The following is a 57,671-nucleotide window of genomic DNA, read 5'->3' as shown; positions in this document are numbered from 1 at the left end:
GTCCGACGGCATGCAGGGTGGCGGGGTCGATGATATCGATCGAATCGCGGTGGGTGTGCCAGTGTTTGCCGAATCCCGAGACAGCCGTGGGATCGGAGCCGATGATGTCGATCGACGGGATGCCCATGCGGTTGACGTAGACGTGATCGTCGGTGACCCATCCGCCGGGTTGATACGGGAAGTAGTCGCTGAAACCGTTCGCGTTGGCGGTGCTCCAGACCTTGTCGACGATGTAACCGGCCGCTTCGCGTGAATATCCTTCCTGCCGGAACTTCGCGCCGCGCGCGCCGACCATGTCGAGTAGGATGCCGTACGAAGCCGTATAGCCGGGCACATGCGGTTGCCGTGTCCAGTACTGCGTGCCGAGCGCATAGGAATCTTCCGCTTCCCGTCCGCCGCCGGCTTTTCCCCAGTCCTCCGCGTCGAAGAAAATGATGTCGACGCCGACCGATGGCGGATGCATCGATAACTGGCGCGCGATCTCGAGCAATACGCCGACGCCGCTGCCGCCATCATCGGCACCGTCGATGGGTTCGTCCGTGCGTTCGGAATCCTCATCGGCCCAGGGTCGCGTGTCCCAATGGGCGAAGAGCAAAACGCGATTGCTTTTCTCCGGCGCGAAGCTGGCGATGATGTTCTTCATGCGGAGCGTGACGCCGTCCCAGGTGGTGGCGGTGCCTTCCTGTACCTGAACGTTCGGCGTGAAGCGACGCAACTGTCGTTCGAGATAAGCCGCGCAGGCCGCATGGGCTTTGGTGTTGGGAACCCGCGGACCGAAGTCGACCTGGTCCTTCACGTAGCTGAAGGCGGAGTCCCTGTTGAACGCCGGGATCTCCACAGCCGGTTGCGGCGATGGTGCGGGTTGTTGCGCGGGCTGTTGTTTATCCGGTGATCCGCAAGCGTAGATCAGGAACAGCGGGAGGATGATTTTCCGTAAGCGCATCTCAGTCTTTGAGCCAGGAAGTGGTGCCGTCTTTCTCGTCCTTGATGCGAATTCCCAGCGCGCCCAGTTCGTCGCGGATCCGGTCGGAGGTCGCGAAGTCCTTTTTCGCCTTGGCGTCGGCGCGCATGCGCAACAGCATCTGCATGAGTCCGTCGAGCGCGCCGTTGTCGGCCGCCTGCTCTTCGCGCATACCGAGCAGGTTGAAGAGGAAGAGCGGGAAGAATCGGCGCAGGTTGTCGAGGTCGGCGGCGCTGATGGTCTCGGTGCCGGCGTGAACCGAATTGATGATCCGCGCAGCTTCGAAGAGGTGCGAGAGCGCGATGGCGGTGTTGAGGTCGTCGCTCATCGCAGCATAGAAGCCCTGTTCCACGCCGGCGATGTCGGAGGTGGAAGAAGGGCCGGCCTTCAACTGCGCGAGCGTCTTGTTCGCGTTGAGCAGGCGCGCGAAGCCCTTCTCCGCCGCCTGCAGTCCTTCGTTGCTGAAGTCGAGCGGACTGCGGTAGTGCGCCTGAAGCATGAAGAAGCGGATCGTCATGGGCGAGTACGCCTGGCTGAGCAGCGGGTGTGAGCCGTTGAAGAACTGCTCGAGGTTGATGAAGTTACCCAACGACTTGCCCATCTTCTGTCCGTTGATGGTGATCATGTTGTTGTGCATCCAGTAGCGTACGGGCGCTTTGCCGCAGGCGCCTTTGGACTGGGCGATCTCGCTTTCGTGGTGCGGGAAGAGCAGGTCCATGCCGCCGCCGTGGATGTCGAAGGTCTCGCCGAGGTACTTCGTGCTCATGGCGGAGCACTCGATGTGCCAGCCCGGAAAGCCGTTGCTCCAGGGAGAAGGCCAGCGCATGATGTGTTCGGGCGATGCTTTCTTCCAGAGCGCGAAATCGGCGGGGTTGCGTTTCTCGTCTTGTCCTTCGAGTTCGCGGCGCTCGTTGCCGGCGCCGGCGATCAGGTCTTCGACGATGCGGCCGCTGAGTTTTCCGTAGTCGTGTTTCTTGCTGTAGCCGGGTACGTCGAAGTAAACGGAGCCGTTGGATTCGTAGGCCCAGCCGTTGGCCATGATCGCGCGGATCATTTCGATCTGTTCGATGATGTGACCGGAGGCGCGGGGCTCGATGCCGGGCGGCTGGTTGTTGAGCGCGCGCATGGCCTCGTGGAACTGTTGGGTATAGAGTTCCACCACCTCCATCGGTTCGAGTTGTTCGAGGCGCGCCTTCTTGGCGATCTTGTCTTCGCCTTCGTCGGCGTCGTTTTCCAGATGACCGACATCCGTGATGTTACGCACGTAGCGCACCTTGTAACCCAGGTGGTGGAGGTAACGCTGGAGGATGTCGAAGGTGATATAAGGGCGGGCGTGTCCGAGGTGGGGCGCGCCATAGACGGTCGGTCCGCAGACGTAAAGTCCTACGAAACCGGGAACGAGGGGTTCAAAGAGGTCTTTGCTTCGCGTGAGCGAATTATAGATGAACAGTTGATGTGGGAGCATGGAAACGGGAGCGGAAAGGTGTTGTTAACGGAATCGGACAAAAGACGTTACACGGCTGCGAGAGCCGGCGGTTCAGATTCCGTTCAACACGGCGGGTGGCTGCTGCGGAGGCTCACTGGTGTACGGCGGGTTGGATGTGCGCGAGCATGTCTTCCGTCATACGCGCCAGGTCGTATTGATGTTGCCAGCCCCAGTCGGCGCGTGCGACGGAATCGTCGATGCTTCTGGGCCAGGAATCGGCGTATTGTTGGCGCACATCCGGGGCGTAGTCGATGACGAAGTCGGGCAGGTGGCGGCGGATCTCGGCGGCGAGTTCACGCGGGGTGAAGCTCATGGCGGCTACGTTATAGCTGGAGCGGACCTTCACGCGGGCGGAGGGGGCGTCCATCAGGCCGATGGTGGCGCGGAGAGCGTCGGGCATGTACATCATCGGCAGGCGCGTTTCCTCCGAGAGGAACGAGGTGTAGCGATGGTGTTTGAGCGCTTCGTGGAAGATGTGCACGGCGTAGTCGGTGGTACCGCCGCCGGGTTCGGTCTTATACCCGATGAGGCCGGGGTAGCGGATGCTGCGTACGTCGACGCCGAACTTTTGATGGTAGTATTCGCACCAGCGTTCGCCGGCTTGTTTGCTGATGCCATAGACCGTAGTCGGTTCCATGACGGTGATCTGCGGGGTATTGTCGCGGGGCGTTGTGGGGCCGAAGACCGCGATGGAGCTTGGCCAGAAGAGCTTGAATTTCTCTTCGCGGGCGAGGTCGAGTACGCCGAGCAGGCCTTCCATGTTCAGGCGCCAGGCCGACTTCACCTTTTGCTCGGCGGTTGCTGAAAGCAAGGCAGCGAGGAGGTACACCTGGGTGACGCGTTCCTTGCGGATGATCTCGGCGAGGCGGGGGAAGTCGAGTACGTCGAGTTGTACGAACGGACCGCTTTCCATGAATTCGCGGGAAGGTTCCTTGATATCGGTAGCGATGACGCGGGAAGCGCCGTGGATACGGCGGAGTTCTTCCACCAGTTCCGAACCGATCTGGCCTTTCGCGCCGATGACAAGGATTGTGTCAGCCATGGGAATGCTTGTTGGTTCAAAAATACAGCTTTCAACGAAGAAAAACAGGCGGAAAGTGTGGGGGAATTGAGAAAAGCGGTTGGCAGTAGGCGGTGGACGGTGGGCGGTGGGCGGTGGGACGAAGGACGCTCATTGCATACTGCCTACTGAAAACTGGCGGTTGGCAGTAGGCGGTGTGCGGTTGGCAGTGGGAAGTGGGAAGTAGGACGTGCATACTGCCTACTGCCTACCGCTGACTGCTGACTGAAAAACCGGTGTTGGGCGTAGTTTGAAGGGGAGGATTGCTGGGAGGAACTACGCCTTCATTTCGACGATGTTGCATTAATAACGGCGAGCAGGTCGTAGTTCCGGCCGCACAGTGCCCTCGCGCCAAACTACGACCATCAACGGCAGTGGGCAGTTGGCGGTTGGCAGTAGGCGGTTGGCAGTGGGACAAGGACGTACATTCTGCCTACTGCCTACTGAAAACTGAAAACTGGCTGTTGGCAGTGGGACGAAGGACGTGCCTACTGCCTACTGCCTACCGCTGACTGCTGACTGAAAACCGGTGTTGGGCGTAGTTTGAAGGGGAGGATTGCGGGCAGGAACTACGCCTTTGTTTCGACGAAGTTGCTTTCATAACGGCGAGCAGGTCGTAGTTCCGGCCGCACAGTGCCCTCGCGCCAAACTACGACCATCAACGGCAGTGGGCAGTTGGCGGTTGGCAGTAGGCGGTTGGCAGTGGGACAAGGACGTACATTCTGCCTACTGCCTACTGAAAACTGAAAACTGGCTGTTGGCAGTGGGACGAAGGACGTGCCTACTGCCTACTGCCTACCGCTGACTGCTGACTGAAAAACCGGTGTTGGGCGTAGTTTGAAGGGGAGGATTGCGGGCAGGAACTACGCCTTTGTTTCGACGAAGTTGCTTTCATAACGGCGAGCAGGTCGTAGTTCCGGCCGCACAGTGCCCTCGCGCCAAACTACGACCATCAACGGCAGTGGGCAGTTGGCGGTTGGCAGTAGGCGGTTGGCAGTGGGACAAGGACGTACATTCTGCCTACTGCCTACTGAAAACTGAAAACTGGCTGTTGGCAGTGGGACGAAGGACGTGCCTACTGCCTACTGCCTACCGCTGACTGCTGACTGAAAAACCGGTGTTGGGCGTAGTTTGAAGGGGAGGATTGCGGGCAGGAACTACGCCTTCATTTCGACGATCAATTTGCGATTTCATTATTATATCCTTTGATCATTGAAATATCCAGCATCTATTAATCATAAAACAAATTCAGGTCGTCGAGCTTTGCAAAAAAGCCAGATGGGACACGCATATAAAATTCATAAACAAGACGGCGTTTACTTTCTCACCTTGACGATCGTCGATTGGGTGGATCTATTTACCAGATCCAGCTACAAGGAAATTATAACGAATAGCTTGAACTATTGCGTGGAAGAAAAAGGTATGGAAATTTATGCCTATGTGTTAATGACCAATCACCTTCACATAATTGCGGCAGCAAAAAACAATAATCTTAGCGATATAATCCGTGATTTTAAGCGCTATACCAGTCAAAAAATCATCGAGCAGATAAGCTCAAACCGGGAAAGCAGACGAAACTGGTTGCTTCCAATTTTCCGAAGTGCCGCATCAAAGCATAAGCGAAATACCTGCTATCAGATTTGGACGCATGACAATCATGCGGAAGAGGTCTATTCTCCAGCATTCACGAAAAGCAAAATAAACTATATTCATAAAAATCCCGTCAAAGCCGGCATGGTTGGCAGACCTGAGGAATATCTATTCAGCAGCGCCAGAGACTATGCCGGAGATCAAGGACCGGTGAAGGTTTTGAAGATTGAACTGCAATTGCTTTAATCCGGCGAGCAGGTCGTAGTTCCGGCCGCACAGTGCCTTCGCGCCAAACTACGACCATCAACGGCAGTGGGCAGTTGGCGGTTGGCAGTGGGCGGTTGGCAGTGGGACGAAGGACGAGCATTGCATACTGCATACCGCATATTGCCTACTGAAAACTGGCAGTTCGTAGTTCCGGCCGCACAGTGCCTTCGCGCCAAACTACGACCAACAACTAAGAATGCGGGTTGGAACTACACCCCCGCCCTTAGTACATTCGCTTCGCTCACAGGTATCCATTTTGAAGGTCCGGCTTCTTTTGTTGTTGCTCTTAGCGCCACTGCTGTACTCCAGTGTGCGGCAGCCGGACTGGGGTGATGATTTCGCGCAGTACCTGTTACAGACGCGGAACATCGTGGAAGGACGGTCGATGCAGGACAATGGCATTGTCGCCGACCCCGCTTTGCCGGCCTTTGCCATACCGGCTTATCCGGTGGGTTTCCCGTTGTTGTTGCTTCCCTTCTACTCTTCCGATCCATTCCGTACAGCGCCTTATTTCATTGTGCCGGCTTTGTCGTTGCTGTTAGCCGCCTTCGCCTGCTTCCTGTTGTTACGCAAGCGATTCGGTGTCACCACCTCTTTGCTGAGCGCATTACTCATCGCGTATCATCCGGTATTCCTGCAGGCGAAAACGGAGTTGTTGTCGGACCTGCCCTTTATCGCCTTCCTGCTGTTGGGCCTGCAAGCGATGGCGACCGAAAAAGAAGAACCGATTTCCCGGCGAAACATCGTATTCGCCGGCTTGTCGTTTGGCCTTGCCATGAGCATGCGACTGACGGGATTTCTGTTGCTGCCGACCTTGTTGGCCTGGTCGGTCTTTGACCGTTCGAAGCGGTCGGCAGCCGGCAAGATCGCAGGCATTGCGTTGCTGTTGTTTGCGATCCTAAACGTAGTGTTGTTTCCGATCGACCTTCCGGGAATCTGGCAGTTCTATCGCGGCGCCATTGCCGCGCAACCGTTGTTGCTGACGGATCAGTTCATTTTCTATCTGCATCAGCTCAATGCCTTGTTCTGGATCAGTCCGTTCTCCTGGACCGGCGGGCTGATCGTTCCGGGCATGTTGGTGTACTACTGGCGCAAACGAGATTCGCTTGATGCGGCCGACTGGTTTCTACTGGCGTATGCCGGCTTGCTGATGACCATACCTTATCAGGGTGGCGGTTTGCGCTTCCTCTTGCCTGCCATACCATTGTTGTTGCGCAATCTGCTCAGTCTTGTGCGACCGTTCGTACTCCCGGTGCTGCAATTCCGGCGTTACCTGCACGTAGCGTATGCCGGCATCGTGTTGATCCTGATCCTGCCGGGCATCGTGGATTGGTTGACAACCCTTGAACGAAATGACGGTCCTGAGTCACCCGAGGGAAAACGTATCCTGTCGATCGTGGAACAAAAAACACCGAAAGACGCGGTGATCATTTGCGCCAAGCCGCGGGCGATCCAATGGTACACCGGACGCCGGGCCACGTACCTCATCGACGGCGTACTGCCAGCTCGGATCGACAGCGCTTTTGCTCAATTGAATGCCCGTTATCTGATCTGTGAACGTACCGGCAGGCCCGGCGCATTCGCAGACGATAAAATGAATGCCTACCTCCTTTCGTTCGGGGACCGCTATGTGCCGGTCGACAGCACGAAACAGTTGACACTCTGGTTGCGTAAGTGAGGCTCCGGACGTGGATTCGGCTTCCGGCTTTTCGCTACATTTACCCGTAACGCGCGCCCAGACAATTGATTCCTAAGATCTTACGCATTCTTCGCAATCGTCCGCAGCTTGCCGAAACGGTTTTCATTCCGCTTTTCTGGGCATTGTATTTCGTTTACCTGCTCTTTCGCGGGAAGCAATTCATACTGGCCGGATTTCCGGACCGACCCATTTCCATTGCGAGCTTCGACGGGGTTGATGTGACGGAGCGCGTGCGTACGTTCTATTACGCGATCGGCTTATCGCTGTTGCTGTTCGTTGGCCTGCTGTTCGCCATACAAAAGCTGCTACACCGCTTACGAAACGGGGAGTTGCGGGTCTTGCAGGCGAGTGCCGTAGCGGGTCTGGTCTTTCTCTTCTTCTCGGTGATTGGAGCCGATATGCGCGCGTGCCTGCATCTGCTTGCTGCATTTCAAGGAGCGGTCGTTGTCTCCGTCATCAGCCGTCACCTGATGAAGGCACAGGTGAACGATGAGATCAATCTCCTGGTCATCGGCTGGCTGGGAGCCCTGGGAATCAGCCTCGGCATCCTGATCCGCACCTTCTTTTCGGGAAGCCTGCCACTCCCCTCCCTGCCGGAGTCGGTCTTTGTGACGGTTTGCGTGGGCTGGGTATTTCTGTTCTATCAGTTAAAGCGACCGCAACACCCGACGAATCACGCGCTGGGTCTGATCCGACGCAGCAGCGGTCTCGTCGTCGCCCCGCTGTTGATCGTGGTGGCTGCTGAGCTGCGCATGATCTTCGGAATGGAATCGCAACTGCCTGGCTGGATCGCGCTGGCGATGGTTGCAGCATCCGTTTTTCGGCCGCATCGACATCCTGCCGAATTGCATTTGGTTCAGGAACGCTTTTTCAGCCGTACGCTCCCGATGTTCATCGCCGGCGTACTTGCCTATGCCTACTATCAACCGATCCTTGCCGCGCAGGTGGATGTATTCGAGGACGCAAACCGCATACTGCCCTTGCTGCAATGGCATCAGTTCGGAAAGATTCCGTTCCTGGATTCCTTCAGCTCGCACGCGCTCTCGGACTGGTGCTGGGGCGGCCTGTACAATCTGTTGAACGGATTCGACGCTTACGGAACCTACCTCTATGGCTTCCTGCTGCACGTCCTGATCGCGGCGACCACCTATTGGTTTGTCTGGAAGATCTGGAACAACGGCTGGCTGGCACTGTTCCTCGCCCTGTTTTATCCATACACGCACTTGCTGATCCCGGCGTATTATCATTTCGTGCCGTTGACGGTGGTGCTCTTGTTACCAATCGCGAATCAACCTGCGCGAAAGCACTTTTTCCTGCTCTTCAGTTGGGTGTTTTTCCTGATGCTCTGGCGACTGGACGTCGGATTATCGAATACCCTGGCGACTATCGCGCTGGTGCTAATTCTCGGATTTTCCGGGGAGCCGAAGCCCTTCTTCCGTACCGCGCTACGCGGGTTGCTGCCAGCGGCATTGCCCTGTTTGTTACTCGGGCTAACAGCGCTGGCGCTGCGCGGTGGAGCGATCTTCTCAAGGCTGAAAGAGATCCTGGCTTATACCAATTCCTATCAATCGTTTGGACTGCGAACGCTCGGCACCGAGAACGGATTGATCGCGCAGTTGCTGTATTACATACTTCCCGCCGCCGTGCTCATCGTCCTCGGTGTTGCGGTATTACGCCCGCGCCGGCATCGTCCGACCGTGCTGGCGATGGCGTTCTTCACGGCCTTCTTCCTCGTCAACCTGCAACGCGGACTGATCCGCCACAGCCTGGCGGAAGGTTGGGATGCCGCCTGGACCTCTTACGGGTTCTTCGTGCTGGCGGCGAGCGTCTATGTAAGCGGCAAAACCCGCAGCATCACGCGCTTCTTTTCCTTCAGCATTGCAGCAACCCTGATCGTCCTGTTGTTGAAATACGATCGTCCGGCAGCGGATACGAATAACCGGTACGCTCAGGTGTCGGCTCGCAGTTTCCAGGCGATCAATTTGTTTCCGCAACCCGGCACACGCGTACAGTTGTCGGCCGACCAAACCGCGTTCGCGAACGAGCTGAAACATGTACTTGAACATGACTTCAGCGACAGCGCCACCTTCCTCGATTTTTCGAATACCCCGATGCTGTATGCGTTCACGGGCCGGGCGGTGCCGAATTATTTCTGCCAGATCCCGCATACCGCGCACAACAGCTTTTTACAGGAGCGGTTCCTGGATGAGTTGAAGAACTATGACATTCCGCTGGTCGTGTTCGCGCATCAGCCGGAAAACTTCTGGGACGCGCTCGACGGCATTCCGAACGCGGCGCGTCACTATCGGATCGCGGAGTACATCTATGCCCATTATCGTCCGGCCTGGCTGCTCGGACCACACACCGTTTGGTTGCGTAACGACTTGACCATACCGGCGACAAAAGAAGTTACCCGACTCTGGCGGCAAGACTGGACGCACTGCCGGGTCACGCAGGGCTATCTGGCCGACTCGGTCACGGTTCGCAGCCATGGCGATGGTCTCCGCATCGTGGACATACTGCCGGCGGACGGTATCGCACTCACATCGGGGAAGCGGTACTATTTACGAGTCGAAGGACATGCAGAAGGCGGCGGAAACGCCGAGTTATTCATAAAAGCAACGGGGCTTGAAAATCCTCCACCGGTCAGGTGGAATCTTCAGTGGGGTGCAACGACTGCTTACTTCCCGATCACATTACCCGACAGTTGTACCCGGTTGGAACAACTCGAACTTCAGTTACCGGTTCAGGTCTTTCGATTGCAATCGCTGGCGCTGGTGGAAGCGGATCATGTGCCGGATCAATTCTCCGGAGCCTTTCGTGTTTGGGACCTGGGATCCATCCCTTATTACTGGGGAACCTACGACCAGGGTGTGATCACACAAAGTCTTGAACTGCTGAACAACCGAAGCCTGATTGCGGACGCGGAAGTCCGCTTCTCGTTGCCGAAGCCAGGGGTAAAAGCTACGTACCTCGATCTTGATGCACAGATCGCGGGTGATCAGCCGGTGAACATGATCGTCAGTTATGGCAAAGGGGAAACGAAATTAGGCGCCTTCACACTCCGAATCTCTCCCGGCGCGGAAGCCCGGTATCGAATCAGAGCCCTGAGCCAGTATAACTGGTTTGCCGCTCAGCCGGATTGGGTAGCTTTGTACCCGGCCGGCAAGGACGTTCAACTGCGACGTTTTTCGCTCGCCAACGGCGAATAAACCCATGATCCGTACCCGTACCAAAGTCGTGCTTGATGCGGTGGCGGGAAGAACGCTGGTGTTCTTCCTGAACCTCGCCGCGCGCGTACTCGGGCGGATCCTCTCCATCGATCACGCACTCACCCGACCGCCCAAAACGATCGTGGTCTGCAAATACCTCGGCATGGGCAGCATCATCCAGGCCACACCGCTCTTGCAGACCCTGCGGAAGAACTTTCCCGATGCCAGGTTGGTCTTCGTCACTTCACAGGCTAATCGCGGGCTCATGAAGCAGGTTGCCGCGGTACACGAAGTACTGACGGTGAATGACTCCGGTTTGCTGCCGTTGGCCAGTTCGAGTTGGAAACTGTTGCGGCGGCTCTGGAAACTTCGACCGGACCTGTACATCGATCTCGAAACCTACTCGTATTACAGCACCGCCATCGCGACCATGAGCTGCGCGCGTAATCGTATCGGCTTCTATCGTGTGGAGCGGAACATCCGCATGGGGGTTTATACCCACATGATGTTTTTCAATGCCCGGGCACCGATCGCGCAGTCGTATTTGCAGATGGCACGTCTGGTCGGCTGCCGGGAAATCGTCGCACAGTTGTATCCGTTCCGCGTGGATGAGGCCGATCTTGCCTCGATGCGTCGGAAGCTGGAGCGGCAAGTCGGTGAATCATTCGAGCCGTTCGTGGTGATCAATCCGAACGCGTCCGACCTCCGCATCGAACGGCGCTGGCCCTCGGAGCGGTTTATCGCCCTGATCCGTTCGCTGAGTCAGCGGTTCCCTTCCCATCGCTTCTTTCTGATCGGTTCCGTGAGTGAGGCCGCGTATGTCGGAGAGATCTACCGTCGGCTGGAACTGCCGAACGAGGACCAGGTGATCAATACGGCAGGGCGACTGAGCCTCGGAGAGCTGTTCGCGCTCATCAGCAGAAGCGAATTGGTCGTCACGAACGACACCGGACCGATGCACATCGCGTTTTCGCTCGGCCGCCCGACTGTTTCGCTGTTCGGGCCGGCTTCTCCTTCACAATACGGCGACAACCCACACGCCTTCGGTATCTATAAGAACCTGTATTGCAGTCCGTGCGTGCACGACTTCCTCGTCCCGCCCTGCGGCGGCGATAACCAGTGCATGAAACAGATCACGCTCGAAGAAGTGGAGGGTCTCTGCACGCGTTTGCTGCGTGGCGACCGCAGCACTGTTCCGGCTGAAAACTTACGCTTTAACCGCGCCGGGGCCGACGGCGCCTTGGGTGTCGTGAACCGTCTATGAGCCAGGCTCCCGTCACGTGTCGCTGTTGCGGCAGTCAGCAACAACATTTCCTGGTCGGCGGGCTCGACTCGATTTATGCGCGTCGCACGTATGATGTCGTGGTGTGCGAAGAGTGCGGTAACGGGATCACGGTGCCGGTAGAGACACAGGCATCGCTGGATCGCTTGTATGCGGAGACCTACCTGTATCCCGTTCACGAATGTGTGATCGGAGAAAAACGTTATCGGGCCGAAGGCCTCGCACGCTTCCTGCGCCAGCACTATCCTGCGGCGCAGTATTCCAACGTACTGGAGATCGGTTGCATGTTCGGTTACCTGATGGAAGCGCTTCGTCGTGATTATCGCGTCAAGGGGATCGACCTGGGAACGGAAGCGATTCGTTTTTGCCGGGAGCGCGGACTGGATGCGGAAGAAATCTCGGTGGAGGATTATTTGAAAAAACCCGCCGAGCGTTTCGACCTGATCATTCTTTCCCATGTCTTCGAACACCTGGTGGAACCCGAAGTGGTCTTGCGACAACTGAAGAACCGTTTGACTCCGAACGGCCGGATCGTGCTGTTAGTGCCGAACCGGAATTCGATCGCACGAAAGGTCGGCGGACGTAACTGGGGCTGGTGGCAGGTGCCGGTACACATCCATCACTTTACGGAAAACGCGTTGCATGCGCTGGCTACACGGGAAGGGCTGGATACCGAACGCGTCCGTTACCGCGGCGGAGATTCCCTGATGTGGGTGTTGACGTTCATGAAACTCTTCGGTGTTTCGGGGAAAGGACAGTCGTCGCTGAGTGCCACGCAACGTTGGTTCCTGCGTAGCTGGTCGGCGGTAGCCCGTTATTGGTACGCTCTCGGCAACGAAGAAATCGCGGTGGTGCTGACAAACCGTACATCCCGCTAGCGAGATCCGACCGACCGGACTCGGTTATTTCCCATACAGGTTTTCCCATTCGAAATAATAGGGGCGCAGGTTTTCCAGTGGAGCCGGATTCAGTTTCAGTCGGCCACTACGCGCGTCGTCTTCATGAAAGAAAAAACCATCGGCAAGGTTAGGGTCAATGTTTCTCGATCGTTTATCCGCCACCCATTCCTGAGAATCGACGATCGTATGGGCAAGTTCGTGGGTCATGACGTGATAGAAACTGTTCGCATACCGGTAGGCCAGACGAGCGGTATAGCATAGCGAATCCTGCCAGGCGTATTCCGCAAAAAAGATCGCCCCATCAAATTCCTGCGTGAACTTCCTTTGCGGAAGGACGAAATTATTGTTCCCGGGAAACTGATAAGCGGCCCGACGAAAAGCCTCGCGTTTAACGGAGAGCACCGCAAAGCTTGATTGAAGCAGCGTGATCTCGCCGAGCTCCCAACCTTCCTCCCGCAGCTCCACTTCGTGATAGTTCTCGATGCCGTGGCTTTCGTTCTCGAGCGACTCGCATACATAGCGAATACGCACCGTATCGCCGGTTCCGCTATCCAAAAAATCGAACCGATACTCCGGAAAGGCCGCGGGGTTGAGCAGGTTCTCCTTCAGGCGAAGGACCGGATCGGCAGCGAACAGCAATTCGTAGCGATCACGTGTACGATGATCTTCCCCTTCCGGCACGGGTTGCCGGTCATCCAACATGGCCATGGCAACCGCTTCGCTCACCTTACCGCTGTCATCCCGGGCGTTATACAGGACCATCAACTCCGATTCGGTCAGGGCGGTGATCTTTCCGTTCACGGTCCGACAACGCCTCGCCCGGCCCGGCGTTACATACGTGAAGGCCGCGGTATTGCCCGGAATCCGACTGACGGCTTCCCGAACCATTTGCTCGGCTGTATATCCCCGGATGCCGACTTCCCGGATGTTCAAGGCCGGACAATCGATGTAGAGTACGATGGGTGTTGTGTTCCGCATCGACACCCAGTGCTTCGTCCGGCATCCCACCCGCGTCACCTCCAGCAAGACGGAGCCCGTCTCCACTTCCAGCCGTATATCGAAGCGACCGTCGATGTCTGCGGTGGTTCCGATGCCGCTGGTCGGTTCCCGAACAACGGCAAAAGCCAGGGGCAAGGAATCGGCGCGGTTAAGCAACCGTCCTTGCAAATCCACTACAGCTGATGCAGCAGCCAGCCCGGAGAGTCCGATCAGCAGGAATAGCACACCCAACGTCCGCATTCCCGAATATACTGAATCGACGACGGATGGGGCTACGCCCGGTAGTCACCGATAAAAAGCAAACGGCCTGAAGCAAGACTTCAGGCCGTTTGATCTGGTATCCGGCTCGATTAAACCCTCATGAGCCGAATCAAATGAACGATCCTTATTGTACGATGATCCGCTCGGCACGAACGCCACGGGCATCCGTCTCGCGCAGGAAGTAAATGCCTTTACCAAGCGAGGACACGTCGAGCACACTGTCGGATTTACCACGAAGGTCGAATGCACGGACGAGTTTCCCCGACACGTCGAACAACTGGTAAACCGCGTCCGCATGACCCTGGATCCGGAAGTAGCCGTTGTTCGGGTTCGGGAATACGAATTGACCTTTATCGGATACGTCGGGGCCCAGTGCGGTAGTGGTGCCGACCGAGAAGAGTTGCGTAGCGGTACAGCCGTTCGCGTCGGTGACGGTCACAGTGTAGTCGTACGGCAGGAGGTTGTTCAGGTCTTCGGTTGTAGCGCCGTTGCTCCAGAGATACGAATAAGACGGGGTTCCGCCGTCGACGGTGAGGTCGATCGAGCCGTTGCCGGTTCCCGTTGCATCATTGACCGTAGCGGAAACCGAAACCGCTTGCGGCTCATTCACCGATACGGAACCGATAGTGGTACAACCGTTCGCGTCGATCACTTTGTAACCGTACACTCCGGCGGAAAGTCCGGTCAGGGATGTGCCGGTAAAGCCATCATCCCACAGCAGCGTATAGCCACCGGCGCTGGTCCAGATCTGCATATCGATGGTGCCGTTGCTGCCACCGTGGCAGCTAGGGCCTTGCGTCGTAGCGGCGACCATCGGAGCATCTTCATTGTTGATCACAAACGACTGGTACGTCTGGCAACCGTGCGCATCGGTGATTTCGATCGCGTAATTGCCGGCGCTAAAACCGGTTGCATATTGTCCCATGGTACCGGTTGACCATTCGTACTGGTACGGGCCGGTTCCACCCGCTACCGAAGCCGAGGCGGAGCCGTTGGCCTGGCCGCAAGCAGCGTCGGTTGTTTGAATGCCCGCATTCAGGGCAGCAGGTTCGGAGACATTGACCGAGAAGGAGCGTGTGCAGTTGTTCGCGTCGGTTACGATAACGGTATAGTTACCGGCATCGAGGCCGTTCATGGTCGTGGTGGTAGCACCGTTCGACCAGAGGTACGTCAGCGCTCCGGTTCCGCCGCTGGCTGCAATCGCAGCTTCACCGCTGGCATCGCCTGCGCAGCTCAGCGCGACAGCGCTCGTAGTGGCCTGGATCTCATCCGGGGCGTTGACATCCACTTGCGCGGTTGTCGTGCAGCCGTTTGCGTCCGTGACGGTAACCGAATACGTTCCAGCCGGGATGTTGGCAAGGGCCGAGGCGCTGGCACCATTCGACCAATCATACGAATACGGAGCGATACCGCCAGATGTCATGGCATGCGCTTCTCCGTTGGAGGCACCGTAGCACGAGGTAGCCGTAGCGCTCAGTGCTGTTTGTACCGCGGTCGGTTGTGCGATCGTCGCTTGTTGAGTCGTCGTACAACCGTTGTCGTCGGTGATGGTCACGGTATAGTTACCGGCAGCAAGGCCGGCAGCCGTTTGACTGGAAGCGCCACTGCTCCAGGAGTAGGTGTATGGAGCAGTACCACCGGTGGCGGTCACGGTCGCTTCACCGTCGCTGGCGCCGTTACAAGTAGCATCAGTCGTTGCAGCGGAAGCGTTCATCGCGGCCGGCTGGGTAATGGTGTAGCTGAATTGCGCGGTGCAGTTGTTGGCATCCTGGACCGTGCAGGTGTAGCTGCCGGCGGAAAGTCCGGTCGGGTTGTTACCACTCGCGCCGGACGACCATGCATACGACAAGCTGCCGGTCCCGCCGGTTGCGGACAGGAGGATCGAACCATCGTTCGCGCCATTGCAACTCAGGTGTTGGAGCGTAGCGCTTGCGGCGGATATGGCCGTCGGCTGTGTGATCGTAAAGGTGCGGGTCAGGGTACACGCGTTCGCGTCGGTGATCGTGCAGGTGTAAGATCCTGCCGGCAGGCTGGAAACGGATGAAGCGGTCGAAGCATTCGACGACCATTGATAGCTATAGGGCGTCGTACCTCCGGTTGCACTCACCGCGGCAACGCCAGTGGCCGCGCCATTACAAGCAACGTTGGTCTGCGAGGTCGTAGCGCTTACCGCCGTGGGTTGCGTGACGGTGAAATGAGCTGCCGTCGTACAGTTGGCCGCATCGGTGATCGTGCAGACATAGTTGCCGGCAGCCAGTCCGGTACGGGTGGCGGAAGAGCCGCCGCCGGTCCAGGAGTAAGTATAGGGTGATGTGCCACCGACCACCGTTACAGCCGCAACACCGTTGCTGCCGCCATTACAGGAAACGGCAGTGGTGCTCGACGAGAAGCTGATCGATGGATTAACGGTTACCAGGATAGCCGAAGAGGAATCCACCGCCGAGCCGGAAGTCACCACACGACGGTACCACGAAGATTGCGTGAGCGTACCCGGGCTGTAGTCGATGTTGTTGTTGGTGCCGGGCGCGGCCGTATAGGTGCCGGAAGCGCCGGAAGTAGAACGGACCCATTGATAAGTATATGATCCCGTTCCGCCGCCGGGATTCGATCCGGTCAGCGCAGCAGCGGAAGCATTGTAGCAAATGGTCTGCGCATTGGCGACCGTATTGCCCGTTACATTGATATAAATGCGCGTGGTTGCGGAAATGCTGGTGGCAGGATCGCCCGGCATATCGCCGTACTCAACGACGAAAGCCAGCCCTACCCAATCCGGGAGGTCGTTCCAACGGCCGTAGGCTCCGCTTGAATAGATCTGTCCGAAGTGTTCGCCACCCGAATCGTTGGGTTCCCAATCGTTCCAGTTGGCGTATTCTCCCGGTACGGTGGCCGGGAACTCGTTTCCTACGGAAAACAAGGTGCCGGCTTCCGGACCCGTTACCCAATACCAGTTACCTTCGGCGGACCACTGATCCGGGTAGGTGGTCGTTCCGGTCGCGTCGTTGATCAGGGTGTATTCATCCGCCGCACCGATCCAGGCGTCGGCAGCGAGTACCTGCGCGATGAAATCATTCTCCGCTTGTGAGGTGATGGTCGCGAGGTAGCCGGTCTTTCCAAGGTAGGTGCGTGCTTCCGCGTTCGCCCTGGCCATATTCCAGTCATCACCGCCGTTATCGACCAGCTCGTAAAAGTGGCCGTTACTGAAAGCTGACAAGCTGCCTGCACTGAAAGTGATCGTACGATCGCCTACTTCCCAGTCGTTGGCATTTTCGAAGGTGACCGAACGCAGCAGTGTTTGCCAGTCTTCGGCTGTGGCGGAACCGGTGAAGGTGAGCACACCGGTGTTGCCGTCCCAGGAGTCGTTCACCCCCAGTGGAAGTGGTTCCGTGAAGGAAAGGACATCGCCGGACTGAAAGCCGGAGGAGATCGTCACCTTGAAGCCGCTGATCGGTGTCAGCGAGGTGATCTGCAGGTTCGGGTCGACGTACACGGCGCCGGTGTTCAGGGAATAACCCTGATCCGTGGTGCCGGAACCAACCGTGACCTGTGCGCCGGCACTCAGCCATCCAAGATAGAGGAAGCCGGCGAGCAGGCATTTCATGATTTTCGTTTGAAATTTGTTCATGGGCGTAGAACAGTTAGTCAAGGATGTGTTTAGATTTTGACTCTGATACGCTCACTGGTGCCGCTACCGATACTCGTCATTCACGCGCCGTCTTTCAATGTGATGATGTGTAAGAATTAACGTGAATAAACGCATGGTTTTTTCCCAATGCGGGACGGACCTTCCTTGATTTAATCAGAATCCGCCCTTGCACGATGCTTGTTTCGGCCTAAGGAAGTTTTAAAAGTGAATGGAATTGGTGAAATCGTTCACGCAATTCCGCTCATGCGCGAGGATTCGAACATTCATTACAGTTTAATCAAGACATTTCCTGCCTTTACCAGGATGCTGAAAGCAGGCAGCCGGCTGTGCAATTGCACAGGTACTATTCCGTTAACGACTCCACGTTTAAGGAAAGGACAATTACTTCATCCAAAACGGCCCGTACCACAAAGGGTCCAGGGCACCGACGCAGTAAGCCGGGACGAAAAAGTTGGCCAGGACTAAAGCAATTGCCAAGGGTGCAAACCAGGTCGGTTGCGCTTTGCGCAGTTGATCAATAGCCACGAAAAAAGCCGGGTATGCCAGGCCGCCCAGGCGGGAAAGATCATAGGCGAAATAATACTGCGAAGCGGCGAGGGCGACGGGAAGAAAAATAAACAGGACGGCATTCCAGTTTTTCCGCTGCAGGGCGAAGAACAATCCGATGATCACCACGAGCCAGGACAGGCGGAACGACTGGAACAAGCCGTACACCCATTTATCCTTTACGTGCTCGTGCGTCCAGGCCAGGTTGGCCGGATCGAGGTAATAACCCACCGTATACTCGACCGGCGAAATACGGTGCACGATCTCGCGATAAACAAAGTACGGGACCAGGGCGAGCACGAACCAGCCCACGTGCTTCAGCCAGTCGTTTGCCTGCCAGCTTTCCGGTCGCCAGCGAAGGAACAGGAGCGGGAAAAGGAAGATCGTCTGCTCGTGGTTGAAGATCAGCAACGCAAGCAGCAGTACCCGCAACCCGTGTTTCTTCGGAGCGAACCAGGCGAGGGTCAGCAGCACATAGGTGAAGCTGTCCGTGTATCCCGGAAAACTGTAGGTGTAAAACGTGAGCGTCGAGAAGCCGAACAAGAGCAGCAGGCTCAGGGCATCGACCGGTCGCCAGTCTTCCCGTCGTAGGTAGCGATAAACCATACCCAGGAACACCGCCAGCAACGACAGCATGAACCAGGGGAACAAGGGTCCGCGCAGGAACAGGATATAGCCCAGGAACGGCGCCAGGATCCGGAAGCGCAGGTTGTAGTTGTCGGACCAGTCGAAGGGGTTGTTGGACAATACCGTGTACCATTTACCATGGTGGACCGGTACGAATTGCGGACTGGTGCCCAGCGCAGACAGGGCCAGCACGGCGGCGCCCAGGATCAACGCCAGAACAGGAAGGGACCAGCGCTGCTCCAACGAAAGCAAGCGACGGTCGAGGGCGGAGAAAGGCAGCTTGTCCACGGAAGCGGGCGGGAAGATTCGTAACTTTCGGTCCGGCCCGCCCGGGTAAAATAAGCGGTGCCTGCGGACCGTTTTGCTACGATCGCCTGCAAAGATGAACAAATTCTTCCTCCTCGCCTTTTCCCTCCTTGCTTCCCTGCTACTGCGTGCCGACAACCCGCCGATCGGGCTCGGTAGCTGGCGGGAACATATTCCCTACAACAAGGCCGTTGCCGTCGCCGACGCGGGCGACCGGGTGTATTGCGCCAGCCAGTTCGGACTGTTCAGTTACAAGAAAGACGACGGAGAGATCAGCTATTTCACGCGCCTGGGCGGACTTTCCGACTACGAGATCAAAACGATCCGGTACGAAACCCAGCGCGGCATCCTGGTGATCGCCTACGAGAATTCGAACATCGACCTGCTGTTTGCCGACAAGACGATCGTCAACCTGAGCGACATCAAGCGCAAGAACATCGTCGGCGGAAAGGCGATCAACCACATCCTGTTCATCAACGGCAAAGCCTACCTGAGCTGTCAGTTCGGGATCGTGGTGATCAACCTCGACCGTCGCGAAGTGGAAGATACCTACTTCATCGGACCGAACGGCGGCAACCTGAACGTGCAGGGACTCGCGTACGACGGTACCCAACTGCTCGCGGTCAGCGACAGCGGGGTGTTCCTGGCCAACTTCAACGATCCGAACCTGTTCAATTACACCGCCTGGAACCGTGAGAGTTCACTGGCCGAGCCGCTGGGCAACTACACCTCGACCTGCTGTTTTCGCGGGAAGTTCTATGTCGTGAAAACGAACGAAGACCGCGACAAAGACAGTGTCCTTGTACGCGACAGCGGACAATGGCGGCCGTTCTTTTCCGAAGCCTCGGAAGGCGCGGCGATCGACGAATACAACGACCTGTTCATGTACCGGAACTATTACAAGCTGGTCGCGCTCGACGAACAGACCAACCAGGTACGCGGCATGGATGTGAACGCCGTCGGGAACAGTGAGTTCCGGGGCGGACAGGTGGACGCGGCCGGAAATTTCTGGCTGGCCGATTATACGAACGGTCTTATCCGGGAACGACCGGGCCCGCAGATCAGCGTCATCACCCCGAACGGTCCGCGCTCCTCGGCCGTCTGGGACATGGACAGTAAAGGCGGTGCCCTTTGGGTGGCCTCGGGTTCACTCAACGGCGACGCGCCGAACTACAACCAGGTGAACGGCGTGTACCTCTTCGATAAGAACGAATGGAAGACGTTTGACAAACGGAACGACCCAATCTACAATACGATCAATTCTCCCGCGGTCATCACCGTCTCCGTTGATCCGAGCAACCGGGAACACGCCTACTGCGGTGTCTGGGGCGGTGGGTTGCTGGAGTACGGTCCGAACGGCGCGGTGACACGCTACACCGAGAGCAACTCTTCCCTCCTCTCGATCGCCGGACTCAACAATTACATCATCACCGGCGGAACGGCTTTCGATGAAGACGGACAACTGTGGGTGGTCGCAGGCGGCAACACGACTCCCCTGAGCGTGCGCAAGACGGACGGGAGCTGGCAGAATTTCCGCATTCCGGACGCCGACGTAGCAGGATACGGTTTGTACGACCTGTGCGTCGACGACTTCGGGCAGAAGTGGTTCATCGCCCGCGAAGGCGCATCGGCCGGTCGCGGCCTTTGTGTGTATGCCGAGAACGACATGGCCAATCCGAACGACAACCAATTCCGGCGACTGACGGACGCGAGCGGAAACGGCTCCCTGCCCGACGTATTCGTGCGCTGCATCGCCAACGACCAGGACGGCGCGTTGTGGATCGGCACCAACAAGGGCGTGGCGGTGATCTACAACCCGGGCAGCGTGTTCAGCTCGACGAGCTTCGACGCGCAGAAGGTGATCATCCAGCAGGACGGCTACAACCAGTACCTGCTCGAATCGGAGTACGTGACCGCAATCGCGATCGACGGCGCCAACCGCAAGTGGTTCGGCACTTACAGCGGCGGCGCGTTCCTGATGTCGGCCGACGGCACCAAGCAACTGCTCAACTTCAACACGGGTAACTCCCCGCTTGGCCTCGAACACCATCCTGTCGATCGCGGTGGACGGCGTGACAGGCGAAGTCTTCTTCGGGACCGACAAGGGTATCGTGAGTTACCGCGGCGACGCGACGGAAGGCGGTGAAGCCTGCAGTGACTACAACGTATTCCCGAATCCCGTGCGGCACGACTACAACGGACCCATCGCGGTCTCCGGCCTGGTGGCCGATGCCGACGTCCGCATCACCGATGTGGCCGGCAACGTGGTATTTCATACCAAGGCCCTGGGCGGACAGGCCGTCTGGAACGGCAACGATTTCTCCGGACGCCGCGCGCAGACGGGCGTTTACCTGGTGTACGTGACGAACGAAGACGGATCCGCGACCTGCGTGACGCGTCTGTTGCTGGCGAACTGATGCTGCAAAAGACCCGGGGCATCGTGCTGCGCACCACCGAGTACGGGGAAACGAGCCTCGTGGTGAAGGTGTTTACCGAAGCGTACGGGCTGCAATCCTACATCGTCAACAGCGTACGCAAGCCGGGCGCGAAGACGCGCGCTTCGGTATTCCAGCCGTTGTCGCTGCTCGAGCTGGTGGTGTACCACAAAGACCGAGGAGGTTTGCAGCGGGCTTCCGAGATCCGGAACTTTCCGCCTTACCGTCATCTGCCGTTCGACATGCAGAAGAGTTCCATCGTGCTCTTCCTCGACGAAGTCCTGAACAAAGTGTTGCAGGAAGGCGGCGAACAGCAGGAAGTTTTCGAGTTCCTGGTGAGTTCGCTGCAGTTGCTCGACCTGCAGCAGCCGGCCAATCCCGATTTTCATCTCGCGTTCCTGTTGCGCCTGACGCGCCTGTTGGGTTTCTTCCCCGCGGGCGCGCCTTCGGAGGCGACTCCGGTGTTCGATCTGCAGGAAGGCGTATTCTGTTCGCAGGTTCCGCCGCATCCGCATTACCTGACGGGAGAGGAATGCGCGGCCTTCGGATCCCTGATCGAAGCGACGAACGATTTTTCGAAACACCTCCAATGGCCCTTGCCGCTGAAGCGGGTGATGACCGAACGCCTGCTCGATTACTACCGCCTGCACGTGCCGGGGTTTGGTGAGGTGCGGGGGCATAAGGTGTTGGAGGCGGTTTGGAGTTAAGGTGCGAGGTGCGAGGTGCGAGGTGCGAGGTGCGAGGGAATTTTGTTTGTTTTTGGATTATAAATTCATTTTGTAAAGTTATTTGTTTACTTTATTTTGATTTTTGTAATGTTATTGCTTTACTTTTATGATTGTTTTGTAAAACTTTAACTTTACTTTTATAGTATTGAACGATTCCAGACCTGACATCATGGCCAGACGATCTTTATTGTTGCAGCAGTTAGACCGGAAGATGGAAGCGTATGCACCGCTGAAACAGTCGGCGATTTTGCCGGGTGGATGGGTGCGTTCGATCCGCACGGCTGTGGGAATGTCTTTAGCGCAATTGGGAAGAAAACTTACCATGACGAAACAGGGCGCTTTGGATATTGAGCGTCGGGAGCAGGACGGGACGATCACGTTGAAGTCGCTGCAGGAAGCGGCCCGCGCAATGGATATGCAACTGGTGTATGGTTTCGTGCCGCAGGATGGGTCGCTGGATGCACTCATCGAACGCAAAGCGATTGAGCTGGCTACGAAGATTGTCCTGCGCACGTCGGCGACCATGCAGTTGGAAGACCAGGGTAATTCGGCGGCGCGGCTCGAAGCGGCAATCCGTGAACGGGCGGAGGAGATAAAACAAGAAATGCCCCGGTATCTATGGGATTGACGGGACCGGTTCCGGACGGACAGACGCTGCTCGGCGAGGACGAGAAAGACGGTTTACGTATCCCCACGATCACGACGCGGGCTGAACTGGACGAGTACGAACAACAGAACATCGAAGCGGCGATGTTATGGATCATGGGGCGTTCGTTCCGGCCGGAGGTGATCTTTTCGGAGGATCACATCCGCAACTTGCACCGCAGGATGTTCGGCAAGGTGTGGTCGTGGGCGGGAACGTTCCGGCAGACCGACAAAAACATCGGCGCCGACAAATGGCGAATTTCCATCGAGCTTAAGCTGTTGCTGGATGACGCCAGGTATTGGCATGAACAAGGAATATATGATCCGGATGAACTTGCCATTCGATTCAAACACCGGATCGTCTCCATCCATTGCTTTCCAAATGGCAACGGCCGGCATAGCCGGTTGATGGCCGATATCATCGTGGAGAAGCTCTACCGGCGGCCGGCATTCCGTTGGGGCGGAGATGCTCCGGACCCTGCTGCGACGAGATCGGCTTACCTCGCTGCAGTCCGGAAGGCGGATCAGGGCGATTACGGACCCTTACTGGTGTTTGCAAGATCTTAGCGGATCAGGTGTTCAAGCGTCGCCGATTGAAGTTCCCGGATTGATGGAGATTTCGTACTTCGAAAATAGTAACGCGGAGTACCGCAGAGGGCACACAGAGTAACACAGAACGGGATGTTGCATCGACCGTTCAACGGCTCAGGGTTTCAGGAACCGTTCGCTGAGGCGTTCGGTGGCGGTTTGGAGCACTAGGATGTAAACGCCCTGGGCCAGCTTACTCAGGTCGAGCTGGCGGGTGTAGTAGGGCGGCTGGATGGTGATCGCTTCGGTGAGCAGCAAGGCCCCGGTGGTGCTGTAGAGTTGCAGTTGGCCCTGGCCTCCTTTAAGACCGGAGGCGTTGACGAATAACTGCTGCCAGTCGGGGTGGTAGAACAAATGCAGCGCAGCCTCCTGAAGCGGAAGCGCCGTTACGTTCGTGGTAAGGCTATCGCAGATCGAACCAGTAACCGGCCCCAGGCTGTAATCAGGGTTGTTGGGAAGGCCCCAGTAAGTACGCTTTCCGCCGAGGTAGTGCCCGAAGCGAACATAGTTACAGGCAGTACCCAAAGCATCCGGATCGTTGATCACACTCAGGTGCGTATTCACCGGATGGTACATCGTATCCTGGTAGGGATAAGGAAACTGATGCCCGTTATACCAGCCCGATGACCAGTACACCTTACCATCCGGCGCTAATCGCAATTGCCCGCCCGAATACAGGCATTCCCGATTCGTATCCAACGGTAACTGGGTGTACCGGATGACTGGAGCTGTGAGATCATATTGATAAAGTACGCTTTCCTCATTATTCGTGGAAACGTAGATCCGTTGCCCGTTTGGAGAAAAACACGCTCCCATATAACCGATATCCGTATTCTGCTGGTCAATGATGACCTGATTGCTCAGTATTCCTGTGCATCGATCGAAGTCGAAAAGCGCGATAATGCCATTATAAGAAGTAAATAATAAGCGGTCACCCTGGGGTGAAATGGTGAGGTTACCCAAATCGCTATATCTGGATAGCCCTATAGACTGAATATCTTCTGTGATTCCGGAAGGTGAAATATGGAATACATGAAAATTATTGCCCCCTGACACGATCGTATCGACCAGCTCCCGTGTGACCAACCACCAATCACGGCCATTGGCGTGGCGGACGGCTGTCATTGCATCCCAAGTGCGAAAGGAGGAAATTAGAACATTCTTTTGCGTTATGTCTCCAAGTCCCGAATTCAACCGGGTATCTACCAGGGAATAATAGACACCACTAAAGCTAGAACTTCCACCTAAAGAGAATAAGTAAAAGGAATTAATATCGTCTGGTACAGACAAGATTAGCATCTCATTATACCAACCCTCTCCGATAATCGAATCTCCATTTGCCATTAGCAGATTATTCCGGGAATATACCCTTCCAGTTCTTCTGCCGAATCCTGTACCAGTTCCACAATAAAATAATAAATCACCCTGACTATCGGAAATCGAGGCACATGATCCTCTCGAGTCAACTACGGAAGCAAAATTTTGTACTCCTCCATTACCAAAATCAATGCCGCTGCTATCGCCAAAACACCAGACAGCATTCTGATTTTGGCCAAAACAGGCTCCAACAATGCTAATGAGTAAAACAAAGACAGCTTGAAGTACCCGGAGAAACATCTTGAAAATTACAAAAACTACTCCAATTTAACAAATCGAGCAATGCCCAGGAGTTCACTATCAAGACCAGCGCCTAGGTAATACATGCCAGGCTGCAATAACTTTAAACTCAATTCACACTGGCTGACCTGCTGCTCAAAAGAAATCCTGTCGACTAAAACACCTACCTGGTTATAGATGTTGATCCTGTCGAATTTCTTTTGAGCCAACTGTACGTGCAAGACGCCATTGGTCGGATTTGGAGATAGCAGTATAACGCCCGAATAACCTGGCATGAACCTCCTTTGTTCAAATAAATAAAAATCGCGCGGTCGGCTCCTGAAGGTAGTTGCCTCTTCATTGAAAAACTCCCGGAGTATGGCACGCGCCATGTAGGTAGCTTCTCCGCCATAAATACCCTCATCCATGGCAATACCCTCAAGAATTGTTGTCTGTTGCATACTAAGCGAGTCTCCGTGCCATCTTAAAGCAAGATTTATGTTGATTACTTCCCGAAGATAGGCTTCCGGCAGGCAACTGTCGACAATCAACCCTAAGGCCAGTTCAGCCTGCAGGTATTCTCCGCTGCGCATCAACTTCATGACATGATAGTAGGCTCCAATGTTTCCAGTAGCCAATTGATTGAATGTTTGTTGATACAATGAGTCATCGCCTGTCCCCAAGCTTAATAGGCCACTGTCCTTCTTCATTTCTCCAAAAAATTGCTTTAGGGCATAATAATGGGCAAATAACGAGTCAATTATAAAAACAGCACTTCCCCGAACCAAGTCGCCATACTTTTTATCCCTTAGTGCAATGAGTGTGTTGGGTGCCGGCACATTGCACGATCCGTAATTAAGCACAGGAATTGGCCATGCAACAATTACATTAGAATTAGTCATATCATCCTGCATTCCTGGTACATAATACCAATCTATCCTAGGCCCACTCACAGAGCCATCAATTTTAAAAGCGCCACTTTGAACTCCATTCCACTGATTATTATAACTCAAGTCAGGGTTTCCAAGAATGTCATCATCTCCCTGCGTAGGCAAACTCAGTTTATATGCGTTGACTCCGTTCGAATATCCGTCAAAGTTGTTACAATGAAGCCTGGTTTCCTGACAAAGGTGAGACCCTTTTATTGAGAAGCCCATATTGCCAATGTAATTCTCATCAATGCGGGTGCTGGTCGTGAAATCAAACTGAATACCGGTCAACCGAAAAGCATCATCCGGATTGGGGACGTTGTCGCGCAGCGCGATATGGTTGTTTCGCACATCGACTTGCTCATCGTGCTCCAGCCAGATGCCCCGCTCAATGCCGTAAGAGATGTACGACGGATGCGTATAAAACACCTGATTGTGCTCCACCAGCACGTTGGGCTGGCTCAGCCCGTCAATGTTTCGCAAATGAATTCCCGCCCTTGAATTCGCCATGCGGTTATTGAAACAATGGATGGTGACCGGGGTTTGTTCAAGGTTCTGGAAACTCAGGGCCACCGTTCCATACCGGGATACCAGCCCATAGGGCTGCGGAACAGAAAGGGTTGGATCCGGGTCCCAGGAAACCATGTTGAACTGGTTCTCGCTGACGGTAAAGTTTGAACTCTCGATTTCAACGGCCAACAAGCCCAATCCGAACGAAAAGAACTTGTTATCGTAGATCGTGACATTCGAATTCCTCACGCCGGTCATGTCCATGCACCGGAACACCTTATCGAACTCATTGCCGCGAATGTGTAACTGATCCAAATCCGACTCTACGTAAATCCCCACACATTCAATCAGGTGAAAATAGTTGTGGTCGTCCGGTGCCGAACTGTTGCCAATGACTACCTGATTCGAGGGTGAATTGATCGCCCGTACCGCATTGCCGATGTTGACGTACTGCCCGGCATCGTCCTTGACCTCATAACCCAGGTCGTGGAAATTATTGTTTATCAGCGTGAAGTCGGAGCTGTTAGCGGAAACGCAGTACCGGGCATGCGAGAAATCATTCGCCAATCCGGGGCCAGGGATACCAATCTGAACGCCGTTAACATTCTCGAGACCAATGTGGAAGAAAGCCGTCGGGTCTTTAAAGCTGATGTTCCCGTAATCGAACGTGCTTCGTTGACAACTGAAGGCGGGGAACGGTACAGTTTTAAGGAAAATCGATCGCTCATTGTGGAGGAAATTCGCCTGGTCAATTGCTATCGCAGAACCCGTAGAGGACAATACGCCCACAACGGCATCGCGCAAAGTGGAGCCCGTCAGTATCTCCAGCGATGAAGTTCCATCTTTCAATTCTATTCCCTGCCAGCTTACGGAACATGCATGAAGAACCGTACCATTGATGACCTGAAGTCTGGCGTTGGGATCGACAAGAATTCTCACTCCGGTAGCAATAGCGACATCAGAATTATCAAAGGTAAAATCGACATCAACTGTAAAATCGGATTCAATGGAAACAGGTGTTCCCGGAGCATAGATGCCCGCCGCCAACACTTGCGAAGCTGTTGCGCCGGTGCAAAACTGTACCTGAGAACCGTTGCAACTGGCAGTAGTGGATCCAAGCACGGTACTTGCCGAAGCAGTACAACCATTCGCGTCCGTGACAACACAAGTGTATGGGCCGGGGCAGAGGTTGTTTAGCGAGGCATTTGTACCGACGCCGTTGTTCCACGAATAACTATATCCACCAACACCACCCCCAACCGTTGCAGTGATTGAACCATCGCATCCTATAGAACAATTGACTGACGTAGGCGACAGAGAAACCGTCAGACTGCCCGGGTCTTGTAAAACGACTGTCACCGAAGCGGTACATCCAGTGGTATTACTTGTAACAGTACAAGTATATGTGCCCGCAGAAAGATTGCTTATATTTTGAGTTGTGAATCCGCCGGGAGACCATGCATAAGATCTAATATCCGTGATATTAATAAAACTCAAGTCAATCGAGCCATTTGATGCTCCATTACAAGATGGATCGATCTTGCTTACAGCGTCAATTATTGGCTCTAAACGGATGGTATTGTTCCTACAGGTTGAATAATATCCAGGAACCGTATTCATTTCCACTCTGCAACTATACAAACCACCGCTTATTGCGCTTAGTAAGTACTCAGGAGATTGCACAGGTAAGGCAACATTCTGCTGTGTGACTGGGTCTTTCCTGTACCAAAACCAATCAGTATTTGTCGGACTCGAAACGCCTCCATAGGCTGTTTCCTGCAAAGTACAATTACCGATGCTTGCGATAGTTGGTTTACTTTGGATTATCGTGGTAAGCTCTCGCGTGCAGCCACCTTCATTCGTAATCTTAACATAGTACTTCCCACTTCCATAGGCAATCATTGTATTCGAGGTTGTCAGGTCCGACCACAAATAGGTGGCTCCAGCATAAGGGCTACTTACACGCAACTCTACATTCGTGGAGAACGGATCATCATCACAAACCTGATCGATGGGCTCCAATTTAGGATTCTGCAAAATATTTATTCTGACATGATTGCTTTCAAGATGAGTGCCGCAGCCAGCACTCACAGTATAGTAGTAGTCCCAATCTCCAGTGTTCCAATCTGTAAGAGCACTACTACCCGAAATAAGAACTGACCTGCCAGTCTGAATCGACAGTATTTGGGCCGCACCTCCGCCAAAAGGCTCTCGATACCAGGTAATTGAACCGACAGCACCAGGATTGACGGATGCTTCAAGAATCAAATGATCTTCCTGGCATACCTGATAGGAATTCCTAAGGTTTCCAATTACATTTAAGTGCGGAGCTTCTGCAATCCACAAGTCTTCACCGTATGTATATTGACCACAATCTGAATAGGTTGCCGGCAATGAAGTCAGTTTCTTGTAATAGACCGTCAGCTCAGCGCGATACGGATGGAGATTATCCAACACGATTCCATTCGAGCCGAGGGGAACAATGATCGGAGCTATTGTACTTACCGGTATAGATGTTCCTTGCGGTACTTCTAATGTCCCATTTGCCTGTCTTGTGGTCGTAAACAGTACTGTTCCTAAATGATCTTTGATAACGAACTCATACTCAAGAGTACTTTCAACTGGACCACAGTAGGTGAATTGCAGGTTGTCGGTAGCTTGAGGACTACAGCCTAAAGCATCTGATCGATAAAATATTTTAGGGTTGCGAAGATATTTCTCCATCATACTGGCTGCAAACCAATGTGTTGCGCCTGGATGGATGTCGTTCTCCGAATTACTTGAGATATCGGTATTCACCAAAGTATTACTTCTCCAATCTCTGTAATAATACTTCTCCGCCAAGAAGATGTTCCTTGCATGCGGTGGGTCGAGGGTCCCCAAGCCAATGGGAGAGATGGTAGTAGATATCCAGTAACCCTGATACCTAGTGTAATTATTATGAATATCACCTGACCATGCATCCGATTCACCACTGAACAGAGGACGAATCAAACTTTTTCTTGTCGTGGAGGCTGACTTAAGCAGGCTGTTTTTAGTACGGGTTGATGAGAAATCAAAAGGTTTCTCGATGTTGGATGAATAGGCATTGTAATGTGTCGCAAGCACACGGTCAATATTCGGGTAACCGGAATTCCAGGTAGAATTAGCATCGAACCAATCTGCCATATCCTGTGGGCTTGCTGCTCCTCCTGCCGCGTCCGAAAAGGCGAATAAGTATGCTTCCACAGTCAGTCCCATTGGACGTATTGCGTTGACTAATGACTGAAAACCCGCATATGATAAACCTGACTGCGTATTCCAAAACTCAAATTCAGTAGTCAAGACACTAAAATCTATACATGTCCCCATGCTATTGAAGCGAGCTAATGAAAATACTTCCCGAAGATTTTGAGCCAAATTCCACAGGGTGTCGCCAAAGGCCAGGGTGGAGTCCTCAATTGCTGAAATAAGCAAAGAGTCATTCAGCAGCAATCTTTCTGCTGAAGTCAATTGAAAGGCTGCGATAGGGTTCGAATTATTATAATTCACGGCACCTTGCCCCTCGCTGCCACTTCCAACTGCCACGCCCCAAGATTGAATACAATAATCTGATTCTGCGATATTCATAAAGCGGCAAAGATGATCTTGCACCGTGCTTCCATTGATGATACGAGCAAGATTCGCTGGATTGAACAAGATTCTTCCATCGTAAAGTATTAAATAGTTTATATGGTTCTCCTTACAATATGTCAAAAGCGCCTCCTCCTTGGGGTAGAGATTTGTAATCGGATTAAGTGTGCCGCAGCCTAACATTGAATATGCTTCATCCACATATGATGTAGAACTCCCCGGATAAACATTAAAAAATCTATCTACATAAATTCCCCGATGCGCATAGTCGAGTGGCCCTAATTGTGCTAGTACATCTGTAATAATCGCGTGTCCAAGAATAAAAAACAGCAACACGCTCCGAAGAATATACTTTGGTTTCATGTAAAGTTAGATTTAGGACAATATTGAAGAGTCAATCAAAAAAAATCAATCACCCGGCGGGGTGATGTTTATAACAAAAAATGAATAGACGGATAATTTGAATGGAAACGAAATTCAACCTTCCCTTGTGTTGATAACATATTTCTGAATCCAAAGCAATAGCTCTGCTTTTGAATTAAGATTCAACTTTCTATAAATGCTTTTTAAATGACACTTATACGTATTCCTATTCAGGTGTACACTTTCGTTAATTTTATCGAATTGTTCGTGCTTCTTCAACAGGGATAAGATTTCCATTTCGCGTTTAGACAGCAGACGTAATTTCTGCACAGCTGTTTCTTTATCCTGCTCAAGCTCCCGATTCAATTCCATAGATGCCCGGTCATCTACGGATTGTACGGGTGGTTCAATCACTAACCAGTGTTTACCGTCCCAAAGACGAACCTGAAAATCTTTGAAAAGGGAATTTGAAATGACGGATTTTCCCCACTCCACAACCTGCATTAAAATTCCGAATTCACTTCCAATTTTATCAAAAAGCGCTTTTATCCCGGCCTCTTCCAGCCATATGATCGTGTAATAGTCCGTACCATTATTCGTTACGGCAATGTTCAGTTTCAATAATTTCATGTTATGAGGATAAAAAACCTGAAACAACTTTCGGCGGAATAAAAATATTAAATCATACCGAAATAATCGGAATGCAGGCAATATCTCAATTCCTCACTCCACCACCTTACTCCCCGCCCACCACAGCAGGGCGAGCCAGGCGAGGCCTTTGAGGAGGAAGAACAGGAAAGCCAGCAGGCCGAATTTCTTCAACCGTTCGCGGAAGACGGGGCTGTTGATCGGGTTCTTCATGGGCCGATGCGAAATTACGGAACCTGCGGGAAGCGCTCAATCCACTTCGCCTTTCACCACGGCCTCCGCGACCCGGGCTTCTTCGCGCGAGAAGCGCTTGCGGATCCAGCGGGGCAGGATGATGGCGCCGATGAAGAGGTAGGGATAGTACGAGATGAGGCGCCACAACAAGCCCAGCGTGGCCGACAAGCCGCGCGGAATGAACTCGCCGAGGAAGTCGGTGAACATGAACTCCGCCAGTCCGCTGCCGCCCGGCGTGGGACTGAACAGGATGATGATGCCCATGATCACCTGCCGCGCGAAGACGACGAAGTTGTCGATCGGGGCCGAATGAAAGGCGAGGATCAGGCAGTTCACGATCGAGTAGCGCGCCGTCCAGGAGGCGAAGGTGCCGGCAAAGGAGTTGAACCAGAACTTCCGGTTCTTGTTGCGCAGTCCGTTGGAAGCGATGACGAGCTGACTGCCCGTTTCGAGCGCCGAATGCTTCCAGCGGCGCAGCAGCGGCAGCGAGAAGGTTTTCACGAGCAACCACTTCACGAAGCGCGGGTTCACGAAGAGGGCGTACGCGACAAAGAGTTTGTAGGCGAGGATGATGAAATAGACGGCCCAGAACGTATAGAAGAATCCTTCGCCGAACTTGACGGGATTCATGTTGTTCAGGTCCATGGTCGAGAAGAGCCGTTCTTTCCCGATGGTGAAATAGACCAACGGCGCCATCAGCGCCAGGAAGATGCCGTCCTGGAACGAGCTGAGCATGATGGCCGTGATGCTCTTGCCCATGTTGATCTTCTCGCGGTTGAGGATGAAGATGGCGAAGAAGAATCCTCCGCCGATCATGCCCGGCGCCAGGGCCGAGGAGAATTCCCACAGCATGATCACGTAAAAGGAACTCTTCCAGTCGAGTTCGTAATCGGTGAGCGCCCGGATCCGGACCATGTAGGCCCAGTCGCGGATCACCATCATGACCAGGGCCATGAAGATCCAGAACGAACTGTTCCAACTCCAGGTGATGTGGGAAAAGGCTTCGGCGTCGAAGCTGCGCACCAGCAAATAGGTGGCGGCGCCGAGGCCGAGGATGACCGGCAGCAGAATGCGCGACGGGCGGAACGTGCGGAGGAGCTGCCGGCTGTCGGGTTGCATGGAGGGGTTGAGGCCTTACACCGTCGGCTCCGCTTCGGGTTCGCTCAGCCAGAAGTTGTTGAAGCCGATACCGAGCGTGATGCGGATGACCTGCTCCTGCAGCAACTCGAGTACCGCCAGAAAGGTGAAGATGGCATGCACCCGGTTCTCGCAGGACAGGATGAGGTCGGTGAACGGAACGTTCTTCTTGCCCAGGATCCGGTCGCGCAGCGATTGTTTCTCGGTCGAGATGGTATACGGATACTGCACCACCTTGTGTTGCGGTTTCGCCTTCTCTTCGGAAAAACGTTTCATCACCTTGTTGAAGGTGTTGAGCAACTGGTACAGGGTGAGGTTCATGAGTTCCTCGGCATGCGCGTTCTGCATCGCCACTTCGGCGAGCTCGCGCTGGATGTTGCCGCGGGCAGCCTTCATCGAACGGTCGTCTTCGAGCACGCGCAGGTCCTCGCAGGATTCCTTGAACTGCTTGTACTGCAAGAGGCGCTCGACCAGGTCCTTGCGCGGATCGATCTCGTTGCCCTGCTCGTCGAGCTCCGGACGCGGCAGCAGCATCTTGGCCTTGATCCGCATCAGCGTGGCCGCGACCAGGATGAACTCACTCGCCAACTCGATGTTGAGCTCGTTCATCTGGCGGATGTATTCCAAAAAGTCGTTGGTGATCTTGGAAATCGGGATGTTATGGATGTCCACCTCGTCGCGTTCGATGAAGAACAACAAGAGGTCGAACGGCCCGTCGAATTGGGGCAGGTGTACTTCGAAGACTTTTTCCACGGGAAGGGGGTGGGGGTTGGACAAATATAGTAAATCGGTTTGGGGTTTGGGGTTCCGGGTTCCGAGTTCCGAGTTCCGGGTTGAGTTCAGGGTTCCGAGTTCCGTGTTTCGGGTTCCGAGTTGAGTTATTGGTTATTGGTTATCAGTTTTTATTGTACACACTGGTTTTGAACGAAATACCAAATTCCACTTTCAACCTTCAACTTTCAACAAAAAACAACCCGGAACCCGAAACCCGGAACCCGGAACAATAAACCTAATTTCGCCACCCATGAACAAGCACCCCAGAGTCCTCCACCTCTCCACCTGCTCGACTTGTCAGCGGATCCTGAAAGAATGGAAGCCTGGAAGCGGGGTGGTTTTGCAAGATATTAAAAACGAGCCGCTTACAGCTAAGCAGGTGGATGAACTGAAGGAACTGGCGGGGAGTTACGAGGCTTTGTTCAGCCGGGTGGCGCGGAAGTACCGGGAGCTGGGTCTGCACGAGTTGGAACTAAAGGAGGCGGATTACCGGAAGTACCTGTTGCAGGACTACACCTTTCTCAAGCGGCCGGTGCTGGTGATCGGGCGACAGATTTTCATCGGCAACCAGGCCAAGACGGTGGCCGCGGCCAAGGCAGCTTTGAAGGCAGGATGAGCACACGATTCCGCTCGCACGCGGCGATCTTCGCGGCGAACCTGATCTACGGCGCCAATTTTTCCATTGCCAAGATCGCCATGCCGCACTACATCCGTCCGGCCGGTTTCATCCTGCTGCGCGTCGGTTTCGCCTTACTGCTGTTCCGCATCGTCGAATGGGCGACGCGTACGGGCAGTCCGGTCGAGCGCAAGGACCACTGGCGGTTCTTCCTGCTCGGCTTGTTCGGCGTAGCCATCAACCAATCCCTCTTCTTCGAAGGCTTGTCGCGCACCTCGAACATCAACGCGGCGCTGATCATGACCACCACGCCCATCCTCGTGATGATCGCCGCAGCGGTGCTCATCGGCGACCGCATCACACCGCGGCGCGTACTGGGAGTGGCCAGCGGAATCACCGGCGCGGCCGGTCTGATACTGCTCGGTGTGAAAGCGAGCGGAAATGCTTCCTGGCTGGGCGACACGATGGTGTTCACGAACGCGGTCTCGTACGCGATCTACATGGTGATGGCCAAACCGATGATGCGCAAGTACCATCCCTGGGCGGTGATCCGCTGGACGTTCTTTTACGGGTTCCTGCTGGTGATCCCGCTCGGACTGAAGGACGTCGCGTCGATCGAATGGTCCACCTTCAGCACGCCGGTCTGGTTGTCGACCGTGTATGTGATCCTCTTCACGACCTTCTTCGCTTATCTGCTGAACACCTACGGCCTGCAACATTTGAGTCCGTCGGTGGTGAGCTTCTATATTTACTTCCAGCCGCTCTTCGCCACGGGTATTTCGTTGCTCATCGCGCAGGAAACGGTGAGTTGGATCCAGGCGGGGGCCTGCGTGCTCATCTTCCTCGGCGTTTACCTCGTTGCCGGTCCGGTCCGCAGAAAGCCCGAAGTGGCTTGATATTCACGGGCATCGGCGTACTTTTGCAGCCTCACACCCCACCCATGATCCGTTCCATGACCGGCTTCGGCACCGCCGCGGTCAACCTGCCCTCCAAGACCATCACGGTGGAGATCAAGTCGGTGAACAGCAAGTTCTTCGACCTGACCCTCCGCCTGCCCGCGCAATACCGGGAAAAGGAACTCGAGCTGCGCGCCGAGCTGAACCGTTTTATCGAACGCGGCAAGGTGGAATGCACGATCGGGATCGAGTCGCAGGAAGCGGGTAAGCGTACTTCCGTGAACCTGCCGTTGCTCAAGGCGTATGACGCGGAGTTGCAGTCGGCCCAGAAGGCCCTCGGCCTGAAGCAGCCGGATAATTATTTCCAGATCCTGCTCGGCCTGCCCGAGGTGCTGGTGAATGAACGAAACAGTCTGGCGGAAGAAGAATGGAACGCGCTCTTGGGTTGTTTGCAGGAAGCGATGCATCGTTTCGACGAATTCCGGAAGAACGAAGGGAAGGCTTTGGGCAAGGACCTGAGTGAACGCATCGCCGGTATCGGAAAAGGATTGGCGGCCTTGGAGCCTTACGAAGCAGGCCGCATCGAACAGGTGCGCAAACGGCTGCAAGGCTCGCTCGACGAGTTCATCGAGCAGAACAACCTCGACCGCAACCGCTTCGAGCAGGAACTCATCTTCTACATCGAGAAGTTCGACATCTCCGAGGAGAAAGTCCGCCTCCGCTCCCACCTCGACTATTTTATCAAGGTGCTGAAAGGCGAACAATCCTCGGGCAAGAAGCTGGGCTTCATCGGTCAGGAGATCGGTCGGGAGATCAACACGATCGGTTCCAAGGCGAACGACGCGGCGATGCAACAGGTGGTGGTGGGAATGAAAGACGAACTGGAAAAGATCAAAGAACAGGTACTCAACGTACTCTGATCCCATGCAAGGAAAACTCCTGCTCTTCTGCGGACCCTCGGGCAGCGGCAAGACGACCATCGTCCGCCACCTGCTCGATACCGATCCGCGCCTGGCCTTCTCCATCTCGGCCACGACGCGACCCAAGCGGGAGACCGAGACCGATGGCGTGGACTACCACTTCATCAGCGTAAACGAATTCAAACGCCGCATCGACGCGGGCGAGTTCGTCGAATGGGAGGAAGTTTACAAGGACCGCTTCTACGGCACGCTGCGTTCGGAGGTGGACCGACTGTGGCGGGAGAATAAAGTAGTGGTGTTCGACGTGGACGTCGAAGGCGGGTTGCAACTCAAGAAGACCTTCGGGGAATTGCTCCTCGCGGTTTTCGTGATGCCGCCCTCCGTGGAAGCCTTGCACCAGCGCCTCACCGCGCGTCAGTCGGAGACCCCCGAATCGCTCAAAGCCCGTGTCGCCAAAGCCGAGCACGAACTCACCTACGCCTTCCGCTTCGACCGTGTGATCGTGAACGACACCCTGGAGCATGCGCTGGAGGAAGCGAAGCAGGTGGTGGCGGGGTTTGTTCAGTGAAGGGGCGAGGGACGAGGGACGAGGGACGAGGGAGGAAAAATAAGGCATAGCGATCTAGCCGCGAGATAATAACCCCAATCACAAATCACCAATTACTAGTTACTAATTACTAATTACTAATTACTAGTTACCAATTACCAGTTACCAGTTACCAGTTTCCCCCCCCCTCCATGAAAATCGGCCTCTACTTCGGCTCCTTTAACCCGGTCCATAACGGGCACATGATCATTGCGGGGTATGTGTCGGAGTTTACGGACCTGGACCAGGTGTGGCTGGTGGTGTCGCCGCACAATCCGTTGAAGCCGAAGCAGACCCTGTTGAACGACTACCAACGTTTGGCGATGGTGAAGCTGGCCATCGGGAACAACCGGAAGATCAAAGCCACCGACATCGAGTTCAAGCTGCCGAAGCCGAACTATACGATCGACACCATCACCTACCTGCACGAGCAGTTTCCTTCCCATACGTTCGTACTGATCATGGGCGCGGACAACCTGGAAAGTTTTAAGAAGTGGAAGAACTGGGAAATGTTGCTGGAACAATGTGAGTTGTACGTTTACCCGCGCAAAGAGAGCGACGGTGGCGAGCTGTTGCATCATCCCCGCGTGAAGGTGATCAACGCCCCATTGGTCGAGCTTTCCGCCAGTTTCATCCGGGAGTCCATCCGGAACAAGAAAGACGTTCGCTACATGCTTCCCGAGTCCGTCTGGGACTACGTGGAAGAGATGCACTTTTACGAAAAGGGGCCGTCGAACGACTGACAGCAGCCCGTACAGCCCGGTTCTGCCGCAGGAATCTTCCGTTTCCCCGAAGAATTCCCCCTGCTAACGCGGGAAATCGTAGGTTTGAGTATCCTGTATGAAGCGTCCGTTTCCGCTCTTTCCGGTACACATCCTGGGCAGCCTGCTGTTTCTCTCGCTGCCGATCCTGTACATGCGGACGCCGCTGAGCGAGCTGACCTGGGACGAGTTCCTTCGGTCGGAGATGACCTTGCGGGACCTGGTCGCGCACATCCTGATGCTCGGGTTCTTTTACCTGAGCTACTACCTCCTGATCCCGCGCCTGTTCACCACCCGCCGGTACGGGATTTTCATCACGGTGGTCGTTGCCTCGCTGGTTGCGGTTTATGTGGTGCCCAACCTCTTTTACCCTTATCGTCCCCACTTCCATCCGGAGCCCGGCAAGACGATCTTCATGAGTCAGGAAGCGGCGGACTCGCTCAAGGTCAAACTGGATCCGCCGGAGCGGCATCGCGGGAAGAGTTTGCTGATGTTCAGTCACAATTTCTTCGTATTTCTCGCCGTACTGTTCATCGCGCTCAGCCTGCGGCTGATCCAGCAGTGGCGACGCTCGGAACGCGAACGCCTGCATGCTGAACTGAGTTTCCTGAAAGCGCAGGTCCATCCGCATTTTCTCTTCAACACCTTGAACAGCATCTATTCTCTGGCGCTTTCGCGCTCTGACGAGACCGCTCCGGCGATCGTGAAATTGTCGGAGATGATGCGCTATGTGATCACCGAAGCTTCGGAAGAGTTCGTCCCGCTCGAGAAGGAACTGCATTACATCCGCGACTACATCGACCTGCAAAGCCTTCGCCTCGACAAGAACGCGAAGGTTCATTCGTCGATCGAAGGCGATCCCGACAATCTCCTGATCGCTCCGCTCCTGCTCATCCCGCTGATCGAGAACGCGTACAAGTACGGGGTCAATCCCGAAGACGATTCGGTGATCGACATCCGCATTCGCGTTTCAGGAACACGCGTCACGCTCGACATCGCAAACACCAAGGTCGACGCCAACCACAACAAGAACATCGCGCTGGGCATCGGCTTGCACAACACGCGCCAACGACTGGAACTTTTTTATCCGGGCCGGCATACGCTCACGATCGACGAAACGGAAACCGAATATCGTTTACACTTATCCGTTCAACTGGCATGATCCGCTGCATCGCACTTGATGATGAACCGCCCGCACTGACCGTCCTGCAGCGCTATGCGGAGCGTGTGGATATCCTACAGCTCGATGGTACCTTCACGCGTCCGTCGGAAGCGCAGCAGTACCTGAAAGACCAAGCGGTCGACTTGTTGTTTCTCGACATTCAGATGCCGTCCATTTCAGGTATCGACTTTTACACTTCCCTCAACAAACCGATTCCGGTGATCTTCACGACCGCTTTTGCGGATTACGCGGTACAGGGATTCAATCTGAATGCGGTCGACTACCTGCTAAAGCCGTATTCCTTCGAGCGCTTCCAGCAGGCCGTCCGGAAATTTTCCGAACGCCAGCAACGGGGAAGCACACCGGCGGCGGCTGAGGAACCTTTTCTGCTCATCAAGGCCGATTACCGCCTGGTGAAAGTCAAATTGAAGGACATCGAATTCATCGAAGGCCTCGACGATTACCTGAAGATCCATTTGCTGGAGCAGAAGACGATCGTCACCCGGATGACCATGAAGTCGATGATCGAAAAGCTCCCGGCCGACCAGTTCATCCGGGTGCACCGTTCGTTCATCGTCCCCTTGTCGCGCATCGAAAGCGTTCGCAGCAAGATGATCCGGATCGGCAAAGAGGACATCCCGATCGGGAACAGCTATGAGGAGGGGTTTTTTCGGGTCTTCAAGGGTTAGGGTTTCGAGTTTCCGGTCTTTAAAAGGCAGGGACGAGGAACGTGACCGAGACCGAGGGAGGAGGGTTTCGGGTTCCGGGTTCCGGGTCTCGAGTTTCGAGTTTCGAGTTTCGAGTTTCCGGTCTTTAAAAGGCAGGGACGAGGAGCGTGACCGAGACCGAGGGAGAAGCTCTACGGACAACTAACTAATTACTAATTACTAATTACTAATTACCAATAACCAACAACAACCCGAAACTCGAAACCGGAAACTCGAAACCCGAAACGCTCCTCGCTCCTCACTCCCGATTTCCTACCTTTGCCCCATGTCAACCTCCAACGATCACGGTTTCGGGACGCGGGCGATCCATGCCGGGCAGTCGCCGGACCCGAGTACCGGGGCGATCATGACGCCCATTTACCAAACCTCCACGTACGTACAGGAATTACCGGGAAAGCATAAAGGCTATGCCTATGCCCGCGGAAAGAATCCGACGCGTGTGGCGCTGGAGCAGTGCATCGCTTCCCTGGAGAACGCGAAGCACGGATTATGCTTCTCGAGCGGACAGGGCGCGGAAGATGCCATCATCAAGTTGCTGCGACCCGGCGATGAAGTGATCGCCACGGACGATCTGTACGGCGGTTCGTACCGCATGTTCACCAAGGTTTTCGCGCACTACGGCATCGTGTTCCATTTCGTGAACATGCACGATGTGAACGAGATCAACAAGCACATCAACGACAAGACGCGGATGCTGTGGGTCGAGACCCCGACCAATCCGCTGATGAAGATCATCGACATCCGCGGGGTGGCAGCCATCGCGCAGGCGAAGAAGCTGATGCTGGTGGTCGACAACACCTTCGCGTCTCCTTATCTACAGAATCCGCTGGACCTGGGTGCTACCATCGTCGTGCATTCTGCAACCAAATACCTCGGTGGCCATTCCGACGTCGTGATGGGCGCCACCTGTACGAACGACGACAAGATCCAGGAAGAACTCGCCTTCATCGCCAACTCCTGCGGCGCGGTGCCGGGGCCGATGGACAGCTTCCTTGTGCTGCGCGGACTGAAGACGCTGCACGTACGGGTGCAACGCCATTGCGAAAACGGCAAGGCGGTTGCGGAGTTCCTGAAGTCGCATCCGAAGATCGACAAACTGCACTGGCCGGGCTTTCCCGACCATCCGAACCACGCCATCGCGAAGTCGCAGATGCGTGGTTTCGGCGGCATGATCTCGTTCACCCTCAAAGGCGACTCCCTCGAAGAAGCGTTCCGGATGGCATCGAGTACCAAGGTTTTCTCGCTGGCCGAATCCCTCGGCGGCGTTGAATCCCTGATCGGTCATCCGGCCACGATGACCCACGCTTCCATTCCAAAGGAGATGCGGGAAAAGTCGGGCGTACTCGACTCACTGCTGCGACTGAGCGTCGGCATTGAAGACGCGAACGACCTGATCGCCGACCTTCGTCAGGCATTGGGCTGAGCACTGACACGAACTGACAGTCCGTTAAACGGGCCGATTTCTTCATGAATTCGGCCCGTTTTTCATCATTTCAGGAGGGTTTTTCGTCAAGGACCTGCGTCCTGTCGTCCTGTCAGCGCTTTGTCAAGAGTGTGTTGGTATTCAGGAAAATACTGCCAATTGGTTATCTTTGAACGGTTTTAGCTGTTATCCCTAAACAACAGAAACAGCAGTTCCATCACCATGAAAAAACTACTACTTGCCGTCGCGCTGCTGACAGCAGCGTTCAGTACCGCGATTGCCCAGTCGGAAGAGCACAAGCACTGCTACACGACCGAAAAACTACAGGATGCGATTCGAAGAGATCCAACCGTCGCTCAACGCATGGCGCAGTTGGAAGATTTCACCCGGACTTGGATCGCCGACAAGGCGCAACAGCGCAGCCAGGGTGGTATCTACATCATTCCGGTGGTCTTTCACGTCCTGCACAACTACGGGCAGGAGAACATCAGCGACGCGCAGATCATCGACGCCGTGCGTGTGATGAACGAAGATTTCCGATTGCTGAATGCCGATACGAACCTGATCATCCCGCAGTTCAAGCAGATCGCTGCCGACTGTGAAATCGAGTTCCGTCTGGCCACCATCGACCCGAACGGCAACTGCACGAACGGTATCGATCGCATCGTGACTCCACTCACAGAAAACGCCGACGACAACTCGAAGCTCAATCCCTGGCCGAACGACATGTACCTGAACATCTGGACAGCCAAGTCGCTCGCCAATGCAGGCGCTGCCGCTTATGCTTACTACCCCGGCGTTTCAAACCCGGATGTTGATGGCATCATCTCCCTTTCGCATTACGTCGGAAGTATTGGCACGAGCAACTACAACAATAGCCGCACCCTGACCCACGAAGCCGGCCACTGTTTGAATCTGGCCCATACATGGGGAAGCACCAACCAGCCGGGCGTCGCTTGTGGTGATGACAACGTTTCCGACACCCCGGAGACTCAGGGTTGGACGACCTGCAACATCAACGGTTCAGTCTGTAATCCTCCGATCATCGAGAACGTGCAGAACCACATGGACTATTCGTACTGCACACAGATGTTCACTGCCGGACAGGCTGCACGCATGCAGGCCGCGCTGAACAGCGCCATCGGCGGACGCAACAACCTCTGGAGTCCTTCCAACCTCGCCGCCACCGGAGCGCTTGCCTCTCCGGCGCCGACCTGTACGCCGAATGCCGATTTCTATTCGAGCGACCAGACCGCCTGCGAAGGCATCGCCCTCACCTTTTACGATCTCTCCTGGAACAGTCCGGTGAGCTCCCGTGTATGGGACTTCCCGGGTGGTTCTCCCAGTACCTCGACCGATTCTTCGGTGGTGGTCACGTACCCCGCTGCCGGCGTTTATAGCGTTACCCTGACAGTTACCAACAGTGCGGGATCGGCCTCGGTCACCAAGACCAACTTCGTTCGCATCAGCGGCAAACCGTAGCTCCTGTGACGGAAGACTTCAGCCTCGCTCCGAGTTTCCCCGGCGTTGACGGATATGTGGTCAACCAGGACAACGGCCAGACCTGGAATCGGGTCACGACGGTTGGTGCGAGCGGGTCGGAGAGCGTACGTATCATCAACTACACCAACATCTCCGGCCAGATCGACGACTGGATCACACCCTCCTACGACCTCTCGAACATGACCGGCATCTCGTTGCTCTTCAAAGTAGCCAATGCCCGTCGTAACAGCTCTTCCACCGATCAGCTCAAAGTCGATTACAGTCTGAACTGTGGCGAAACCTGGCAGCCGCGTTATAACAAGTCGGGTGCAGCCCTCGCTACCGCTGGCGTCGTGAGTGTGAGCTTCGTGCCGAACGCCACCCAATGGCGTCAGGAAACCGTTTCGCTGCCGACTTCTGTCAACCTGAAACCGAATGTCCGCTTCCGCTTCCGCAACGTTAGCGACCGCGGCAACAACACCTACATCGACGATCTCCAGATCACCGGCACACTGGTGAATGTGGATGAAGTGGACGAGACCACTTTGGGTTATGCACTCTATCCGAACCCTACCTCCGCTGCCAGCCATGTTCAGTTCAAGTTGAACAAGAACAGCTCTGTCAGCCTGCAGGTGAAAGACCTCACCGGCCGACTGGTACGCGAAGTACTGAACTCCGACCTTGGAGCCGGTGTACATGAGTTCGATATTCCTACCGACGGATCGGGCATTTACCTGATCGATCTTTCGGTGAATGGCAAACATCATATCCGCCGCCTGGTGGTTACGCAGGATTGATCTGCCTTCTAACGTGATGAAAGCGGCTGCCCTTACCGGCAGCCGCTTTTTTGTTTAAAACGAAGTTCGGATATCGCATCAGGGCCTTTAAAAACCGATCCTTTTTCCGATTTTTGCCGTAGAACAACCTATGCGCATCCAGCGGCTCGCCCTTTTCCTCCTGCTACTACTTTCGGCCGGCAACCCTACCTCCGCGCAGGAGGTTCCGGAATATAAAAAGAACGCGTTCCAGTTCAACCTCGGCAACTACGGGGTGAACGAGATCAACTTCGGCTTCGAGCACTTTTTCTCCGCACGGCGTAGTCTTGAGATCAACGGCGGACTGGTCTATCGGAACGACTTCCTGGTCGACATGGCGAAAGACTGGACCAACTCACTTTACTTCTACGAACGCGGTTTCACGGTCCGGGCACAATACAAACTCTTCAAGAAGAAACCCGAAGATTCCAAATGGCGCGACTACATCTCGCCCATGATCTATTTCAAGTATCTGTATTACGGGAAAACCTGGTTCGCGAACGAATTGAAAAACGAAAAGACCGGCGATCCCTATGACGAGTACATCTACCAGACCCGTTTCCGCGACCGCTTCGGATTCCAGTTTCACTTCGGCAAGATCTACGAGATGAACCAGACGTTCGCGCTGGAGTTCTACTACGGCGTCGGCCTGCGCGGCACGCTTGTCAACCGGATCGACGTCGCCAAACAAGACTCCGCGAACGCCCCGGTGTACCAGGTCAACTGGCAGGACGACCGCTTTTATGTGCGGCCGTCGATTCACGGCGGTGTAAAGCTGCGCGTTTCCTTCTAACCCGTTACCGAGAAGACTTGAGAAGGCATTGTGTTTGTCAATGCGCTTCCAGCCAGTTCTTACCCGAACCGATTCCCACTTCAATCGGAACTTTCAGTTTGAGGGCGTGCTTCATGCGGTCCTCCACGAGTTCCCTGACGGTGTCGAGTTCTTCCCGGTGGCAATCGAACACGAGTTCGTCGTGCACCTGGAGTACCATCCGGGTTTTGAACTTGCTTTTGTCCAGGTCCCGGTGAATGTTGATCATGGCCACTTTGATCATGTCGGCCGCCGAACCCTGGATCGGCGCATTGATGGCGTTACGCTCCGCGAATCCGCGCACGGTAGCATTCGCTGAATTGATGTCGCGCAGATAACGTCGACGGCCGAGGATCGTTTCCACGTATCCTTTCTTTCTCGCCTGTTCGATGCTGGCGTCCATGTAATCCTTGATCGCGGAATACTGCTTGAAATAATTCTCGATGATCGATTTGGCTTCCGTGCGCGAGATGTTCAGCCGGTCGGCAAGACCGAAAGCCGATATCCCGTAAATGATACCGAAGTTGACCATCTTGGCGTTGCGGCGCATGTCGGAGGTCACCTCGTTCAGGGGAACACCGTACACCTTCGCGGCCGTCGCCGCATGGATGTCTTCTCCGGAGCCAAAAGCCGACAGCATGCCCTTATCGCCGCTCAGTTCCGCGATGATGCGGAGCTCGATCTGCGAATAGTCGGCCGACAACAAGGTGTAATCCTTCCCGCGGGGCACAAACGCTTTTCGAATCTCACGTCCGCGTTCGGTGCGGATGGGAATATTCTGCAGGTTCGGATTATCGGAACTCAGGCGGCCCGTCACGGCGACCACCTGGTTGAAGCTGGTGTGGATGCGGCCGGTATCGGGACGGATCAGTTGCGGCAGCACATCGACATACGTATTCTTCAACTTGACCAGTTCGCGGTAGTCGAGGATGCGGCGCACGATCGGGTGCTTGTGCTCAAGTTTGCTGAGCACGTCTTCGCTGGTGGAATACTGCCCCGTCTTCGTCTTGACCGGCTTCTCCGCGATCTTCAGCGTGTCGAACAACACTTCGCCCACCTGTTTCGGAGAGGAAACGTTGAAACGCGACCCAGCCATGTCCTGGATCTCTGCCTCGGTGGTGGCGATGTCCTCTGCCAGCGTACCCGAGAGTTCATACAAGGTCTTCGGATTGACCGTGATGCCCTCCGCTTCCATATCCGAAAGCACCGGTACCAGCGGCATTTCAACTTCTTCGAAGAGCTTCCGCGTATTCGTCTTGTCGAGTTTTGGTGAAAAGATCTTTTCCAGTTGCAGGGTCACATCGGCATCTTCCGCCGCGTATTCGCAGATCTCCTCCAGCGGAACCTCGCGCATACTGCGTTGCTCCTTCCCTCTCTTGCCGATGAGCGTCTCGATGGAAACCGGCGAGTAACCCAGGTAGGTTTCAGCGAGCACGTCCATGCTGTGGCGCATCTCCGGCTGGATGAGGAAGTGCGCGATCATCGTATCGAACAGGGGACCATCGATCGAGATTCCGTAGCGTCGCAGCACCGAGTAATCGTACTTCAGGTTCTGGGCCACCTTGGTGATGGCCGGATCGGCAAAAACGCCGGCAAATCGCTTCACCAGTTCTGTCGCCCTGGCGCGGTCGTCGGGCACCGGCACGTACCAGGCCGTATGCACCTTCGTCGCAAACGACATCCCGACCAACTCGGCGGTATGGGCATCGAGTCCGGTGGTTTCCGTATCGAAACAGAATTGCTTCGCGCTTTTCAGCTCGCTGATCAGCGCATCCAACTCCGCCTCCTTGACGGCTGACTTGTACGTGTGCGCGACTTCGCGAATGGTTTTCTTGTCGGCAGGAGCCGTTGTTTCCTCCTCCGCTTCGGGAGATGCCTCCGCTTCGTCAAACAAGCCGGCTTGTCCGGATGGCTTCTTCGAAGTCTTGGTCGCTGTCGCTGCCGCCGGCGCGGGTCCGTCGAGACCCAGTTGTTCGCCCAGGCGACGGAACTCCAATTCAGCGAAGAGTTCCCGCAAGGCGTCCTTGTTGATTTCCTGAAGTGCAAGGTCATCCGGGCCGACGGCAACCGGAACATCGGTCATGATGGTCGCGAGGCGCTTGGACTGCAACGCCATCTCCTTGTTATTCTCGACCTTCTCCTTTAGTTTTCCCTTGAGCTGGTCGGTGTTCTTGAGCAGCTCTTCGACGGAGCCGAATTGCTTGACCAGTTGAATGGCGGTCTTCTCTCCCACTCCCGGAATTCCCGGGATGTTGTCGACCGCATCGCCCATGAGGCCCAGGATGTCTTTTACCTGCTCGACCCGTTCGATCTCCCAGCGTGCGCACACTTCTTTCTCGCCCAGCACTTCCGGTTTGCCACCGCCACGAGGCGGCTTGTAGATGAACGTATGTTTGTCGACCAGTTGCCCGTAATCCTTGTCGGGCGTCATCATGTACGTATCAAATCCCTTCGCCTCCGCCTGACGCGCGAGTGTTCCGATGATGTCATCGGCTTCGAAACCATCGATGGCCAGCACGGGAATGTTGAAGGCTTCACAAAGTTGGACGACGTAGGGGATCGAGCTGGCGAGGTCTTCCGGAATTTCCTCCCGGTGAGCTTTGTAGTCGGCAAATTCTTCGTGTCGTGCTGTAGGTGCAGCGGTATCGAAGACCACCGCGATGTGGGTAGGTTGCTCTTTGCGGAGCACTTCCAGCAAGGTATTGGTAAAACCGAAGATCGCCGAGGTATTCTGACCCTTGGAGTTGATCCGGTGATTGTTCGAGAACGCGAAATACGCCCGGTAGATCAGGGCCATCGCATCAAGCAGAAAGAGTTTCTTGGGAGCAGCTGACATGGTGAGGTGAAGATACGAAAAGAGGGGCGTGGGGCGAGGGGCGAGGGACGTGGGACGAGGGACGAGGGACGAGGAACGTGGGACGTGAGACGTGGGACGTGGGACGTGGGACGAGGGACGAGGGACGAGGGACGAGGGACGAGATGCGAGATGCGAGGTGCGAGGAATAATTACTAATTACTAGTTACTAGTTACTAGTTACACGCAATACAAAGCTCACCCGACAACAAAAAACTCGAAACCCGAAACTCGAAACCCGAAACCCTGAACCCACTACCGTCCCATCATCCCGCCACCGCCGTCGTCCTTCACATCGTCGTTCTTGATGCCTTTCTTCTTTTTCTGGCCGCCTCCGTATTCCATCTTACCGAAGCGGTAGTCGAGACTGATCCGGGCGCCGAGGAAGAGCACCTTGGTGTCGTTGTCGTAGCTGAAGCCTTCCCCGCTGTAGTTGTTGCGGAAGTGCATGTACCAGCTGGCGAAATTATCCAGACCGATGCCGATACCGCCTTTTTCATTCTTGAATTCCCGGCGCGCGCTGAGGTTGTAGTACCAGAACGAAGTCGATTTACCCTGAACGCTGTAACGCGGTCCGTTGAAATTGCCGAAAGCCATCACGCCCCAGCGCTTGCTGAACTTGTAAGAGCCGAAAAGGTTCACGTTCCAGTTGACACCGTCGTTGTTCAGGTTCTGTGAAAGACCGGTGCTCTCGACCTGGTAGTAAAACAGGTTGAAGTTGCTGCTGAGGAAGATCTTCATCTGCCACATGACATTCAAGCCCAGGCTCATGCCGGTCGAGCGATTCTTGCCAATGTTCCCATACGTGGTAATGTACACGTCGTTGGTGTCAACAAAGCGAATGCTCTCAATCGCGTTATCGGTAAAGCGGTGATAAGCCGACAGGTTGACCGAGCCGAACTTCTTGAACAGGTTCAGTCCGAGTTCGAATGCATGGCTTTTCTCGGCGTCAAGATCGGGATTGCCATACGTGACATTCGTCGGATCCGTCGCATTGATGAACGGATTCAGGAAATTCAATCCGGGACGTTGAATGCGTTGCGTGTAACTCAGTTTGAGCGAATACTTGCCCTGCTTGGCGTAGGAGATCGTCGTAGAGGGCACGAAGTTCTCGTATTCATTACTGAAACGGGTATCGCCTTTATCAAAATACCCTTTGAAGGTCGTGTGCTCATAGCGCAAACCCGCCTTGATCCCGAACTTTTTGAGGTTAAGGGAAGTCTGCAGATAACCCGCTACGATATCCTGCTCGTTATTATAAACGTTGCTCCTCACCGGATCGTATTCATAGGCATCGCTGGCGAAGCGGAAAATGCGGTAATCGTAGTCGCTGTCGACATCGCGCAGGATCGCCTTGGCGCCCGTTTCGATGGTGAAGGCTTTCGTCACCGGATGGGTGTAATCCGTTTGGAAGGTCAACTCATCCGTAATGCCGTGATTGAGGCTGGACTCCTTGTAATAGTCGAGGTCGAGCGTGTCCAGACTGGATTCGTACTCGGTGCGCCGGTTGTTCCGGGTCCATTGACCGGCGAAGGAAAGTTCCTGATCCGGCTTCTTGAAAGTACGTCGCACGTCCACACTGGCATCGGTAGAAAGACCGTTCGTGAAATAGTTGTAGGTATTCGTGAACGACGGACGTAAGGCGTCGCCGGTGAAGGCAAAGAAGTTATCCGTAGTTCCCTTCGAGCGGTTTTGAAAATTGTTCACCCGCAAAGAGGTGCTCAGGCTGAGTTTACTGGTAAGGTCGACATCGCCGGTCCATTGCAGGGACGGTCCGAATCCGGTGTTCCGGTTATCGCCTTCCTGCTTCAGGGTGGAGTACTGGGTGACCCGGGTGGTGGACACATCGCCGATGCCGATCCAGCCGAAGCCGCCGCCGCTGATGCCGGTCCCAAAACGACCGCTGCGGTAATTCAGATTGCCGAACAGGTTGCTGGAACGCGTGCCCGCTCCGGCGTTGATGGATCCGCTCAGGCCTTCGATATTCTTCTTCTTGGTAATGATGTTGATGATGCCACCGGTACCTTCCGCGTCGTACTTCGCCGACGGACTGGTGATGACTTCCACCTTCTCGATCTCATCGGCCGGGATCATCTTCAACGCGTCAGCGATATTGGCCAACATGAGCGAGCTGGGTTTGTTGTTGATCAGGATACGGACATTTTGGGTTCCCTGCAGCGAAACATTACCGTCCAGATCGACTGAGAGCATCGGGACTTTTCGCAAGATGTCGGTTGCATTACCGCCCTTCGAGGTGATGTCCTTATCGGCGTTGTACACGAGCTTGTCGATCCGGGTCTCGATCAACTGTTTCTCTGCTTCCACATTGGCTTCTTTCAACATCGTAGCGGAAGGACCAATGCGAACAGTACCTACCTCCACCGATGGTTTCTTCTCCGTGACAACCAGGGAATCGACGAACTTCTGTACGTAACCGATGAACGTAATGCCGATGCGGTAGGTACCCTTTTTAAGATTCTTGATCCGGAAATTTCCTTTCTCATCGGTGATGACACCATCGATCGGCTTCTCGCTTCCCTTTTCATAGAGGGCTACACTGGCGAATTCGACCGGTTTGTTGTTGAGCGAGTCGATGATCGTGCCGCTGATCTTTCCGTCATAGATCTTCGTCGCGCCGCCGCCCATGCCGGGCATGAACTGAGCATGGACGAAACCCGGATGACAGAGCAATACCAGACACAGACTAACCAGAGAACGCATCAATAACTGAACGGGATTGGAGGAGGAAACAGAGATCATAAGGAGTGGGCAGGGGTCGCTAAAGGTACCTCCACTACCTGTCTGACACTACTGTGACGATGTTATTTTGTGTTAAAAAAGCATGTTTTTGGCTTATGAGTGTCGAAAAATTGATGAAATCGCCTGCACGGGGCAGGTAATCCGGTCTATCTTGAAAGCTGATGCGCCGTTCCCGGGTCCGCCTGATCCTTTCCCTTCTATTGCTGCTGCTGGCCGGCGGACTGGGGCTTCATTGGTGGCTGGTCCGACATACGGAAGAGATCCTGCAAGAGTTGGTTCGACAGGAATCGGATGGCAAGGTTGCCTTGCAGGTAACAAAAGCGCGCTTGCGCTACCGGGCACACCGGGTGAGTCTTGAAAATGTCCGGCTCTTTTCCCGCGATACAGCGGAAGGACATGCCGCGTTCGATTTACATTTCAAGTCGGTCGATCTGCAACTAGCCTCCTTCAGCGACATGATCTTTCGCGGGCTGCTGGTAGTTCCGGTCATCGAGGTCAGTCGACCCGTTATCGAGGTGCTGCCATCCGGACGTGCCGGGCAACGGATTTCATTGAGTGAAGAATTGGGTGATGTTTACATCTACATTCAGAAAACGCTGAACAACCTGCAGGTACAGAATCTGCACATCACCGACGGGACCTTCGCGCTGGCATCGCGGCAACAGCACAACAGTCGCATTTCCATCTTTAACATCGGATTACAGGTAAACAACTTCCGGGTCGATCCCGGCGATCCGGATTCTTCACGCTTCTTTTTCAGCGATGATGTCCAACTGACAACCGGTCGCGAATCGATCCGCTTTCCTGACAGCGTGCACGTTCTTCACTACAAAGATCTGCGCTTGTCCACCCGGAGCCGGATCGTCGAGCTGGACAGTTGCATCATTTCCGGAACAAGCCGCGACTCGATCCAGGGATCATTCGAATTGCAATTCGAACGCATCCGACTGGTGGATGTCGACTTTTCCACCTTGTATCGTGAGGGTCGCCTGCGCATGGATTCGCTGCAATGCACCTTACCGGTATTCCGGCTCGATCTTGTTCGCCGGCAATCCGCCAACGCGGCCAATACCAGAGCCGTACTTTCCCGTCTTGCTTCAAAACTTGCAGGCGACCTCGACATAAAGCACGCTTCGTTGCTGCGCAGCAAGGTGTCGATCCAGGTGCGCAAAGGAGATAAGACGCTGCCCTTTCGTACGGAGAATGACGACTTCTATATCCGCGGACTGCGCATCAAACAAGACCAGGATCCCGCGATCGCAGTCGATGCGTTTGATTTCTTTCTGCGCGACTACATCAGCTACACGGCCGACAGCCTGTACTCCATACGCTTCGACAGTATCCGCATACGGGACGAAGCGTTGGTGCTGACCAACCTGCGGTTGCAACCCGCCAAACCTTCCCGGGACGGTTCCGTCCGGACGCTCAATGTACCGGCCTTCGTGCTGCGGGATGTCGACTGGTCGCGCCTGCTACTCGAACGGGAGCTTTCCGCGAACGAAGCCGTACTCCAGCATCCGGTGATCCGGATCGTGAACACCCGATCGCCGGGAACCGTTTCCGCTCAGGCGAAAGAAACCGTCGCCGCGCTCAGCAATTGGGTCTTGCTGAAGAACCTGAAACTCGAAGACGCCAGCATTGATGTCGAAAATAAAAGCAGCGGCACGCATTTACAGATGAACGAGCTGGTCGCGCAATTGATTCCCGGCGATATCCTGAAAGCGCCTTCATTCGAGAACCTGGAAGCAGGTTTGCGCGCTTTGAACGTCGCCACCACCCGCATCGAAACGCCTGCACTCCGCGTGGACCTGGGCGGCCTCAACTATTCCGGCAACAAGAACAGTTGGACCGCCGCATCGGTCAACTTTCAGTCGGCCAACGGGCGATTCATCGGGCAGTGTGACCGGATGCTGGTCCGGAATTTACAATTACCGGACAAGCAGGATGACGTGCTTCGGATCGGTGCGCTATCGTGGGAATCCGGAAGCCTGAGGCTGCAGGAGAGCCCTGAAAAAGGAAGCGGTCGGAAGCGGCTTGCGAAACTCCCGGCCTTGCGCATCGACTCGGTCCGACTTCAAAACACCAGTCTGGAAGGAGCATTGCGGAACGAAGGTTCCGTGAGCACTTTTATTCAACAGGCAGGAGGAGCCGGCATTTCAATTTCGCCGAACGGAGACTGGAGCGGTTCCTTAACGGACTTGGTTGGAAGCGGTGGGGCCTGGATGCGACCGGGCGCAACGGTCCGATGGCAATCGATGCGTCAGGAAGATGGCGGAACGGTGCGCGCCAACGGCGTCAGCTGTGCTGTGAATGGAGCCGCGGATTCGATCTTCGCATCCATTCCGGCACTTCGGTTCCGCATGAGCGCCTCCGGAGAAGGTCGGGAATTATTGCATGCCTCCTTTCTTGAAATCCCGGATGCCGTACTGCGCTTTCGGCATTTTCCAAAAATCGATTCACTCAGCGCGTCAAAACGGCAACTATGGAAACTGCTGATCGACACCCTGCAGGTCCACCGCGCCGAACTTGACCTGGAGAGCGGCGACGAACGAAAACTGCGACTGGTTGCAAAGGCCGCACAACTACGGGCCGAGCCGCTGCGCTTTCGAAGCGACGGATCCCTTTTCTTCGGCTCCACTGATTTACAACTCGAACAATGGCAGGTGGAATCCGATGACGGCCGGAAAGCTGACGGCCGCTCTGGGCGCTTGAAAATTCAATGCGATTCCCTGAGCGCGGGCGGTAACACGAGGGATGGATGGACCGCGGCCGTGAGAAAACTTGTGCTGCAACATGTAGGTTTCTTCTATAAAAACCGCTCACGCGAATTGCGGGAAGTGATGGTGGATGGATTGGAAGCAAACAGCCTGTTGTTAAACCCACAGTTGGTTCGCTCACCGGAACGTTGGTGGCCGGAACAAAAGCGAATGGAATTGCACAACGCTTCGTTTCATTGGCATCTTAAAGAATCCGAGTTGAGCCTCGCCAACGCTGCCTGGTCCGCGGCTACGAAGCATTTCACAGCAGAGGATGTTTCCTTCCGACCGTACTTGTCCCCGGATAGCTTCCTCTCCGCAAGGGCATTCGAAACGGATTACCTTCGACTGCACCGCGGCCGGCTGGAGTTGGAAGAACTGGATCTCGACTTCCTGGAAGAAACACGGTTTCGTTCCCGAAAAGCCACCGTTTCCGACGCGTTCCTGGAAGTCCGGCGCGACAAGCGTCTTCCGGATCCGATCGGACAGTTGAAACCATTGCCGGTTCAACAACTCATGCGTCTTGGATTCGATTTTCGCATCGATACGTTCGCCGTCACGAACGGCCATGTCGAATACACGGAGATCGGTGACAAATCAGGGCAGCCCGGCACCGTATCGTTTGACCGGCTACAGGCAACGCTTACCGGCATACGAAGTCGTGATGTGGCTGATGGCGATTCCCTCCGGCTGAAGGCGAATGCCCGGTTCCTGGATACAACCGATATCGCGCTGCGGTTCCGCGAATCCTACCTGGATACGCTGGGTGGGTTCGTCCTCACCGCCGCAATCGCGCCCTTCGATCTTCGGGTCTTGAATCCGGTCATCGAGCCGATAGCCGCTACCCGGATCAAGCGGGGAATACTCGACACACTGCGCATGCGCGTAACGGCACGGGATTATCTTAGCCGAGGTGAGATGCAATTTTATTTCCGGGAGCTGAATGTGGATTTCAGCAATCCGGAAAAGAAATTCTCGAACATCCTCGCCAGCCCCGTCAACCTCATCGCCGACTTGTTCGTGATCCGTCGTAATAACCGTTCACAGCCGGGTCTGATCTTTTATCCGCGCAACCGCGAAAAATCGATCTTTAATTATTGGGTGAAACTGGCGCTCAGCGGTGTATTGACCAGCACAGGCGCCCGTTCCAACGGAAAGTATGAACGCCAATACGCACGGCAACTGGAGGAACTGCAGCTACCACCGATCGAACAATAAGGAACATTACCTGAATCTGTACCTTTGATTCCCTATGCGACTCTTCATTCCCGACGTCTCCGGCGCTAAGTCCATCGTCATTTGCGAGGCACTCCGGGGTGTACCGGGAATCGAGTTGATCGGAGGCGATCACCGGGGATATGTCCGACGACTGCATTCCCGTCACATCAACCGAGTGGTCCGATACGCGGATCCCGGGCAGAACCCTAACGCGTTCATCCGGGATCTTCAGTCGATTTGTGAAAAGGAACGGATCGATCGCGTTTTCCCGGTCAATAGCCGGGAGTATCGCTTGTTGCTTCCGCACCGCGCTTCTTTCAACGGCAGACTCGACCATCTGCCAACCTTAGAGCAATTCCGTAGGCTCGACAACAAAGTCGATTTTTCCGCACTGGCCGCTACGCTGCAGTTGCCCGTGCCCCGGCACTATCGGCTGGAAGACGATCCGGTCACATTCCCCCTGGTGTTCAAACCGGCGGAGTCCGCTTCCGCAAAAGGGGTCCGGTATTTACATGACCGCTCTGAATTGACAAGGCTGCGCAATACGTATTCCGAAAGTGACTATGTGTTGCAGGAATATATCCAGGGCTTCGGCGCGGGATATTCGGTGATGGCGATTAACGGAAAGATCATCGCCGGTTGCGGCCATCGTCGTCGCGCCGAATGGCCGGTCAGCGGTGGCTCCAGCATGGTACGCTCCTATTACAAGCATGCAGGCATGGAAGCCGTTGCTGAAAAAGTTATGCGGCATCTGCAATGGACCGGTGTGGCCATGTTTGAATTCAAGATCGAATCATCCGGAAACGCTCGCCTGATTGAAATCAATCCCCGCTGGTGGGGATCACTCTATCAGAGTATCGCAACCGGCGTCAATCTGCCGGTCATTTCACTTTTCCCGGACCAGTCGGGTACGACAACCTTACGTGAGCAAACCATCACCTACAACTCACCCTGGCATTTAAGGAGCTTTGCACACTATGTACTGAAGCGTGGGGATTGGAAGCCCATCGTGTATTTCCTCCGGCATTATCTTCAGGCAAAGGCGGATGTATCGATTACCCGTGATCCGCTAGGTTACCTGTCCGGACTCTTACGTTTTCTGTCATGAACCGCATCAACGTCATTGACCTCGACGGCACCCTGCTGCCATACGATTCGGTGAGTCGTTGGATCCGGCACTTCAAACGACTGGAAGGCTGGTTCTCTCCCCTGCGCCGCTGGAGCCTGCTTTACCGTTTCGGCTGGATGGATCGATCCACTTTCATTCAAAAATGCGTTGATCACCTACGGCAACGCGACGACTATACCGACTTCAATCGGGAGTTTGCCGGGAAACTCGTTCAAGACATTTCCAAAACAACGCTTCAACAGATTGAACAACATACGGACGCGCTAACCGTGAACATTCTCTGCTCGGCATCGCCGGATGATTATGTCAGCCTGGTCGCCGGTCATTTGAAATGGGAATGCCGCGCTTCCGGGTACCGGGCCGATGGTCGCTGGCAATTGTTGTATGGTACGGAAAAGCTCAAACGGATACGGGAAGACTTTTCACCGGATACGTATCGTTATCATTTTGCGATAGCGGATGACGCGAGCGACCTCGAACTACTGGGCGCATTCGAGCATTCCGTATTGATCCGAAAAGGCGATCCGCGCTGAGCACTCAACGCACCGATTCCAGCAGCAGGTCCTTCCCGGCACTGATAGCTGCCGCCGTGGGCCGAACCGGACGATCCACTTTCAATCCATTACGCGTAAGCAGGGTGCCGTCCGGGTAGGTGATCACTTGACCGGTGAATTCCACGTCCACGCCACCAGGCAGCGAGAGGAAACTCGTCGATCCGCAGGCTCCGGCCGATGGGCTTCCGACCGTCGTTGTTCCGGGAAGTTGTTGCAATAAAAACGCAAGCCGCTCGGCCGCGCCCTGTGTTTCTTCGTTCACCAACAGGAACAGTTTTCCGGTAAACGGAGGCACTGGAAACTTTGCATTGGGACGCAAGGTATCCGTACGCTGAAAATAGTATCCGGGTCGGGTCATGAAAGGAACACGCTGCGGGAGCAGGAACGTTTGTACACCGCCCAACTGCTGCAGCCAATTGGATTCCATTCCGGGCGCAACGTTATCACGCAGGTCGATCACCAGCTTAGGCGCTGCCCGCAACGAATCCATGAGCTGACGCAACTGCGTGGCGGTGTTGATTCGGTGCGCACGCAACAGGTAGCCGCCCGACAGGGCTTCCACCGCCGGCGGTTGTTCCCGCATACGTCCCAGGTCGTGCAGGGGCAATCGTTGTACGGTATCGATCAGCTCAACGCCTTTTCTGTTCAGCGTCAACACGAGCGCCGACTGTTTCCGGTCCAGGAACAGCAACCGAAGAATGCGCTCGTCCTGGACAGACTGCCTCGAAGCACCAATGAACTGGCGGCGGTTCGCGATGCGCGCGTTGATATCGGCATTACCCATCTTGAGCACACGGTCGCCGATTTTCAGACCACAAGCCGACAGGAGTGAATCATTCGTCCCGCGGGTAACCAATACATCGCCTTCCGCCAGAGTGGCATCAAATGGCACCTGAAAGGAACCCCAATACTGTTGGAGAAACTTGCTGTGTGCTTTTGCCTGTCCGTCGCCCAACAACGCCAGCATCCGCAGGCAGGCCAATTGATACGAGTCCTGATCCGTCGCGTTCCGGAATGCCGGGATCAACTCATCCAGGGCCGCGTCCCAGCCGGCTCCCGCAGCCAGCGGAGAAAAATATTTGATCGCATTCCAGGCGCGAAAGAGCGACAAGTACCGATGTGTCAGATCCGGAATTGGCAGGGTGTCGCCTCTTTCCTTTGACGAAACGCTGGTTATCTGCGATGCATTGGGCGTCGCGTTCAGCGAAACATGTTTCCCGTCGCAACGGACATTCGATAATTCCTTCAAGCGTCCGCGAAGGGCGTTGTTCATCAGTCCGTCGATCCAGGTGAAGGAAGCAACCGCTTCTTTTCCTTCCAACAGGCGTTTGCTGTCGCAGGCACCGCTGCTGACAGGGCCAAGTCGGGTGATGATCGATAACAGAACATCTTCCGCCGTCTTTTCCGCTCCCGCGTCATCGACCTGTTGCAGCATGGTCAACAGCAAACTGTCCGCGTTGATCCGGCCGGAAGCGAGCGCGGGGTGATAATACTTGACGATGCCCCAGCTTTTGGCAACGAGTGCCAAACGTTCTACTTCACCGGCGGCAAAGCTGCGAAGGGAAGCCAGCAGAGCCAGTCCGATCAGGAAGATGGATCTTATCATGTCAGGAAAGTTCGGTCACAAAGATGAAAATGCCGTGGCGATACGGGCACCCAATGCCGCATTATTCTTCACCAATGCGATGTTGGAAGCGAGGCTGTCGCCTCCGGTGGCATCGGCAATGTACTTGAGCAGGAAGGGCGTGGTCGATTTACCGCGAATGCTCTGCCGTTCGGCCGCATCGAGCGCGGCGCGAATGTGCTGTTCCATTTCCGCAAAGGGAAACTCCTGTTCAGACGGAATCGGGTTCGCGATCAGGGCCGAGCCGTTCAATTCGAGGTCCCATTTCGCACGCAGGAAACGCGCGATGGCGTCCGGTGAATCCAGCCGAAGCGGTGACTGGAAGCCGCTTCCGCGGGAGTAAAAGCTCGGAAACTCTTCACTTCCGAATGTGACCACCGGGACTCCGAGTGTCTCGAGGTATTCGAGTGTAAGTCCGATGTCGAGGATCGACTTCACCCCGGCAGCTACCACCGCAACACTGGTTCGGCCCATTTCAGTTAGGTCAGCGCTGATGTCCATGCTCGTTTCCGCACCACGGTGAACACCGCCGATCCCGCCGGTCACGAAAACGCGAATGCCCGCCAGGTGAGCGATGTGCATGGTCGCGGCAACGGTGGTCGCGCCATTCAACTTTTCCGATACCACGAAGGGCAGGTCGCGCAGACTCACTTTCCAAACACCCGGCGTGTTGCCGAGTGATTCCAACTGACGTTGATCAAGGCCGACCTGTATCTTGCCGTCAAGGATCGCGATGGTGGCGGGTACCGCGCCGTTCTCACGAACGATCGCCTCCACCTCGCGGGCGGTTTGTACGTTCTGCGGATACGGCATCCCGTGCGCGATGATCGTGGATTCGAGCGCGACCACCGGGCCGCCCTGTTGGAGTTGCTGCGCGACTTCCGGATGCAGGTGAATACGTGGCGTCATGATTTACGGAAGCCGTTGTTCAAGGAGTGCAGGTGAAAGGTCGCTGCGTACAGCACCATACACTTCGAGCAGGCAGGCTGCCGCGGCATGGCCATAGTGAACACAAGTCAGCGGGTCTTTATCCCCGAGCCAGGCCCACACCCAGCCTGCCAGCGAAGCATCGCCGGCGCCGTTCACGTCGCGTACATGTACACGCGGTGCCGGAATCGGTACCATACGACTGCCGTCGGAGAACAGCGACCCGTCTGCGCCACGACTCAGCCATACATTTCGAAAACCCGATGCATGCAGGTGAGCGATCTTTTCCTCCGGGGTGACGTGTTGGTCTTTTTCGAAGACGGCGAGTTCTTCGCGGTTCGGTTTTACCAGAAGTAGTTTTCCGGGTAAGGCATCCCGCAGGCGTTTCGCTTTGGGAATCGAAACGGTCTCGACGATCAACGGAACCTGGTGCTGGGCGCAGAATCCCATAAGCCAGCGAAGCGCTTCGACGCTCAGGTTGCAGTCGGCGATCACCACCGAAGCGGAACGGATCAACTGCGCACGTTCGTTCATGAAATCGATGGTCATCAGCTTGTCAGTATCGGATGTCACCGCTCCGATGTAGAGATCGCCGGCTGGCGTTGCGACTGA

At 55.1% G+C, this 57,671-nt stretch carries 41 protein-coding genes (2 of these 41 cut by a window edge); 24 read left to right on the top strand and 17 right to left on the bottom strand.

Annotation, left to right across the window (positions count from 1 at the left end):
• The 3 genes from IPJ96_02925 to IPJ96_02915 all read right to left on the bottom strand — a co-directional run.
• Positions 1–943 carry the 5' portion of a M28 family peptidase gene (locus tag IPJ96_02925; protein ID MBK7909301.1) on the bottom strand. 41 nt of this gene lie to the left of the window's left edge, so 943 of the gene's 984 nt are visible here — the first part of the coding sequence; the start codon lies at positions 941–943; the stop codon falls past the left edge of the window.
• 1 nt (position 944) lies between these two features.
• A complete protein-coding gene (locus IPJ96_02920; protein ID MBK7909300.1) occupies positions 945–2,426 on the bottom strand; it encodes a cysteine--tRNA ligase in 1,482 nt (493 codons plus the stop codon).
• Positions 2,427–2,538: 112 nt separating this feature from the next.
• The gene (locus IPJ96_02915) at positions 2,539–3,489 is read right to left on the bottom strand and encodes an NAD-dependent epimerase/dehydratase family protein (GenBank protein MBK7909299.1); all 951 of its coding nucleotides are present in this window, start codon (positions 3,487–3,489) and stop codon (positions 2,539–2,541) included.
• A 1,296-nt stretch (positions 3,490–4,785) separates the two neighbouring features.
• Between IPJ96_02915 and IPJ96_02910 the strand changes: the two genes are divergently transcribed.
• The 5 genes from IPJ96_02910 (at position 4,786) to IPJ96_02890 (ending at position 12,435) form a co-directional block, all read left to right on the top strand.
• The gene (locus IPJ96_02910; GenBank protein ID MBK7909298.1) at positions 4,786–5,343 is read left to right on the top strand and encodes a transposase; all 558 of its coding nucleotides are present in this window, start codon (positions 4,786–4,788) and stop codon (positions 5,341–5,343) included.
• 277 nt (positions 5,344–5,620) lie between these two features.
• Positions 5,621–7,042 (top strand): glycosyltransferase family 39 protein, encoded by a 1,422-nt coding sequence (locus IPJ96_02905; protein ID MBK7909297.1) that lies wholly within the window; start codon positions 5,621–5,623, stop codon positions 7,040–7,042.
• 65 nt (positions 7,043–7,107) lie between these two features.
• Positions 7,108–10,275: a hypothetical protein gene (locus tag IPJ96_02900; GenBank protein ID MBK7909296.1), complete on the top strand. Its 3,168-nt coding sequence runs from the start codon at positions 7,108–7,110 to the stop codon at positions 10,273–10,275.
• A 4-nt stretch (positions 10,276–10,279) separates the two neighbouring features.
• Positions 10,280–11,539, top strand: a complete 1,260-nt coding sequence (locus IPJ96_02895) for a glycosyltransferase family 9 protein (protein MBK7909295.1) — start codon at positions 10,280–10,282, stop codon at positions 11,537–11,539.
• Positions 11,536–12,435 carry a class I SAM-dependent methyltransferase gene (locus IPJ96_02890; GenBank protein MBK7909294.1) on the top strand — a complete coding sequence of 300 codons (900 nt, stop codon included), beginning with the start codon at positions 11,536–11,538 and terminating at the stop codon, positions 12,433–12,435. The genes IPJ96_02895 and IPJ96_02890 overlap by 4 nt, the downstream gene beginning before the upstream one ends.
• A 24-nt stretch (positions 12,436–12,459) precedes the next feature.
• Here IPJ96_02890 and IPJ96_02885 read toward each other — a convergent pair whose 3' ends face one another.
• The 3 genes from IPJ96_02885 to IPJ96_02875 form a co-directional block, all read right to left on the bottom strand.
• Complete coding sequence (locus tag IPJ96_02885; GenBank protein MBK7909293.1) at positions 12,460–13,695, bottom strand: hypothetical protein; 1,236 nt, start codon at positions 13,693–13,695, stop codon at positions 12,460–12,462.
• 145 nt (positions 13,696–13,840) lie between these two features.
• Complete coding sequence (locus IPJ96_02880; GenBank protein ID MBK7909292.1) at positions 13,841–17,314, bottom strand: T9SS type A sorting domain-containing protein; 3,474 nt, start codon at positions 17,312–17,314, stop codon at positions 13,841–13,843.
• A gap of 426 nt (positions 17,315–17,740) precedes the next feature.
• Positions 17,741–18,820, bottom strand: coding sequence for a hypothetical protein (locus IPJ96_02875; protein ID MBK7909291.1), 1,080 nt, complete (start codon positions 18,818–18,820; stop codon positions 17,741–17,743).
• A 94-nt stretch (positions 18,821–18,914) separates the two neighbouring features.
• On the opposite strand from IPJ96_02875, the gene IPJ96_02870 reads away from it, so the two are divergent.
• The 5 genes from IPJ96_02870 (at position 18,915) to IPJ96_02850 (ending at position 23,213) form a co-directional block, all read left to right on the top strand.
• Positions 18,915–20,984 (top strand): hypothetical protein, encoded by a 2,070-nt coding sequence (locus IPJ96_02870; GenBank protein ID MBK7909290.1) that lies wholly within the window; start codon positions 18,915–18,917, stop codon positions 20,982–20,984.
• The gene (locus IPJ96_02865; GenBank protein MBK7909289.1) at positions 20,950–21,255 is read left to right on the top strand and encodes a T9SS type A sorting domain-containing protein; all 306 of its coding nucleotides are present in this window, start codon (positions 20,950–20,952) and stop codon (positions 21,253–21,255) included. The genes IPJ96_02870 and IPJ96_02865 overlap by 35 nt, the downstream gene beginning before the upstream one ends.
• Entirely contained in the window at positions 21,255–21,980 is a 726-nt protein-coding gene (gene recO / locus IPJ96_02860; protein MBK7909288.1) for a DNA repair protein RecO, read from the top strand. The genes IPJ96_02865 and recO overlap by 1 nt, the downstream gene beginning before the upstream one ends.
• A 190-nt stretch (positions 21,981–22,170) precedes the next feature.
• Positions 22,171–22,629 (top strand): mobile mystery protein A, encoded by a 459-nt coding sequence (locus IPJ96_02855; protein MBK7909287.1) that lies wholly within the window; start codon positions 22,171–22,173, stop codon positions 22,627–22,629.
• The gene (locus IPJ96_02850; protein MBK7909286.1) at positions 22,620–23,213 is read left to right on the top strand and encodes a mobile mystery protein B; all 594 of its coding nucleotides are present in this window, start codon (positions 22,620–22,622) and stop codon (positions 23,211–23,213) included. The genes IPJ96_02855 and IPJ96_02850 overlap by 10 nt, the downstream gene beginning before the upstream one ends.
• A gap of 138 nt (positions 23,214–23,351) precedes the next feature.
• Here the strand turns inward: IPJ96_02850 and IPJ96_02845 are convergent, their stop codons facing one another.
• The 6 genes from IPJ96_02845 to IPJ96_02820 form a co-directional block, all read right to left on the bottom strand.
• Entirely contained in the window at positions 23,352–24,359 is a 1,008-nt protein-coding gene (locus tag IPJ96_02845) for a T9SS type A sorting domain-containing protein (GenBank protein MBK7909285.1), read from the bottom strand.
• A gap of 509 nt (positions 24,360–24,868) precedes the next feature.
• Positions 24,869–30,244: a SprB repeat-containing protein gene (locus tag IPJ96_02840; GenBank protein MBK7909284.1), complete on the bottom strand. Its 5,376-nt coding sequence runs from the start codon at positions 30,242–30,244 to the stop codon at positions 24,869–24,871.
• A 114-nt stretch (positions 30,245–30,358) separates the two neighbouring features.
• The gene (locus IPJ96_02835; protein ID MBK7909283.1) at positions 30,359–30,874 is read right to left on the bottom strand and encodes a hypothetical protein; all 516 of its coding nucleotides are present in this window, start codon (positions 30,872–30,874) and stop codon (positions 30,359–30,361) included.
• A 93-nt stretch (positions 30,875–30,967) separates the two neighbouring features.
• Positions 30,968–31,105 carry a hypothetical protein gene (locus IPJ96_02830; GenBank protein ID MBK7909282.1) on the bottom strand — a complete coding sequence of 46 codons (138 nt, stop codon included), beginning with the start codon at positions 31,103–31,105 and terminating at the stop codon, positions 30,968–30,970.
• A gap of 36 nt (positions 31,106–31,141) precedes the next feature.
• Entirely contained in the window at positions 31,142–32,245 is a 1,104-nt protein-coding gene (locus IPJ96_02825; protein MBK7909281.1) for a flippase-like domain-containing protein, read from the bottom strand.
• A 15-nt stretch (positions 32,246–32,260) separates the two neighbouring features.
• A complete protein-coding gene (locus tag IPJ96_02820; protein ID MBK7909280.1) occupies positions 32,261–33,016 on the bottom strand; it encodes a segregation/condensation protein A in 756 nt (251 codons plus the stop codon).
• 271 nt (positions 33,017–33,287) lie between these two features.
• On the opposite strand from IPJ96_02820, the gene IPJ96_02815 reads away from it, so the two are divergent.
• The 11 genes from IPJ96_02815 (at position 33,288) to IPJ96_02765 (ending at position 43,219) form a co-directional block, all read left to right on the top strand.
• Positions 33,288–33,653 (top strand): hypothetical protein, encoded by a 366-nt coding sequence (locus tag IPJ96_02815; GenBank protein ID MBK7909279.1) that lies wholly within the window; start codon positions 33,288–33,290, stop codon positions 33,651–33,653.
• Positions 33,650–34,549, top strand: coding sequence for a DMT family transporter (locus tag IPJ96_02810; protein ID MBK7909278.1), 900 nt, complete (start codon positions 33,650–33,652; stop codon positions 34,547–34,549). Before IPJ96_02815 ends, IPJ96_02810 begins: the two co-directional genes overlap by 4 nt.
• 44 nt (positions 34,550–34,593) lie before the next feature.
• Positions 34,594–35,469 carry a YicC family protein gene (locus IPJ96_02805; protein MBK7909277.1) on the top strand — a complete coding sequence of 292 codons (876 nt, stop codon included), beginning with the start codon at positions 34,594–34,596 and terminating at the stop codon, positions 35,467–35,469.
• A 4-nt stretch (positions 35,470–35,473) separates the two neighbouring features.
• Positions 35,474–36,037 (top strand): guanylate kinase, encoded by a 564-nt coding sequence (gene gmk, locus IPJ96_02800; GenBank protein ID MBK7909276.1) that lies wholly within the window; start codon positions 35,474–35,476, stop codon positions 36,035–36,037.
• Positions 36,038–36,207: 170 nt separating this feature from the next.
• Positions 36,208–36,798, top strand: a complete 591-nt coding sequence (locus IPJ96_02795) for a nicotinate-nucleotide adenylyltransferase (GenBank protein MBK7909275.1) — start codon at positions 36,208–36,210, stop codon at positions 36,796–36,798.
• Between the two features lie 97 nt (positions 36,799–36,895).
• Positions 36,896–37,978 (top strand): histidine kinase, encoded by a 1,083-nt coding sequence (locus IPJ96_02790; GenBank protein ID MBK7909274.1) that lies wholly within the window; start codon positions 36,896–36,898, stop codon positions 37,976–37,978.
• On the top strand, positions 37,975–38,667 hold the full coding sequence (locus IPJ96_02785) for a response regulator transcription factor (protein MBK7909273.1): 693 nt from the start codon (positions 37,975–37,977) through the stop codon (positions 38,665–38,667). Before IPJ96_02790 ends, IPJ96_02785 begins: the two co-directional genes overlap by 4 nt.
• A gap of 304 nt (positions 38,668–38,971) precedes the next feature.
• Positions 38,972–40,129: a cystathionine gamma-synthase gene (locus IPJ96_02780; GenBank protein MBK7909272.1), complete on the top strand. Its 1,158-nt coding sequence runs from the start codon at positions 38,972–38,974 to the stop codon at positions 40,127–40,129.
• A gap of 222 nt (positions 40,130–40,351) precedes the next feature.
• The gene (locus IPJ96_02775; GenBank protein MBK7909271.1) at positions 40,352–41,611 is read left to right on the top strand and encodes a PKD domain-containing protein; all 1,260 of its coding nucleotides are present in this window, start codon (positions 40,352–40,354) and stop codon (positions 41,609–41,611) included.
• A gap of 5 nt (positions 41,612–41,616) precedes the next feature.
• Positions 41,617–42,408, top strand: a complete 792-nt coding sequence (locus tag IPJ96_02770) for a choice-of-anchor J domain-containing protein (GenBank protein ID MBK7909270.1) — start codon at positions 41,617–41,619, stop codon at positions 42,406–42,408.
• Between the two features lie 130 nt (positions 42,409–42,538).
• Positions 42,539–43,219 carry a hypothetical protein gene (locus IPJ96_02765; protein MBK7909269.1) on the top strand — a complete coding sequence of 227 codons (681 nt, stop codon included), beginning with the start codon at positions 42,539–42,541 and terminating at the stop codon, positions 43,217–43,219.
• Positions 43,220–43,256: 37 nt separating this feature from the next.
• Here IPJ96_02765 and polA read toward each other — a convergent pair whose 3' ends face one another.
• The gene (polA, locus tag IPJ96_02760) at positions 43,257–46,073 is read right to left on the bottom strand and encodes a DNA polymerase I (protein MBK7909268.1); all 2,817 of its coding nucleotides are present in this window, start codon (positions 46,071–46,073) and stop codon (positions 43,257–43,259) included.
• 273 nt (positions 46,074–46,346) lie between these two features.
• Entirely contained in the window at positions 46,347–48,812 is a 2,466-nt protein-coding gene (locus IPJ96_02755; GenBank protein MBK7909267.1) for a TonB-dependent receptor, read from the bottom strand.
• 200 nt (positions 48,813–49,012) lie between these two features.
• On the opposite strand from IPJ96_02755, the gene IPJ96_02750 reads away from it, so the two are divergent.
• From IPJ96_02750 to IPJ96_02740, 3 genes are read left to right on the top strand one after another with little or no spacing between them, the layout of a single operon-like run.
• On the top strand, positions 49,013–52,825 hold the full coding sequence (locus IPJ96_02750) for a hypothetical protein (GenBank protein ID MBK7909266.1): 3,813 nt from the start codon (positions 49,013–49,015) through the stop codon (positions 52,823–52,825).
• A gap of 34 nt (positions 52,826–52,859) precedes the next feature.
• Entirely contained in the window at positions 52,860–53,933 is a 1,074-nt protein-coding gene (locus IPJ96_02745) for an ATP-grasp domain-containing protein (GenBank protein MBK7909265.1), read from the top strand.
• Positions 53,930–54,487: a haloacid dehalogenase-like hydrolase gene (locus IPJ96_02740; GenBank protein ID MBK7909264.1), complete on the top strand. Its 558-nt coding sequence runs from the start codon at positions 53,930–53,932 to the stop codon at positions 54,485–54,487. Before IPJ96_02745 ends, IPJ96_02740 begins: the two co-directional genes overlap by 4 nt.
• 4 nt (positions 54,488–54,491) lie before the next feature.
• On the opposite strand, the gene IPJ96_02735 is transcribed toward IPJ96_02740, so the two are convergent.
• The 3 genes in view from IPJ96_02735 to IPJ96_02725 are tightly spaced (at most 15 nt apart) and all read right to left on the bottom strand, a layout consistent with a single transcriptional unit that may run on beyond the window.
• The gene (locus IPJ96_02735; protein MBK7909263.1) at positions 54,492–56,114 is read right to left on the bottom strand and encodes a hypothetical protein; all 1,623 of its coding nucleotides are present in this window, start codon (positions 56,112–56,114) and stop codon (positions 54,492–54,494) included.
• Between the two features lie 15 nt (positions 56,115–56,129).
• Positions 56,130–57,041, bottom strand: coding sequence for a pseudouridine-5'-phosphate glycosidase (locus IPJ96_02730; GenBank protein ID MBK7909262.1), 912 nt, complete (start codon positions 57,039–57,041; stop codon positions 56,130–56,132).
• Positions 57,042–57,044: 3 nt separating this feature from the next.
• Positions 57,045–57,671: the 3' portion of a carbohydrate kinase family protein gene (locus IPJ96_02725; GenBank protein ID MBK7909261.1), read on the bottom strand. It continues 297 nt past the right edge of the window; only the last 627 of its 924 coding nucleotides appear in the window; its start codon lies beyond the right edge, outside the window; it ends in the stop codon at positions 57,045–57,047.

This window comes from Bacteroidota bacterium (genome assembly GCA_016713765.1).
Lineage (GTDB): Bacteria > Bacteroidota > Bacteroidia > AKYH767-A > 2013-40CM-41-45 > Pollutiaquabacter > Pollutiaquabacter aromativorans.
Note: the sequence above shows the minus strand (reverse complement) of the source record. Positions and strands in the feature narration are given on the sequence as shown.

Bases quoted from the DNA above. Each gene is read 5' to 3' on its own strand.
- IPJ96_02730 (MBK7909262.1), bottom strand. From the start codon at position 57,041: ATGACGCCACGTATTCACCTGCATCCGGAAGTCGCGCAGCAACTCCAA.
- IPJ96_02785 (MBK7909273.1), top strand. From the start codon at position 37,975: ATGATCCGCTGCATCGCACTTGATGATGAACCGCCCGCACTGACCGTC.
- IPJ96_02755 (MBK7909267.1), bottom strand. From the start codon at position 48,812: ATGCGTTCTCTGGTTAGTCTGTGTCTGGTATTGCTCTGTCATCCGGGT.
- IPJ96_02780 (MBK7909272.1), top strand. From the start codon at position 38,972: ATGTCAACCTCCAACGATCACGGTTTCGGGACGCGGGCGATCCATGCC.
- IPJ96_02850 (MBK7909286.1), top strand. From the start codon at position 22,620: ATGGGATTGACGGGACCGGTTCCGGACGGACAGACGCTGCTCGGCGAG.
- IPJ96_02805 (MBK7909277.1), top strand. From the start codon at position 34,594: ATGATCCGTTCCATGACCGGCTTCGGCACCGCCGCGGTCAACCTGCCC.
- IPJ96_02895 (MBK7909295.1), top strand. From the start codon at position 10,280: ATGATCCGTACCCGTACCAAAGTCGTGCTTGATGCGGTGGCGGGAAGA.
- IPJ96_02740 (MBK7909264.1), top strand. From the start codon at position 53,930: ATGAACCGCATCAACGTCATTGACCTCGACGGCACCCTGCTGCCATAC.
- IPJ96_02855 (MBK7909287.1), top strand. From the start codon at position 22,171: ATGGCCAGACGATCTTTATTGTTGCAGCAGTTAGACCGGAAGATGGAA.
- IPJ96_02840 (MBK7909284.1), bottom strand. From the start codon at position 30,244: ATGAAACCAAAGTATATTCTTCGGAGCGTGTTGCTGTTTTTTATTCTT.
- gmk (MBK7909276.1), top strand. From the start codon at position 35,474: ATGCAAGGAAAACTCCTGCTCTTCTGCGGACCCTCGGGCAGCGGCAAG.
- IPJ96_02835 (MBK7909283.1), bottom strand. From the start codon at position 30,874: ATGAAATTATTGAAACTGAACATTGCCGTAACGAATAATGGTACGGAC.
- IPJ96_02790 (MBK7909274.1), top strand. From the start codon at position 36,896: ATGAAGCGTCCGTTTCCGCTCTTTCCGGTACACATCCTGGGCAGCCTG.
- IPJ96_02880 (MBK7909292.1), bottom strand. From the start codon at position 17,314: ATGAAATGCCTGCTCGCCGGCTTCCTCTATCTTGGATGGCTGAGTGCC.
- IPJ96_02735 (MBK7909263.1), bottom strand. From the start codon at position 56,114: ATGATAAGATCCATCTTCCTGATCGGACTGGCTCTGCTGGCTTCCCTT.
- polA (MBK7909268.1), bottom strand. From the start codon at position 46,073: ATGTCAGCTGCTCCCAAGAAACTCTTTCTGCTTGATGCGATGGCCCTG.
- IPJ96_02815 (MBK7909279.1), top strand. From the start codon at position 33,288: ATGAACAAGCACCCCAGAGTCCTCCACCTCTCCACCTGCTCGACTTGT.
- IPJ96_02830 (MBK7909282.1), bottom strand. From the start codon at position 31,105: ATGAAGAACCCGATCAACAGCCCCGTCTTCCGCGAACGGTTGAAGAAA.
- IPJ96_02870 (MBK7909290.1), top strand. From the start codon at position 18,915: ATGAACAAATTCTTCCTCCTCGCCTTTTCCCTCCTTGCTTCCCTGCTA.
- IPJ96_02775 (MBK7909271.1), top strand. From the start codon at position 40,352: ATGAAAAAACTACTACTTGCCGTCGCGCTGCTGACAGCAGCGTTCAGT.
- IPJ96_02915 (MBK7909299.1), bottom strand. From the start codon at position 3,489: ATGGCTGACACAATCCTTGTCATCGGCGCGAAAGGCCAGATCGGTTCG.
- IPJ96_02910 (MBK7909298.1), top strand. From the start codon at position 4,786: ATGGGACACGCATATAAAATTCATAAACAAGACGGCGTTTACTTTCTC.
- IPJ96_02890 (MBK7909294.1), top strand. From the start codon at position 11,536: ATGAGCCAGGCTCCCGTCACGTGTCGCTGTTGCGGCAGTCAGCAACAA.
- IPJ96_02920 (MBK7909300.1), bottom strand. From the start codon at position 2,426: ATGCTCCCACATCAACTGTTCATCTATAATTCGCTCACGCGAAGCAAA.
- IPJ96_02810 (MBK7909278.1), top strand. From the start codon at position 33,650: ATGAGCACACGATTCCGCTCGCACGCGGCGATCTTCGCGGCGAACCTG.
- IPJ96_02765 (MBK7909269.1), top strand. From the start codon at position 42,539: ATGCGCATCCAGCGGCTCGCCCTTTTCCTCCTGCTACTACTTTCGGCC.
- IPJ96_02825 (MBK7909281.1), bottom strand. From the start codon at position 32,245: ATGCAACCCGACAGCCGGCAGCTCCTCCGCACGTTCCGCCCGTCGCGC.
- IPJ96_02795 (MBK7909275.1), top strand. From the start codon at position 36,208: ATGAAAATCGGCCTCTACTTCGGCTCCTTTAACCCGGTCCATAACGGG.
- recO (MBK7909288.1), top strand. From the start codon at position 21,255: ATGCTGCAAAAGACCCGGGGCATCGTGCTGCGCACCACCGAGTACGGG.
- IPJ96_02745 (MBK7909265.1), top strand. From the start codon at position 52,860: ATGCGACTCTTCATTCCCGACGTCTCCGGCGCTAAGTCCATCGTCATT.
- IPJ96_02845 (MBK7909285.1), bottom strand. From the start codon at position 24,359: ATGACAGCCGTCCGCCACGCCAATGGCCGTGATTGGTGGTTGGTCACA.
- IPJ96_02750 (MBK7909266.1), top strand. From the start codon at position 49,013: ATGCGCCGTTCCCGGGTCCGCCTGATCCTTTCCCTTCTATTGCTGCTG.
- IPJ96_02885 (MBK7909293.1), bottom strand. From the start codon at position 13,695: ATGCGGACGTTGGGTGTGCTATTCCTGCTGATCGGACTCTCCGGGCTG.